Source organism: Pseudomonas fluorescens (assembly GCF_002022275.1).
GTDB lineage: Bacteria > Pseudomonadota > Gammaproteobacteria > Pseudomonadales > Pseudomonadaceae > Aquipseudomonas > Aquipseudomonas fluorescens_AJ.
Genome location: NZ_MSDF01000007.1, coordinates 1 through 57671 on the forward strand (window position 1 = coordinate 1; position 57671 = coordinate 57671).

A 57671-nucleotide genomic window follows, 5' to 3' on the forward strand; every position below is an offset into this window, starting at 1 on the left:
TGCCGAGTGGTGGGGCGAAGCGTTTTTGGTTACTTTTTGCGCTCTTCAAAAAGTGACCCGCCGTAAGGGCGGAACCAATACCAGCCGTTACCGCAGCAACGGATATGTACTCAACCCATCTAAAGCTGAAACCGCTCCCGCTCCGACTCATACATCGGCCGAACCAAAGCAAACTCATGATCAATCTGATCCACCAACGCCCAAAGATCCCCAGCCGCCGACCCCACAGACTCAACCTCCAACCGCTGACACAACTGCGCCAACCTCACCGCCCCAAGGTTCCCGCTGCTGCCCTTGAAACTATGCGCAATCCGCCCCAACGCCTTGGCATCATCCCGAGACTTACGCAACGCCTCGACACGCTTTTGCGAGTCATCGAGAAAGGTATCCAACAGTTTGGGATACTCACTCTCCATAACCTCCTGCAAACCCGACAACACGTCGGGGTCCAGATGAATCTCGGCCACTTGCTCGCTCCTTGATCAAGAATCGGCGGATTATGCCAGAGCCCCCCAGCAAAACTCCACGCAGACACTGCGCCCGCCATCGGACCAGCGTACATCGCTGCTCAACTGACGCACCAGGCTCAAACCACGGCCAGACAGACGGTCAATATCCAGCGGCCGCGCCAGCACCTGCTCCACATCAAACCCAGGACCACTGTCCTCGATACGCAGCGTCATCTTGCCGCCCATATCGGTGGGCACCACCTGCACATGCACACGCACATAACCGCTGTTCAACTGCGCCAAACGCTCATTCCGCTGGCGATAGTAGTGAGCAAACCCCTGAGCATCCCGCTTGAGCTGCGAATCCAGGCCCAGCACGCCATGCTCCAGCGCGTTGGAATACAACTCGGCCATCACACTGTACAGCGCCCCGCTCTGAGCACGCAGGCCGTGGATCTCCAGCAGCAATTGCAGCAGATACGGCAACGGGTTGTAGCTTTTGAGCGTCTGCGCGCGAAACTCAAAACTCACCGACCAATCCAGCGGGCACGACTGGCCGCTGTCAGCGTACAGAGGCTCGGCCGCGCGCAGCGACTGGCCAGCCTGCAACGTGATTTCCACCATGCTCACATCGTCCCGGGCCTCGCCCCGAAACGCCGCCAGGGCCTGTTCGATGTCTTCAAACAGGCGATCCGGCTCGCGGTTGGCGGCAAACACCTGCTGCAAGCGCGCGGCGCCGAACAATTGGTCATTGGCATCGGCGGTATCCAGCACACCATCGGAAAGCAGAAACACCCGGTCGCCCAGGGCCATCGGCCAGACTTCCGTGCTGTCGTCAAAAGCCTCCGCCGAGAGCACGCCCAACGGCAAATGCCGCGACATCAACGGTGTGCGCTTACCCGTGGCGATTTCATGCACATAGCCCTCGGGCATGCCGCCGTTCCACACCTCCACCACACGCCGCTGGGCGCTCAGGCACAGCAGCGTGGCGCAACAGAACATGTCCACCGGCAGGATGCGCTTGAGCTTGACGTTCATCTCGCGCAGCGTCTGCGCCAGGCCGTAACCCTTGGCGGTCATGCCGTAGAACACTTCCGCCAGCGGCATGGCGCCCACCGCCGCCGGCAAGCCGTGGCCGGTGAAATCGCCGAGCAGCACGTGCATGTCACCCGAGGGCGTGTACGCCGCCAACAGCAGGTCGCCGTTAAACAGCGCATACGGCGATTGCAGGTAACGAATATTCGGCGCGGCATTGATGCAGCCGGAATGCGCGACCTTGTCGAACACCGCCTTGGCCGCGCGCTGTTCGTGCAGCAGGTAATCGTGGTGCCTGGCGATCTGGTCGCGTTGCTGCAACACCGTGGCTTGCAGACGGCGCAGACGGTCCATGGCGTTGATCTTCGCCGCCAGGATAAGTTGGTTATAGGGTTTGGGCAGAAAGTCATCGCCCCCGGCATCCAGACATTGGGCCAGGGCCTCGCTCTCGCGCAGGGAGGTGAGGAAAATGATCGGCACCAGCGCTTCCCCGGCAAGCTGCTTGATCTGGCGCGCGGCTTCGAAACCGTCCATCACCGGCATCAACGCATCCATCAACACCAGTTGCGGGCGCTCGCGGGTGAAAACCTCGACGGCTTGCGCGCCATTGGTGGCGGTCAGCACCTGATGGCCCTGGCGCCGGATGATAGTCGACAGCAACAGCAAATCCGCCGCGCTGTCTTCGGCAATCAGGATCGTCAGCGCTTCCAGGACCGGGGCCAAGGCGTTCAACTGATGTCGAACAGTTTGTCGAAATTGGAGATGGCGAGGATCTTGCGCACATCGGAATTGCTGTTGACCACCCGGACTTCCGAGTCGTCGCCACCGGCATGGTCGCGCAGCAGCAGGAGCATGCCCAAGGCCGAGCTGTCCATGTAGGTGGTGTCTTTGAGGTCGACGATGTACTGCTCAGGGACTTTGTAGAAACGCTCGTAGGCGTCACGAAACGTCTGGTGGCTACCGAAATCGAACCGGCCTTTGACCGCGATCGTCAACTTCTTCCCGTCCAGGGATACTTCTGACTCAACTGACATGCGACTGCTTCCTTGTCTTTGGCAATATGAGACAAGGTTTAGCAGCTGTACCGGATATGAGCAACACCGCCAATCAACTGTGGGAGCTGGCTTGCCTGCGATAGCGGTGGCTCAGTGGACTCATCAGCAACTGATGTACCGCTATCGCAGGCAAGCCAGCTCCCACATAAGCCCGCACACATTTTTAGTACTGCGATTGGCGAGGAAGGCGCTGCGATAGTTCATCCAGCAGCTTTTGCTCACGCTTGTCTTCAAGCGCCCGCGCCTCATCGATATAACGCTGCACCAGCTTGCGCAAACCCTCGACCCGGGCGAAGGCCGCTTGCCAGCTTTCGCGGGCCTTGTCGAGGTTGGTCTGGTGCCAGGCCAGGCTTTGGCGCTGCTGCCCCACAGCCGTCTCAAGCTGGTTGAGAAAGCCCTGATAACCCATCAGCCACTGGCCCGACACGCCCTTGCTGCCGCGATCGATCCACTGCTGCTGGTATTCGCCGCGAAACCGCTCCAGATCGCCCAGCTTGCTTTCGGCCAAGCGTACTTGCCCCTGAAAATACCCCAAACGCTGCACAGCGGTTTTCTCGGCCTTTTCGGCCATGTCTACCACCGGAGCCAAGCGTGAAGAGCGCGTGCTGGCCATGGCTTAGCCGCCTGGCGCCGGGGCGAAGATCGAGCCCAGGTGCGCTTCGCTTTCGCCCATGCTGATCTTGTCGTTGAGGCCCTGACGCAGGTAGGTCACCAATTGCGGCTGCAAGGCAATTGCCAGGTCGGTTTCGCGGTCGCCACCGGCCACATAGGCGCCGACGCTGATCAGGTCACGGCTCTGCTGATAGCGCGACCACAATTGCTTGAACTGCTGCGCGCGAGCCATGTGCTCCGGCGTCACCACCGCCGGCATCACCCGGCTGATGGACGCTTCGATGTCGATGGCCGGGTAGTGCCCTTCTTCGGCCAGACGCCGCGACAACACAATGTGCCCGTCGAGCACGCCCCGCGCCGAGTCGGCAATCGGGTCCTGCTGGTCGTCGCCTTCTGAAAGCACGGTGTAGAACGCGGTGATCGAACCACCACCGGCCTCGGCATTACCGGCGCGCTCCACCAGTTTCGGCAACTTGGCGAACACCGACGGCGGATAGCCTTTGGTCGCGGGCGGTTCGCCGATGGCCAGGGCGATTTCCCGCTGGGCCTGGGCGAAACGCGTAAGCGAATCCATCAGCAACAGGACATTCTTGCCCTTGTCGCGAAAATACTCGGCGATGCGCGTGCAATACATCGCGGCGCGCAAACGCATCAATGGCGCATCGTCCGCCGGGGATGCAACGACAACGGAACGCTTGAGGCCTTCTTCACCGAGGCTGTGCTCGATGAATTCCTTCACCTCACGGCCCCGCTCACCGATCAGCCCGACCACAATAATGTCGGCCTCGGTAAAGCGCGTCATCATGCCCAGCAGCACCGACTTACCCACACCGGTACCGGCGAACAGGCCCAGACGCTGGCCGCGGCCGACCGTCAATAACCCGTTGATGCTGCGAATGCCCACGTCCAGCGGCACGCTGATCGGGTTGCGATTAAGCGGGTTGATGGTCGGGCCGTCCATCGGCACCCAGTCTTCGGCCTTCATGCCGCCTTTGCCGTCCAGCGCGCGGCCGGCGCCGTCGAGCACGCGGCCGAGCATGCTCATGCCCATCGGCAGGCGGCCGGTGTCGGCCAGCGGCACCACGCGGGCGCCCGGGGCGATGCCCGCCAGGCTGCCCACGGGCATCAGGAAAATCTTGCTGCCGGAAAAGCCCATCACTTCGGCTTCGACCTGCACCGGGTGGTAGCTGTCGTCGTTGATCACCATGCAGCGGCTGCCCATGGCGGCGCGCAGGCCTTCGGCTTCGAGGGTCAGGCCGACCATGCGCAACAGGCGCCCTTCGAGGATGGGCTGGCCGGGCAGCTCAGTGGCTTCGGCATAGCCACTCAAGCGCTTGGCGAAGCTGGTGCGGTCAAGGCGCATCGGGGGCGTCCAGCTCAACGCTCAGGTCAGGCTCAGCCGGGTGCAGCGCCTGTTCGTGGAGTTGATCGAAGAGCTTGGCCATGATCTGGCTGATGCGGGTTTCCACCGTCGCATCGATACGGCTGTGTTCGGTTTCGACGCGGCAACCACCGGGTTGCAGCGCCGCATCTTCGACGATGCGCCAGGTTTCTTCATGGCGCTCGCGCAGGGCTTTGACCTGTTCGAAATCCTGCGGGTTGATGTACAGCCGCACATTGCCGACGCCCAGCGGCAGCAGCTTGAGGGCTTCGCGCATCACGCTTTCGATATGGCTGGAATCGAGCACCAGTTCGCGCTGGATCACTTGCCGAGCGATGTGCTCGACCAGGCCGACCATGGCTTTCTCGATCTGCGAATCCTGCTCGGCAATGGGGTCGAACAGCGTGCCCATCAAGCGCTCCAGGCTGGCCAGCTTGACGCTCAGCGCCTCCTCGGCTTCCTGGCGGACCTTGAGGGTGGTGCTGCGAAAACCGTCTTTTTCACCCGCCGCGAAGCCCTCGTTGTAGGCCTCCTGGCGGATGGCTTCGAGTTCTTCGAGGGTCAGCGGCTGGACTTCATCCAGCGGCACTTCTTCCATTTCCGCCGGGGGCTCTTCGACCGGTTCCGGCTCAGGCTCCGGCACATGCGGATCGAAGCTGGGCAACGACCAGATATCGAACCCGCCGACATCCCGCGCGCGAATCAGATCGCTGGGTGCCTCATCTTTGTTCGACATGGGGCGCGCCTTAGATCATTTCTTCGCCGCCCTTCCCGCCGAGAACGATTTCTCCGGCTTCGGCCATACGGCGGGCAATGGTGAGGATTTCCTTCTGGGCGGTTTCCACGTCGCTGACGCGCACCGGCCCCTTGGCTTCGAGGTCGTCGCGCAACAGCTCGGACGCACGCTTGGACATGTTCTTGAAGATCTTCTCTTTGACGTTTTCGTCCGAGCCCTTGAGGGCCAGCACCAGCACATCGGAGGAGACTTCGCGCAGCAACGCCTGGATGCCACGGTCGTCGACATCGGAGAGGTTGTTGAACACGAACATGAGGTCTTCGATCTGGCCGGACAGGGTGTCGTCGATCTCGCGGATCGAGTCCATCAACTGGCCTTCGACCGAGCTGTCGAGGAAGTTCATGATGTCGGCCGCGCGCTTGATGCCACCCAGGGTGGTGCGCGAAGCGTTGGAGTTACCCGAGAACTGCTTCTCGAGAATCGTGTTGAGTTCTTTCAGGGCGGCTGGCTGCACGGTGTTCAGCGACGACACGCGCAGGATGATGTCCAGGCGCACTTTGTGGTCGAAGTGGCCGAGTACTTCACCGGCCTGGTCCGGGTCGAGATACGCCACGACAATCGCCTGGATCTGCGGGTGTTCGTAGCGGATCACGTCGGCCACGGCGCGCGGTTCCATCCATTTGAGGCTGTCGAGGCCGCTGGTGTTGCCGCCGAGCAGGATGCGGTCGATCAGGCCGTTGGCCTTGTCTTCGCCGAGGGCCGAGGTGAGCATCTTGCGGATATAGCTGTCGGAGCCGACGCCGAGGCTGGTCTGGTCGCCGACGATCTCGACGAATTCGCTCATCACCTGCTCGACTTGCTCGCGGTGCACATTGCGCATTTGCGCCATGGCCACGCCGACGCGCTGAACCTCTTTGGGGCCCATGTGGCGCAGCACTTGTGCAGCGTCGGTTTCACCCAGGGACAGCAGCAATACCGCCGCTTTGTCGACCTTAGTGAGCTTGGCAACAGCGGCTCGATTATCACTCATCTGCGTTGATCCACTCTTTCACGACCTGAGCCACACGGCCCGGGTCTTCTGCTACCAGACTCTTGATTGCATTCAGCTGAGCGTCATAGCCTTCGCTCGGGCTTGGCAACAGGATGCTTTGCGGGCCGCCGAGGCTGACGCGGTCGTTGGCCAGTTCGCCGTCCAGGCCGCCCATGCCACCCAACTCGACGTCGCCACCGGCCAGTGCCAGTTGTTTCTTGCCGTGGCCGGTGATGTTGTTGAGCACCGGGCGCAGCACGCCAAAAACCAGGACCAGGATGAACAACACACCCAGCACTTGCTTGACGATGTCCCAGAACCACGGCTGCGTGTAGAACGCCGGGTCGGCGATCACTTCACCGCGCTCGGCGGAGAACGGCATGTTGATTACGCTGACGCTGTCACCACGGCTGGCGTCGAAACCGACGGCGTCCTGCACCAGGCGAGTGAAGCGCGCCAATTCGTCGGCGCTCCACGGTGCGCGGGTGACGGCACCGTCTGCGGCGTTGACCTTGACCTGATCATCGACCACCACCGACACCGACAGGCGATTGATTTTGCCCTGCTGCTGTTTGGTGTGGCTGATGGAACGGTCGAGCTCGAAGTTCTTGGTCGACTGGTTACGCTTGTCTGCCGGGTACGGCGCAAGCATCGGCTGGCCGGTGGCCGGGTCCATGATCTGCTGGCCGTTGGCGTCCAACAGCGGTTGGCCAGGCTGAATCGCACCCGCGGTAGCGGCGGCGCCACCAGTGGTTTGCGGCGCAGAGGCCGGTGCCGGCGGCTGGTTGCTCAGGGCACCCGGCACACCTTGCGGGCCATTGCTGGCGGTGCGTTGTTCGCTGGTGGACTGCTCGCTGCGCAGCGCGGGCTGGTCGGGGTTGAACTGTTCGGAAGTCGACTCGATGGCGCTGAAGTCGACGTCGGCAGACACTTCAGCCTTGTAGCGGTCGTTGCCCAACACCGGTTGCAGGATGTTGTGCACGCGCTGGGTCAGCATGCTTTCCATGCGACGGCTGTAATCGAACTGCTTGCCGGCCTGGGTCAGCGCGGAGTTCTCGGCCTGGTCGGACAAGAGGTTGCCCTTCTGGTCGACCACGGTAATTTGCGACTTGCTCAATTCGGGAACGCTGGTGGCAACCAGGTTGATGATCGCTAGTACTTGGCCAGGCTCCAGGGAGCGGCCGGCAAACAGTTCAACCAGCACCGAGGCACTCGGCTTGCGTTCATCACGCACGAACACCGAGCTTTTCGGAATCGCCAGGTGCACGCGGGCGCCCTTGACGTTGTTCAGGCTGGAGATGGTGCGCGCCAGTTCGCCTTCGAGGCCACGGCGGTAGCGTGTGGCTTCCATGAACTGGCTGGTACCCAGGCCCTGGTCTTTATCGAGGATTTCAAAACCGATATTCGCGTCGGATGGCGTCACGCCGGCGGCGGCAAGTTTCATGCGCGCGCGGGCCACGTCGTCGGCCTTGACCAGCAAGGCGCCGGAGTTGGGCTCCACGGTGTAGGCGATGTCAGCGGCGGCGAGGGTTTCCATGATCTGCTTGGAATCCATGCCGGCCAGGCTGCCGTACAACGGGCGATAATCCGGTTGCTGCGACCACAGCACCACGGCAAAACCAATCGCCACGCTGGCTGCCAGGCCGACCATAAGGCCCACCTGACGCAACATGGTCATTTCGGAAAGGTTTTCCAGGAACGACAGGCCAAACAGCGGCGGTTTGCCGTCTGCCTTGGCGGGTGCGTTGTCCACGACTGCTTCTGCCATGACTTAAATCTCGTCCTTAAACCGGCATCTGCATGATGTCTTGATAAGCCTGAACCAGCTTGTTACGCACTTGGGTCAGGGCTTGGAAGGAAACGCTGGCCTTTTGCGAGGCGACCATCACATCGGTGAGGTCCACGCCACTTTTGCCGATCTCGAAGGCGGTAGCCAACTGGCTGGACGCTTGCTGGGTATCACTGACTTTATTGATTGCCTGACCGAGCATGTCGGCAAAATTGCTTTGGCCCAATTCCGGCGCCTGCGCGACGGATTTCGGTTGAGCCATGGCATCCATTTGCATGGAGCGCATATCCAACATCAACCGATTGAACTCAATACCCTGGCTCATGACCTTCTCTCTCCGACGACCCGCAATTTTTTGACACTACGCAGCGGTTACTAGGGGTAGTAGCAACAAGGGTGCCAGCTCCGTGGCGACTCGTAAGAAAAGGCGACAAACCCTGTCGGCCCACGCTTTTATCAGGTGGCGAAAAGGTAGGCTTCCACGTCCATCCCGGCATCGCGCATTTGCGCCAGCTTGTAGCGCAAGGTGCGCGGGCTGATGCCCAGGCGTTCGGCGGCTTCTTTGCGGCGGCCGCGCTCGGAACGCAGGGTGTCGATGATCATCTGGAATTCGCGGCGACGCAGGTCGTCGCCCAGGCCGCCAGACTCGGCTTCAGCCGCCACCAACGGCGCAGGTGCCAGGCTGGGCAACGGTGCCATGCCGCTACCCATAGCCAGGCAAAAGTCTTGCGGCTGGATCAATCCACCCTGCTGCAAAATCAGCGCACGCTGAATCGCGTTGTCCAATTCGCGCACGTTGCCGGGCCATGGGTAGCTGATCAGGCACGCCTGAGCCTCGGCCGACAGCCGCGCCTGGGCATGCTTCATTTTTTTGACGTGGTTGTTCAGCAGGCGCTCGGCCAGCGGAATGATGTCTGCGGGGCGCTCGCGCAACGGGCGCCAGGCCAGCGGGAAGACCGAAAGGCGGTAGAACAGGTCTTCACGAAAGCGCCCCGCCGCCACTTCGCCTGCCAGGTCGCGGTTGGTAGTGGCCACCACGCGGATGTCCAGCTGGATCGGCTTGCGCGCGCCAACGCGCTCCACTTCGCGTTCCTGCAACACGCGCAGCAGCTTGGCTTGCAGACCCAGAGGCATTTCGGAGATTTCGTCGAGCAAAATGGTGCCACCATCCGCCTGTTCGAACTTGCCGGCCTGGGCAGCGATGGCGCCGGTGAACGAGCCTTTTTCATGGCCAAACAAGGTGGCTTCGAGCATGTTGTCGGGGATAGCGGCGCAGTTGATCGCAATGAACGGCTGTTTGGCGCGGCTGGATTGCTGGTGGATATAACGCGCCAGCACTTCCTTACCGGTGCCTGACTCGCCGGAGATCAGCACGGTGGAATCGCTGCGCGCCACGCGGGCCGCCAGCTCCAGCAATTGGGCACTGGCAGGCTCGAAAGCGATCGGGCCTTCGCCTTCGGCTGCCGGAATCACGCCGAGGGCATGCCGGGCAACCAGTTCGATCAAGGCTTTGGGCTCGAAAGGCTTGACCAGGTAATCCGCCGCGCCTTGGCGCATGGCATCCACCGCGCGCTCCACGGCGCCGTGGGCGGTCATCAGCAAGACCGGCAATTGCGGCTGGCGTGCGCGCAGCAGGCCGAGCAACTGATGGCCGTCCATGCCGGGCATGTTCACATCGCTGACCACCAGGCTGAAGGCCTCTTGGTCAACCGCCTCCAAGGCTTCTTCGGCAGAACCGACCGCCCGGTAGTCATGGCCCGCCAACAGCAGCGTGTCAGCCAATGCCTCACGCAGGGCGCGATCGTCTTCAACCAGCAAAACCTTGATAGCCATAATCCTTTTACTCCGCGCTCACCGCGCCTGAAAACAGCGGCAAGGTCATCAATGCACAGGTGCCACGCCCCACACGGGAGTGCAGTTGCAATTCTCCCTGATGAGCACGCGCCACTGCCTTGACCACGGTCAGGCCCAGGCCCGTACCGTTGGTTTTAGTGGTAAAGAAGGGTTCGCCCAGGCGCTGCAGCACCACCGGGTCGATGCCGCTGCCGCTGTCGCTGATGCACAGGCGCAAGGTCTGCTCGCGGCTGTACAAGTGGATTTTGAGCCGCGCACCCGGGCCGCTGGCCTGGGTGGCGTTTTCAATCAGGTTGAGCAAGGCGCCGACCAGCGTGTCGCGGTTGCACAGCAATTCGCCGAGGTGGCTGTCGCATTGCCAACGCACATTCACGTCCTGGATATGCGTGGCGGCCGCCGCTTGCAGCGACTGCATCAGCGCCGAAGGCGTAACGCGGTCGGTCAGCGGCAGTTCGCCGCGGGCAAACACCAGCATGTCGCGCACCTGATGCTCCAACTCATGCAGGCGTTCCTTGAGACGGCCAGCAAAACGTTGGTGGGTGGCGGCCGGCAATTGCTCATCAGTCAAATGACTGGCGTAGATCAGCGCCGCAGACAGTGGCGTGCGGATCTGATGCGCCAGAGAAGCGACCATCCGCCCCAGCGACGACAACCGTTCATGACGCGCCAGCTGGTCTTGCAGGTGGCGGGTTTCCGTCAGGTCATTGAGCAGCACCAATTGGCCCGGCTCGGAATCGAGGGAACGCGTGGCGATGGACAGGCGACGCCCGTCTTTCAGGGAAATTTCGTGACCGTCGTCTTCACGCGGGGCAAAGCAGCGGGTGATGACTTCGCGCCACAACTCGCCTTCCAGCGGCAGGCCGAGCATGTCGACGGCCGCCGGGTTGGCTTCGCGCACGCGGCCCTGATCGTCAATGACGATCACGCCACCGGGCAGCAGCGACAGCAGGTTTTGCAGGCGGTTAGCCAGGCGCTCTTTCTCGGCCAACTCTTCCATGCGCTGGGCACTGACCACGGCCAGCTCGCCCTTGAGCTCGGAAACCCGAGCCTCCAGCAAGCTGTAGGAGTCAGTCAATTGGCTCGACATCTGGTTGAACAGCGAAAAGGCCTGTTCCAGGCCCTGTCGGCTTTGCTGCTCTACAGAAGGGAGGAGCCCTGCAAGATCGGGGGCCGAAGAATGTTGGGCGGCGTGGGGCATCATGCTCTCTCGCTTGGCTGACCGTCAGTTAAACGGAACGTTGCGAGGGCTGTAGCAATACCCGTGCCGAAAAAAAACCGCTGATTAATCAGCGGTTTGTATTTCAGGCGTCAATCGTCTGTCTGTTCATCACCTTCGCGGCGACTCATTCCGTACTTGCGCATCTTCTCCACCAGGGTGGTTCGACGAATGCGCAGGCGCTCGGCGGCACGGGCGACGATGCCGTTGGCGTCGTCCAAGGCTTGCTGGATCAGGCCTTGTTCGAGGTTGCCGAGGTAGTCTTTCAGGTCCAGGCCTTCCGGCGGCAGCATTGCGGTGGAACCGAAGTCCGGCGTATGGCCGTTGATGGCCACGCGCTCTTCCATGTCGCTGCGCAGGCTGTCGACCATTTGCTCATCTTCGTCGTCGACGTAGCGGAATTTCTTCGGCAGCTCGACCACGCCGATCACACCGTAGGGGTGCATGATCGCCATGCGCTCCACCAGGTTGGCCAGCTCGCGGACGTTGCCCGGCCAGCCGTGGCGGCACAGGGACATGATCGCGGCAGAGTTGAAGCGGATCGAACCGCGCTTTTCGTGCTCCATGCGCGAGATCAGTTCGTTCATCAGCAACGGAATGTCTTCCACGCGCTCACGCAGCGGGGCCATCTCGATCGGGAATACGTTGAGGCGGTAGTACAGGTCTTCGCGGAAGCTGCCGACCTCAATCATGCTTTCGAGGTTCTTGTGGGTGGCCGCGATGATGCGCACGTCGACGCTCTGAGTCTTGTTGCTGCCCACACGCTCGAAGGTACGTTCCTGCAGCACGCGCAGCAGCTTGACCTGCATCGGCAGCGGCATGTCGCCGATTTCGTCGAGGAACAGGGTGCCGCCGTTGGCCAGCTCGAAACGCCCGGCACGGCTGGTGATGGCGCCAGTGAAAGCGCCCTTCTCATGGCCGAACAGTTCGCTTTCCAGCAGCTCTGCCGGGATCGCCCCACAGTTGACCGGCACGAATGGTCCGTCACGACGCTTGGAATGGTAATGCAGGTTGCGCGCGACCACTTCCTTGCCGGTGCCGGACTCGCCGAGGATCAGCACGCTGGCATCGGTGTCGGCGACTTGCTGCATCATCTGGCGCACGTGCTGGATCGCCCGGCTGGTGCCGACGAGGCTGCGGAACAGGTTGGGTTCGCGGTGACGGCCGCGCTCGCGGGCCTGGTCGTACATCTCGCGATAGACCTGGGCACGGTGCAGGGAGTCGAGCAATTTGCTGTAGCTGGGTGGCATTTCCAGGGTGGAAAGGACACGGCGGCGCTGGTCTTCCGGCAAGTCCACGGAAGAAATATCGCCCATCAGCAACACCGGAAGGAACTCATCCCAGGTTGAGAGTGTCTTTAACAAGCCCAGAACTGCGCCAGGAGCGTTTACCGTCCCGATCAGCACACAAATGACTTCACGGCTCGATGACAATGAGCTGACCGCCTGCTGCCAGTCATGGCTGCCGCAGGGTAAATTTTCTTCACCAAGAAAATTTAAAATGACCGCTAAATCGCGGCGGCGGACGCTATCGTCATCAATCAGCAGAATTTTGGTTTCACGCCACATGCAATAGCAACTTCCCTAGTTAACTCAAATGCCCTGGACTCGCGGGCAATCTAGATGGCTGTAAGCATTTTCTGCGTTACAACCGTCTGAAATCTGAAAACAGCACTAGTTAAGTCAAAAAATCGCGCGCAGTCAAATTTATGACGCGCGTTCGGATTAACTGCGCCCGTTCAGCCGAACAGATGGTAAACCTTTGACGCACTTTGCGCGCGATTGATCTGCGACATCTCTTCAAAAATCGCCTGGCGTTCGCCGGTCGTCACCTCCAGCAACTGTTGATACACCTCCAACAGGCTCTCCAGTTTCTGGCGCAGAGCATCCTCGTCCGCGGGCGCGTTGTTCAGCGCCTCATCGATCACCGCACGGCAGCCCATGTCCAGTTCGCCGATGGCGTCCCAGTTACGTGCAGCCAAGGCATCGACCAAGGCTTCGCGGGTCTCGTCAATCCGTTGCAGGGCGTGGCTCATGACATCATCCTCAGGCCAAAAGGCCTACAGTGTTGCAATACCGTCCCAGCCTTCCTTGAGCGTAATCATCAGGCCGGCTACTTCGTCGATCATGGCGACATCGCTCTTGCTGTTGGCTTCAAGCAAACGCGTGGTCATGTAGGCATACAGGTTGTCGAGCTGCTGCAAAGCGGCCGGATCTTCGGTTTTTTCCGGGTTCAGGCCGTCACGCAGACCGATCAAAATGTCGATCGCCTTACCCAGCAACAAACCTTTTTGCGCGATATCACCACGAGCCATGGCGCCCTTGGCCTGAGCCATGCGATCCAGCGCGCCTTCCATCAACATCTGGACCAGACGGTGCGGGCTGGCTTCGGAGATCTGGGCATGGGAATTGACCTTCTGGTATTGGCGAAGGGCTCTCATGGGATTCATGTTTCTACCTCGTGACAGGCGACAGCTAAATTGGATGGGCTCTGATTAATATGTCGACCGGGTCGCAAAAAACTTTAACCCGGCGATCTTGCGAAGGTCGCGCCCGACGAAGGCATTCACCTCGCCGGACGGCCTCATTGAGGATCAAGTGGTCTTCGGATTGTTCAGCGAATCGAGCGTGGTCATAACACTGGTTCGTTGAGCGGTGAGCTGGGCAACCAAGTTGTTCATCGTCGTGTATTTGGCGGTCAGGCTTACCTTCAGGGCCGCCATGCGCGCTGTCAGGGTGTCCTGCTGATTTTGCAGGTCCTTGATCGTGTCGGACAGGGTCGAGGACCGTGTAGCGAGCACGCCGGTGTTGGTCTGCGCATAGCTGTCAGTCGCGGACTTCATGCGCGACAGCAGGCCGTTATCGCCGTTGAAAATTCCGCCGATGTCGGTCGGGTTGGTCGCAATAGCTGCACTGAACAGCTTGTCGTCGATGCTCAGTTTGCCGGTGCTCTGGTCAGTGTTCACGCCAAACTGCGCCAGCGACTTCAAGGAACCCGTGCCTGCCATCGCGTTCAGCTCAGCACGAATGGCCGACTGCAGGGTACGCATGGTGGCATCGCCCGTCAGCGCCGAAGGCGTGGTGGTACCGTCCGGGTTGGTGGTCACCTTGGTCTCGGCGCTTATCGCTGTGAGCAATGCGTTATAGGTGTCAACAAAGCCCTTGACCGCACTCTTGAGCGTGTCGGTGCTCCTTGCGACGGTGATGGTCGAAGACGAGCGCAGAACGCCCGTGGAGTTCGCATCGGTAACCCCGGCAGGCCAGGGCGACACAGCGCTCAATTTGATACTCACGCCGCTGATTGCATCGGTCAGGGTGTTGCTTTTGGACTCCTGAGGCGTGCCATCAATGGTGTACTTCGCATTCTGCGGCGCAGCGCCCACCACCGACGTGCCAGTTTCCAGCCCGGAGTTACCACCCACTGTAATATCAGTGCCGACACCGGTATTGGTTGACGTCAGGACCATCCGCGAACCAGTGGCATCAGTCAGGATGTTGGCACTGAGGCCTGAACTGGTGAGCTGTGCGTTGATCGAGTCACGCACTTGCTGCAACGTCGCGCCCGCGGGCACGCTGACTGCGTAGCTTTGGCCCGACTGGGAAATCGTCAGCGAAGTCGCCGAGGTACCGGAGTTGACGACCGTGGATGCGCCGCCGGCAAAGGTTTTGGTAGCCAGTTTGGAGGCAGTCGCCAGCTGGTTGACTACCAGCAGATAGCTGCCGGCCGAAGCATTGGCGCCCAGGGTCACACTGGAAACGTTGGGGTCTGAAGTCGTCGCCGTCAGGCCACCGATACTCGCATCCTTGGACATGTTGTCCATGGCGCCACGGAAGGCATCCAGGGCAGCCTGAATCTTGCCGATTGATGACAGCTGGGCGGTCGAGGTCGTCGACTGTTTGTTGATCTGCGATTGCTTCGGCGCCTGCTCAGCGTTCACCAAGGCGGTCACGATCGACTGGGTATCAATGCCCGTTACCGGGCCGCTGATGGATATGTCACCCATGATGTTTTCTCCTGATCCGGGGCTGGCGCTTTATTGACGAACGACGCCTAAAGCAGCTACAGCAACAAAATTCATGCCAGCTCAGACTTTAGCGTCAAACAGCACATTGCTGGCGTCGTGAAGACTTTGTGCGAGTTTCAATGCGGTTTCCGAAGGGATCTGGCGGATCACCTCGCCACTGTCGGTCGCAATCACCTTGACCACCACCTGATGGGTGGAGTCATCAATGGAAAACTCCAGGTTGCGCTGGGCAGCCTGTACAAATTTGCGAATATCCGTCACTGCCTGTTCAAGGTCGGACGGCTTCGAGTCCTGCTGTGTTTGAGCCGTTACCGGTACAGGATCTACCTTGGCTTTCTGCGGGTCACTGCTCACGGGGGCAGGTGCGCTCTGCGGCGCCACTGCAGGATAAGACAGGTTCAACTTCACACTCATGTCCATGTCCAATCTCCTCATCACGCAAAAGACAAAAGGGCACGTAAACGCGCCCTTCCGTCATTCATCTACCGATGGCTATTACTGAAGCAGCTTCAGTACAGCGGATGGCAGTTGGTTGGCCTGGGACAGGATCGCAGTGGAAGCCTGTTGCAGGGTTTGTTGCTTGGTCAACTGAGCAGTTTCAGCAGCGTAGTCAACGTCCTGGATCTGACCGCGAGCGGCGCTGGAGTTGTCGGAGATGCTCTGCAGGTTGGCAACGGTGTTGTCGAAACGGTTTTGTACAGCACCGAGGCCGGCACGCTGGGAGTCGATGTCGGAGATCGCTTGAGTGATCACGTCGATCGAGTTCTGTGCGTTGGCAGCAGTGGTGATGTCAGTGTTGTTGACGGTAGTTTTGGTGGAGTTGGCAGCAGTACCGGTAGCTGCGAACAGACCAGTTACACCTGCGCCGCTCAGCGAGTAGCTGCTGGAGGAGTTCAGGGAAACAGCGCCAGTTGCGATGATAGCGGTGTTAGCCAGGGCTACGGCAGTGCCGAAAGTACCGGTACCGTCTTGGGTAGCAACCTTGATACCGGCTACAGCGCCTGGGTCGCCAGCGTTGAAGGTCAGGTTCTCACCGGTGTCAGACTTGACCGACAGCGCTTGAGTGGTCGAATCGAAGTTAACGGTGATGCCCAGTTTGGCAGCGTTGGACTTCAGTTGGTCAGCCAGGTCGGAAGTGCTGGTCACGCCAGTGAACTGAACGGCAGTACCGCTGCCCACTTTCAGGGTGAAGTTGGCGCTGGCAGGGGTTGCACCAGCAATGGCAGCGGAGTCAACGGTGAACTGGGCAACAGTGCTGGCAGTAGCAGCCAGGCCGCCGACAGCGCCGTTCATCTGAGCAGCGATCTGCTTGGCGGAAGCACCGGCAGCGATGGTCAGGTTGGAGGACTGGCCGCCACCGGTAACAGCGATCGCGCCGCCGGCAACGCCTGTTGCGCTTGGAGCAACGCCTTGGCTTTTCAGCTGCTGCGAACCAATGTTGTTGGCTGCAACGTTACCGATGCTCATGTCGATGGTCTGGTTGGCGTTGGCGCCGACCTGGAAGGAAGTAGTACCGAAAGAACCGTCCAGCAGGTTCTTGCCACCGAAGGTAGTGGTGGTAGCGATACGGGTCAATTCAGCAGTCAGTGCTGCGTATTGAGCCTGGTTCGACTTACGGTCTTCAGCGCTTGGCGAGCCGTTGGCGGATTGCAGAGCCAGGGTACGCATGCTTTGCAGGATGTTGGTGGACTGCTGCATGGCGCCTTCAGCGGTCTGAGCAATCGAGCTGCCGTCGTTGGCGTTTTTGATTGCAACGCCCAGGCCGTTGATCTGGCTGGTCAGACGGTTGGAGATTTGCAGGCCGGCCGCATCGTCTTTGGCGCTGTTGATACGCAGGCCGGAGGACAGACGCTGCATGGAGGTTTGCAGGGCGCTGGAAGCCTTGTTCAGGTTGTTCTGAACGTTCAACGAAGCAAGGTTGGTGTTTACTGTTAAAGCCATGACGAAATCCTCGTGGGTTGTTTACTGCGGCTTCCGGCCCTGGCAACCGCCGGGTGTGGCCTAGAGAACCTTCGTAATAGTTATCGTCGTATAAGCCGGTTGCTTGAGGACTTTTTTGGTTTTTTTTACTGGCCCCGCGCCACCCCTTGTAATTCAAGCATTTACGATAGCTCAAACACCCGCAAATGCGGGGTTTTCTGACGCCAAATAAAAAACGCCCAGGCTTTTTCAAGCCTGGGCGTTTTTTATGCAGCCTATCAGGGCGTCACGGGCGATAGAGAATCGCCGAACCCCACGACAAGCCCACACCAAAACCGCTGATTGCCACGCGCTTCCAGTCGCCATCCATCATGTGCTTTTCCAGCAGCAGCGGAATGCTCGAGGACACGGTGTTGCCGGTCTCAACCATGTCCTTGATGAACTTCTCCACCGGCGCATCTTCGAAACGCCGGGCCACGGCGTCGACAATCGCCGCGCTGCCCTGGTGGATGCAGAACGCATCAATCTCGTCAGCTTTCAGGTCCGACTCATTGAGCAACTGGTGCAAATGCGCAGGTACCTTGAGCAAGGCAAAGTTGAACACCTGGCGGCCGTTCATGAAAAACACGCCGTCGCTGACCTTTAAATGCGGTGCGCCGGAGCCGTCGGTGCCGAATTTCGACTTGCCCAGCAACCACGGAGCGTCTTCGCCCATCCAGGTGGCCGTGGCGGCATCGCCGAACAACATGGTGGTGTTGCGGTCTTCCGGGTCGACGATCTTGGAGTACGGGTCGGCGGTGATCAGCAGGCCGTTTTTCAGGCCGGTGGCTTCCATGAAGCCCTTCATCGCGTAGATACCGTAGACATAACCGGAGCAGCCCAGGGAAATGTCGAACGCCGCCACGTGGGTCGGCAGGCCCAGTTTGTCCTGAACGATGGCGGCCGTGTGCGGCAAGCCCTCTTCATCACCGTTCTGGGTCACGACGATCAGCGCGTCGATGGATTCGCGCTTCAAATCCGGGTTGTTGGCAAACAAGGCGTTGACCGCCTCGACGCACAGGTCGGAGGTTTCCTGCGCAGCATCCTTGCGCGGCAGGAACGCCGAACCGATCTTGCCGATGATGAAATCTTCATCCTTGGCGAATTTGGCGCCCTGGGCGTAGTTATCGACCCCGTCTGCCGGCACGTAACTGGCGATGCTTTTTATGCCAATCATTGTGGCTTCCCAATACTAAATAGCTGGAGAACACCCCTCGGACTACGCCGGGAGTGCTGACAATAAAGGGGATAACCCCATAACAATCTCGCTGAAAGCCCCCACGTAAAGACCCGCAGACGACTTATCCTTTTCACACGATACAGTGAAGATGCGCTTTATGACTCACAGGTCACTCAATTTTGTGTGCTTTATGCAAAACCCGGCAACATTCCAGCCGCCAGAAACGACAACGGCCCACCCTGTTGCCAGGGTGGGCCGTCTGTTATTACGCCGATTACATGCGGCTGAACAAGCTCAACTGGGAAATCTTCACAAAAGCCAGCTGGGAGGCTTGCAACATGGTCTGCTGCAGCGTCAGGTCGATCGCGGCCTGACCCATGTCGACATTGGCCAGAGACGACATGGTGGACGTGTTGGCCAACCCCAGGCTGGTGTTCTCCTGGCTCTGGATATCCAGGGCGTTCTGACGAGCGCCGATGGAGCCACGTACCTGGTCGATCTGAGCCGAAGCGTTGGCCAGGTTGGCGGTGGTGGTGTTCAGCACATCCTTGAGGCTGTTCTTGGCAACCTGATCACCATCCGCAGGCGTCAACAAGGCCTTGCGCAATTGGCCGAGGGTGTCCAGGGCGTTCATGTTCCTGTTGCTGGTGGCACCGACCGAAAACTGGTCGCCGGCGCCCGGCGTACCACTGATGCCAAAAGTGATACCTGCAGCCGTGATCGACGTGGCACCTGCAGCGATGGTACCGCTGGCAATGGCTTTGCTGTCGGTGCTGTAGGGCTGGGCGAACACCTGGTAATCGGTGCCGCTGGTGAACTTGACCACCGCGCCCGCATTGGGAAAGGTACTGGCGTAAGCCGCCTGATCAGTCACGCTGCCACCGGTCAGCTGCGCGGTGGACGCATTGCTGGCGGTGCGCGAGACACTGAAGCTGTCCGGCTTGCTTTCCAGGGTGAACGCCTTGCCCGCCACCAGCGCATCGGAAGGCGCACCGGTCGCAACATCCGCACCCAGGTTCAGCCTGATGTCGAATTTGACCCCGCGCAGGTTGACGCTGGAAGCGCCCTCCTTGGTGGAGTCAAACGTACCGTTGCCGGTGATCTCGGAGGTCACATCGTTACCGTCCTTGTCGGTCACGCTGTATTGGGTACTGCTGGCGAAGGTCAGCTTGTAAGGCTGGCCGTCGGAGAAACTCTTGGTATAGGACGTGCCGGAGGTCACCAGGCCCGCCGAGATCGCGACCTTCCCGTCGTTGACCGATGGCGGCAACAGCGTGGCCTGGGTGCGACCCGCATTCGACGAACTCTCAAGCAGCGTCTTGCCGGTATCGCCTGCGGCGATCGACAGGTTGCTCGACACCTGCAAGCTCAATGGCGTTTCATCGCCCTGATAGGAGTAGGTACCGTCATTGTTGCGGGTGTAAGGCGGTGTATCGGTCTTGGCCCCGGAGAACATGTAGTTGCCGCTGGAGTCCTTGGAGTTGAGCAGGCCCAGCACTTGGTCCTCAATCGACCCGACCTGGGCGGCAATCGCCTTGCGGTCGTCATTGCTGAGCTGCAGGTTACCGGCCTGCAGCGCCAGGCCCTGTGCGGTTTGCAGCGCAGTGTTGATGCTCGACAGCACGCTTTCTTCGTTGGTCAGCGAGTTTTGCAGGCTGGTGACGTTGCCGGTGTACTGGCCCAGCATGTCTTTCTGTTGTTGCAGCAACAGGAGCTGAGCGGCTGCGACGGGGTCGTCCGAGGCAGTCTGCACGCGTACGCCGGAGCTCGCCTGATCCTGAGCCTTCACCACGCCCGAATAGTTGTCCTGATATTTGCTGGAGCTGGTGTCGAAATACTGCTGTGTAGAGATACGCATCGTTCCAGACTCCTTTAAAGGGCGTTAATCAGTGTGCTGAAGGTTTCTTGCGCGGCTTTGATGATCTGCGACGACGCGGTGTAGTACTGCTGGAACTTGATCATGTCGCCCGCTTCTTCATCGAGGTTGACCTGGGACACCGAGTTGCTGGCTGCCTTGTTCGCCGCCAGCAAGGCGCCGGTGGCGGTGCTGTCGGTATTGGCCTGGGCCGCCTTGGAGCCGACCTGGGAGACCAATCGGCTATTGGCGGACACCAGGCTTACGCCCGCGTTGCCGTCTACCGCGCCCACCGTCGCCTTGGTCTGCAAATCCAGCAACGATTGAGCATTGCGGCCATCGGACGTCGCGCCGCTGTTGAACGAAAACGTGGTGCTGTCGCCCTCGGCGGGCGCGCCGGCCACGGTGGTATCGAAGCTTACAGTCTTGCCGGGCACCAACGTGCCGCTGGCATCGCGCATCGGCACGTTGACGGTGATCTTGTTGCCTTGGCCCGGGATGATGCTGCCGGTGCCGATCGGGTTGCCTTGGGCATCGCTCAGCGTATAGGGCTGGGTGCCGTCTGCCGCCGCCTTGCCGAACACCATTTTCACCGGCAACGAGTTTTCGATCCCGGTGCGCATTTGCGCGGTGGTGGCACCGCCGTTGATATCCAGCGGCACGGTCAAGGTTGGCGGGGTGAACGTGCCGGTACCGGTGTTGGTCTTGCTGGCGTTACCGGCCAATGGCCCGGCAAATGCGATCTTGTTCGGGTCCTTGAGGTCGACCGAAATCCCGGTGGCGCCGTTGGCGGTCGGGCTGATCTTGAAGCTGTCACCGGCAGCGACCGGGCCGGCGCCATTGAGCGCGAGGGTAAACCCGTCGATCACCGGCGGCGGCGTGGTCGTGGTGTCGAACGAGCCCATGGCCTTGCCATCGGAACGCACCACGTTGTACTGGTTACCGCTGGTAAAAGTGACCTTGTAATCAAACGTAGACAGCTTGCTGCTGTCGGCAATCGTCACATTCAGGTTGCCCGAACCTGCACTGTTACCCGCAGCCGCCTGGCTGCGCTGGGAAATCGCGGCGGGGCTGTTGATATTGCCAAACAGCGAGGAACCGAAGTCGCCGTTCAAATCCAGGCCCTGGCCCAGCTGGCTGTTGACGCTGTCGGCGGTGGCAATGGCGATACGCCCCAGGTCATTGATGGCCGGCATCAGTGCATCATCGCGATAGCGCAACAGGCCGCCGATGCTGCCACCGGTGACCACCGAGCCGATGTCCATCGAGGTGTCGCCCATCTTGAGCTGGATGGTGTACTGGCTGTTGTCGGTTTTGCTCGGCACGGCGGAAATCGTATTGGAGATACCGCCTTCTACCAGCGACTGCCCCGTGCCGGTGGTAATGCTCAACTGGCCGTTCTTTTCGGTGGCGGTCACGCCAATCAGCTCATTGAGCGAACGCACCGCTTCATTGCGCGCATCCAGCAGGTTGTTTGGCGCGGCGCTCGACGACCCCTGAGCCTGGGCGATCTGCTTGTTGAGCGATGCAATCGACGACGTGAGTGTGTTGACCTGATCACTCATGGTGCTCAGTTGGCCGTTGATCGACTCTTTCTGTTGGTTCAACTGCGTAGCAATCGAATTGAAGCGGTTGCTCAACGTCTGGGCGCTGGTCAGCAGCAGTTGCCGGGCAGACACATCGCTGGGCGTGGCGGCGGCGGTCTGCAGCGAAGAGAAAAACGCGCTGAGGGCGGCGGACATGCCGGTGGACTTGTCCGACAGCGTCTTGTCGATCGCAGAGGCTTGGCCCGCGTAGGCCGTGGCATCACTGTTGAGCGAGGTGCTGCTCTGGTAGGCCGCGCCGAGGAAATCGTTATAGATGCGACGCACGTCCGCCAGGGTAGTGCCGCTGCCGATGAACACGCCGCCATACTGGTTGTTGGCGCTGGCGTTCTGGGTGGTCTGCTGACGCGAGTATCCCGGGGTGTTGACGTTGGCAATGTTGTTACTCAGGACAGACAGCGATCCTTGAGCGGCGTTGAGCCCCGACATCCCGATATTGAGCAAACTCATGATTCAGACCTTATAAATGAGTGGAAGCGCCCGCGGCAGCGTAATTCTGGTAACTGTTCATCGTTTTGGCGATCTGCGAAATCTTGCTGGCGTAGTCCGGGTCGGTTGCATATCCGGCTTTTTGCAACTCGCGTACAAACTGTTCCGGGTTGTCGGCTGACTTCACAACTTCTTTATAGCGATCATTGCTTTGCAGCAATGTCACGAGGTCGTGGAAGCTGTCCTGGTAAGAGTTATAGGAACGGAACTGCGCCGTCTCCTTGACCATCGCCCCATCACGAAACTCGCTGGTGATCGCGCGGGCCTGACCGCCCTGCCAACTCTGACCGGCCTTGATGCCGAACAGGTTGTGGCTGCTGCTCCCGTCTTCGGCGCGCATCACCGATTTGCCCCAACCGGTTTCCAGGGCGGCCTGGGCCACCAGGTACTTCGGATCGACGCCGATTCGTGCGGCAGCCGCCTTGGCCATTGGCAACATGGTGGCGACAAATTCATCCTGCGAGCTGAAGGCTTTCTTCGCCGGCGCCAGCGGTGGCTGGGCCACGGCGCGCCCGTACACCTGCATCTGCCCACTCGGCGCCACTGCAAAACCGCGCGCAGCGCTGTTGATCACGTTGTCGGCGGCGGCGCTGTTACGCAGTGGCGCAGCCTTGGGTGCGGTGGTCAGATCAGTGTTGGGCACGATGCCCGCGAGCAGGCGATCGGTGAGTTTGCTCGGCAACGAAATACGCCGCTGGTTCATCAGCGCCACGTCGTTGGCGTGGGAGTTTGTGCCTTCGGGGACCGCCACGCGGTAGGCCCATAGAGGGCGCTGACCGTTGGAGCGACCCAGTGGGCCGTTAGCCTGGGTGCCCGCAGCGATCTCGGTGGGCACATCGACTTTCTTCGCGGGCGCCGCCGCCGGGCCTTGCAAGGTGGCCGCCTGGGCGTCCACCGGTTTGTTCTTTTGCATCTGGCGCATCAGCACGTCGGCCAAGCCAATACCGCCGCCTTCACGCGACATCGAGACCGCCAGTTGCTGGTCGTACATTTCCTGGTACTGCTTGGCGGCCGGCGTGTTCAGCGGGTTGTCCTTGCCCAGCGCTTCGGTGGCCGAACGCATCGACTTGAGCATCTCGCTCAAGAACAGCGATTCGAACTCCTGCGCCACTTTGCGCATGTTGCCTTCGCTGTTCTTGTCGCCGACCTTGAGCTGGTTCAGCCGGTTCAGGTCGGAGTAAGACCCCGAGTCTGCCGTGCTGGTGAGCCCGCTCTTGCGCATGTCCATAGCCATGGCCTTAGATCACGATCAGGTCGGCTTGCAAGGCGCCGGCCTGTTTCAAGGCTTCAAGGATCGCCATCAAGTCGCCGGGCGCTGCGCCCACCTGGTTCACCGCACGGACAATCTCATCCAGAGTGGTACCGGGGCCGAACTTGAACATCGGCTTGGCTTCTTGCTGGGCATTCACCCGCGAACGCGGCACTACGGCGGTCTGGCCATTCGAAAGCGGGCCAGGCTGGCTGACGATCGGGTCTTCGGTGATGGTCACGGTCAGGCTGCCGTGGGTCACAGCAGCTGGCGATACCTTGACGTTCTGGCCGATCACAATGGTGCCGGTGCGCGAGTTGATGATGACTTTCGCCACCGCCTGGCCCGGGTCTACCTCAAGGTTTTCGAGGATCGACAGGTAGTCGACACGCTGGCTTGGGTCGAGCGGCGCAGTGACGCGAATCGAGCCACCGTCAATGGCCTGAGCCACGCCTGGGCCGAGCATGTCGTTGATCTTGTCGACCACACGCTTGGCGGTGGTGAAGTCCGACCGGTTGAGGTTCAAGGTCAGGCTGTTGCCCTGGTTGAAACCACTCGGCACGGTGCGCTCCACCGAGGCACCGCCTGGAATCCGCCCGGCGGACGGCACGTTTACAGTGATCTTCGAACCGTCGCGACCCTCGGCATCAAAACCGCCCACCACCAGGTTGCCCTGTGCGATGGCGTAGACGTTACCGTCGATACCCTTGAGCGGCGTCATCAACAAGGTGCCGCCGCGCAGGCTTTTCGAGTTACCCATGGACGACACGGTGATATCCACCACCTGCCCAGGCTTGGCGAAGGGCGGCAGGTCGGCGCTGATCGATACAGCGGCAACGTTTTTCAACTGCACGTTACCCGACCCTGGCGGTACCTTGATGCCGAACTGCGAGAGCATGTTGTTGAAGGTCTGCAGGGTAAACGGGGTCTGTGTGGTCTGGTCACCCGTACCATTGAGCCCCACCACCAGGCCGTAGCCGATCAACTGGTTGGAGCGCACGCCGGAAATGCTGGCGATGTCTTTCAGGCGTTCGGCCTGGGCGACAGCGCTCAGGCTCAGCAGGAGTGCCGCCGCCATCAGTTGTTTGAGTTTCAAAGTGGCCACCTAGAAAGGGAACAGCGGGCTAAGGAAGAACCGGTCAAACCAGCCCGGCTGACTTGCATCAGCAAACGAACCCGTACCCGAGTAGGTAATGCGCGCATCGGCAATCCGCGTGGACGGCACGGTGTTGTCGGTGGAGATGTCATCGGCGCGGACCATGCCCGCGATCCGCACCAGCTCGTCGCCGGTGTTGAGGGTCATCCACTTTTCACCGCGTACGGCAATGATGCCGTTGGGCAGTACATCCGCCACAGTCACCGTGATCGAACCAGTCAGGCTGTTGCCCTGCCCTGCCGCGCTCTTGCCGTTGGTGGCTCGGTCACCGGCGTAGCCGGCATTCAGGCTCAAGTCGGCGCCGCCTACCGGGTTATTGGTGGTCAGGCCGCCACCGAACAGCGACGTCAGGCCAATGCTGGTCTTGCTGGTCTTGTCGATCTGCGAGTTGGCGTTTTTGCTGGCCTGGGTCTTCTCGTTCAGGGTAATGGTGATGATGTCACCGACCCGGAACGCCTTGCGGTCGCTGTACAGGTTCTGTTCAAAACCGGCCTGGTAGATCGAGCCATTGTTGGCGGCCGCCGGCAACGGCGTGCGTGGCAACACCGGCGCGTAGTACGGGTCATTGGGTTTCGGCGTCGGGGCGACACAGCCCGCGAGCACGGCAATCCCACTCAATGCCAGAACAGAAACATAGCGATTCATGACCCTTACCTCACGGTGTTGCAGGCGCCAGAAAGGGCGCCCCATAGACTTGATTACAGATTCTGCGTTACGAACGAAAGCATCTGGTCGGCGGTGGAAATCACCTTGGAGTTCATCTCGTAGGCGCGCTGGGTGGTGATCATGTTGACCATCTCCTCAACGGTGCTGACGTTGGAGGTTTCCAGGGTGCTTTGCAGCGTGGTGCCAAAACCGTTCAAGCCAGGCGTGCCGATTTGCGGTGCGCCGCTGGAAGCGGTTTCCAGGAACAGGTTGTTACCGATGGCTTGCAAGCCGGCCGGGTTGATGAAGTCGGCGGTTTGCAGGTTGCCGATCACTTGCGAAGCCGGGTTGCCGGCGACGGTGATGGACACGGTGCCGTCGTTGCCGACGGTGAAGGTCTGGGCGTTGTTCGGAACGACAATGGCCGGCTCCAGCGCGAAACCGTTGGCCGTCACGACCTGGCCGTTGGCGTCGAGGTGGAAGGTACCGTCACGGGTGTAGGTGGTGGTGCCGTCCGGCTGCAGGATCTGGAAGAAGCCCTTGCCGTTGACCGCCAGGTCCAGCGGCTGACCGGTTTGCTGCAGGTTGCCGGCGGTGAAGTTTTTCTGGGTGCCGACGATCTGCACACCGGTACCCAGTTGCAGACCCGACGGCAGTTCGCTGTCCTGAGTCGACTGGGCGCCTGGCTGGCGTTTGATCTGATAGAGCAAGTCCTGGAACTCGGCGCGGTCACGTTTGAAACCCGTGGTCGATACGTTCGCCAGGTTGTTGGAAATGGTGGTCAGGTTGGTGTCCTGGGCGGACAAACCTGTTTTGGCAACCCATAGAGCCGGAAGCATGCCTTTCTCCTTTCTGCGCCTGTTTGTTGGCGCCGCGCTGCAAAATTAGTGTTCGTTCAGTGATGCCGCTATCAGCTCATCGACAGAACGCGGGTCATGGCCTGGTCGTCTTCTTTAGCGCTGTTCATCATCTTGATGTGCAGCTCGAACTGTTTGGAAAGCGCCAGTACCGCCGTCATTTCTTCAACCGCGTTGACGTTGCTCGCCTGCAGGAAACCCGAGGTCAGCGTGACCTTCGCGTCCGCCTGGGCTGGCTGGCCATCCTTGGTGTGGATGGTGCCGTCCAGGCCCTTGGTCATGTTCTTGAGGTCGGGGTGGACCATCTTGATGCGGTCCACTTCAGCCATTACCCGCGGGCCTTCGCCCATGGCGCGGATACTGATGGTGCCGTCGGCGCCCACTTCGACTTTCTGCTCTGGCGGCACGGCAATCGGGCCACCGTTGCCCATCACCGGCATGCCGTTGCCGGTACGCAACACACCGAGTGCATCGATGTTCATGCTGGCGCTGCGCACGTAGGCTTCGCTGCCATCGGGGGTTTGCACGGCGATCCAGCCGTCGCCGCTGACCGCTACGTCGAGGTCACGACCGGTTTCGATCATGGCGCCCGGCGAGAAGTCGGTGGCTGGCCGCTCGGTCAAGGCAAATGCCCGCGCCGGAAAGCTGTCGCCGAACACCGGCATCGACCGCGCCTGCTCCAGGTCGCGTTGAAAACCGTTGGTGGAGATGTTCGCCAGATTGTTGGCATGGGCCTTCTGCGCCAGTGCATTCTGGCTGGCGCCGGTCATTGCCACATAAAGGTACTTGTCCACGCTTTATCCTCTTTCTGACGGACGCTTGCCGCCCACCGCTGTACTGATGAGGCATAAGCAATTTGCGGTCCAACTTTCTAAAAGCGGGTGAAGTGCAGGCGGGGCGGGGGTTTGCGGGCGGCTTGAGGATTTACAGGCGAGGCGAGAGTCGAAAAAACGGCGGACTACTGCCGCTAACGGCAACGACGCAGATCAAATGTGGGAGCTGGCTTGCCTGCGATGGCATCAACCGGGTCCGTCTGATATACCGAGGTGTCTGCATCGCAGCGGTGCGACGATTCGACAAGCCAGCTCCCACACAAGCCAGCTCCCACAGTTTTACCCGCGCTCAGCTTTGAGAATTTCGTAATCGCGCAACTTATTGGCGATGGTGGTATGGGAAACCCCCAAGCGCTTGCCCAACTGCCGGCTGCTGGAATGCTCGGCATACAAGGCTTCCAGCACCGCCTTCTCAAACCGGCCGACGATCTCTTCCAGCCCGCCTTCCAGGGAGAAATCGCCAAGCGGCTGACGCACGCCATAATCCGGCAGGCGAATATGCTCGGCCTTGACCGTGCCGCCCTCGCACAGCGATACCGCCTGAAACAGCACGTTTTCCAACTGCCGCACATTGCCCGGCCAATGGTAATGACTCAGCCGCTCCATCGCCGCCGGCGCCAGCTTGGGCAATGGGCAACCGATCTGCCGGCTGGCCTGATCCAGAAAGTGCTCAACCAGTGGCGCCAACCCATCCAGGCAGTCACGCAGAGGCGGAATGTGCAGCGACAACACATTCAAGCGGTGATAAAGGTCCTGACGGAATTCGCCGCGCGCGCACAGCTCAGACAAGTCCACCTGAGTCGCGCAGATCACCCGCACGTCCAGATACACCTCTTCATCACTGCCCACCCGGCGAAAGCAGCCGTCCTGCAAAAAGCGCAGAAGCTTGACCTGCAACCGCGCGCTCATTTCTCCCACGCCATCCAGAAACAACGTGCCGCCCGCCGTCAGTTCCAACAACCCTAACTTGCCTTCGGCCCGTGCGCCTTCAAACGCGCCGGGGCCGTAGCCGAACAGTTCGGTCTCGGCCATCGATTCCGGCAACCCCGCGCAGTTAAGCGCCATCAACGGCGATTGCCCACGGGGGCTGGCCAGGTGGCAGGCGCGGGCCAGCAGTTCCTTGCCGGTGCCGGTTTCGCCTTCTATTAATAGCGGCGCATCCAATGGCGCCATGCGCCGGGCTTCGCGCACCACGGCGGCCATGACTCTGGAGCTCTGGAAGATGCTGTCGAAGCCGCGCAGCTCTTGCTTGCGCACGTTGTAGATGCGCTCGCCGACGCGGTCGGCGCGGTGCAAGGTCAGCACCGCGCCGGCCATGGCTTCGCTGTCATCGTGTTCAGAAGATTGCAGTGGCGCGATGTCCGCCAGAAACACGTCACCCTTGACCTTGACCCGCAGGCCGTTGATCCGTGATTTGCTCGCGCGCACCAACTCCGGCAAGTCGAAATCCTCGGCATAGCGCGACAGCGGAATGCCCGGCACTTCGTCCACGCGAACCCCGAGCAATTGCGCCGCCGCGCGGTTGGCGGCAACGATGGAGCCGCCCATGTCGATGGACAGCACCGGAAATTCGAGGGCGCCGAGCAGCGCATTCAGCTCCATATGCCTACGTTCGCTGGGCATCAGCCCTACCCGCTTGACGCCAAATACCCCGGCAATCGCTTCGAATTGCGGGCGCAGCGCCTGGAACTGCATGTTCACCAGGTTCGGGCAAAACAGGTAGATGGCGTTGCCATGTTCACCGCCGACCTCGCCCTTGGCGACGTTGACGCCGTACTCCACCAGCAGGTTGAGGATGTCCCGCAGGATGCCGATGCGGTTCTGGCAGTGCACTTTGATACGCATGAAAGGGCCCGAAAGGTGGTAAGGCGCCGCGACTTTTTGCCGCTCGGCACAGATAGTCGTCAAGATTATGTGACAGCGCGTAACCTTTTCACAGCCCAAGACACCGACGAGTCGTGCAATCGTAACGAAAACTTTACGGAAAACGGTAACTTTTCCTACAGAACCTCTACACGAGCGGATGGAATCCGCCGCTTCACGCGTTATCAATAGGCACATCGCAGGACATAACAAGAACGAATGCCTAGCAGGAGAGCCGTATGAAGCAGACGCACTACGTGGCCCGCGAGCCCGATGCGAGTGGTTTTATCCACTACCCGCCGGAAGAACACGCGGTGTGGAACACCCTGATCACACGCCAGTTGAAGGTGATCGAAGGCCGTGCCTGCCAGGAATACCTGGACGGCATCGACAAGCTTGGTCTGCCCCTGGACCGCATTCCGCAACTCGGCGAAATCAACAAAGTGCTGGCCGACACTACCGGCTGGCAAGTCGCCCGCGTACCGGCGCTGATCCCCTTCCAGACCTTCTTCGAATTGCTCGCCAGCAAACAGTTTCCCGTGGCGACCTTTATTCGTACCCGCGAAGAACTGGACTACCTGCAAGAGCCGGATATTTTCCACGAGATCTTCGGCCACTGCCCGCTGCTGACCAACCCCTGGTTTGCCGAATTCACCCACACCTACGGCAGACTCGGCCTGGCGGCCACCAAGGAACAGCGCGTGTACCTGGCGCGCCTGTACTGGATGACCATCGAGTTCGGCCTGGTGGACACGCCGCAAGGTCGGCGCATCTACGGTGGCGGCATTTTGTCTTCGCCCAAAGAGACGGTGTACAGCCTGTCGTCCGAGCCCGAGCATCAAGCCTTCGACCCACTGGAGGCGATGCGCACGCCCTACCGCATCGACATCCTGCAACCGCTGTATTTCGTCCTGCCCGAGCTCAAGCGTCTGTTCGAAGTGGCGCAGGAAGACATCATGGGCATGGTTGAACGTGGAATGCAGCTCGGGTTGCACGCACCCAAGTTCCCACCCAAACCCAAAGCCGCGTGAGCCTTTTCTTTTAAGGCCAGGTGAGTCTGTTCCCTGGCCCCGCGTTGCTTTAGGGTAACGCCCACTGACGACCGAATTTCAAACTTCAGGACACCTTTCATGACCACCTTGAACCAAGCCCACTGCGAAGCCTGCCGCGCCGATGCCCCGCAAGTCAGCGATGAAGAGTTGCCGGTACTGATCAAGCAGATCCCCGACTGGAACATCGAAGTGCGCGACGGCGTGATGCAGCTGGAAAAGGTTTTCCTGTTCAAGAACTTCAAGTTCGCGCTGGCCTTCACCAACGCCATGGGTGAGATCTCCGAAGCCGAAGGCCATCACCCGGGCCTGCTCACCGAGTGGGGCAAAGTCACCGTGACCTGGTGGAGCCACTCGATCAAAGGCCTGCACCGCAACGACTTCATCATGGCCGCGCGCACCGACGAAGTGGCCAAGGACGCCGAGGGCCGCAAGTAATGCATTTCGATGCGATTGGCCGCGTACCCGGCGACCCGATTCTCGGGCTGATGGACCTGTACGCCGCAGACGCCAACCCGAACAAGTTCGACCTCGGCGTGGGCGTCTACAAAGACGATCAGGGCCTGACGCCGATTCCGCACTCGGTGAAACTCGCCGAGCAGCGTTTAGTGGATACCCAAACCACCAAGACCTATATCGGCGGCCATGGCAACGCGGCATTCGGCACGCTGATCAGCGAACTGGTGCTCGGTGCCGACTCTGCATTGATTCGCGAACGCCGTGCTGGTGCGACCCAGACCCCGGGCGGCACCGGCGCACTGCGCCTGAGTGCCGACTTTATCGCCCAACACCTGCCCGGGCGCGGCGTATGGCTGAGCAACCCGACCTGGCCGATCCACGAAAGCATCTTTGCCAAGGCCGGGCTCAAGGTCAGCCATTACCCTTACGTGGGCACCGACAATCGTCTGGATGTAACGGCGATGCTGGCGACTCTGTCCACCGTGCCAGAAGGCGATGTGGTGTTGCTGCACGCCTGCTGCCACAACCCGACGGGTTTCGATCTGTCGCAGGATGACTGGCGCCAAGTGCTGCAGATCGTGCGCGAGCGCCAACTGCTGCCGCTGATCGACTTCGCCTACCAGGGCTTTGGTGACGGCCTGGAGCAGGATGCCTGGGCTGTACGGCTGTTTGCCGCCGAGCTGCCGGAAGTGCTGGTCACCAGCTCCTGCTCGAAGAACTTCGGCCTCTACAGCGACCGTGTCGGCGCGTTGATCGTGTGCGCGGCAGACGCCGAAAAGCTCACGGATGTGCGCAGCCAGCTGGCTAACACGGCGCGTAATTTGTGGTCGACGCCGCCGGATCATGGCGCAGCAATCGTCGCGACGATCCTCGGCGATAGTGAGCTGAAAAACGTCTGGAGCCACGAAGTGGAAGCCATGCGTTCGCGCATTGCACAGCTGCGCTCCGGGCTGGTGGACGCGCTGGCGCCACACGGGCTGGCCGAGCAGTTTGCGCATATTGGTGCGCAGCGTGGGATGTTTTCCTACACAGGTCTCAGCGCCGAGCAGGTGAAGCAACTGCGTGAGAAACACAGCGTTTATATGGTCAGTTCGGGCCGGGCCAATGTCGCCGGTATTGATGCCACGCGGCTGACGTTGCTGGCACAAGCCATCGCTGATGTTTGCCACTGACGAAACCGAATCAAAACTGTGGGAGCTGGCTTGCCTGCGATAGCGGTGTGTCAGCTCCCCATTTTTCACTGATAGACCGCTATCGCAGGCAAGCCAGCTCCCACATTTTTCACACCGAGTGAATCCTTCAGCCTGTCACCATCTCGGCCTTCAACTGCGCCTCTTTCGCCTGCGCATCCGCCAACCGGTACAACTCGATACTCCCATCCCAGTGCTCGATCAACGCCGTGCACGACTCCACCCAATCCCCGCAATTGAGGTAATCCACCTCGCCCACCTTGCGAATTTCGGCATGGTGAATATGCCCGCACACCACGCCGTGCAGCTCGCGCTTGGTCACTTCGTGGGCGATGGCTTCTTCGAAATCACTGATAAAACTCACCGCCGTCTTCACCTTGTGCTTGAGGTAAGCCGACAGCGACCAGTAGCCATACCCGTACCGCGCGCGCCAGTGATTGAGCCAGCGGTTCAGCGTAAGGGTGAATTCGTAGGCCGAGTCGCCGAGAAACGCCAGCCAGCGGTGGTAACGGGTGATCACATCAAACTGGTCGCCGTGGATCACCAACAAATGCCGGCCATCGGCGGTGACGTGCACCGCCTCATCCACCAACTGGATATTGCCCAGGATCAGCTTGGAATAGCGGCGCAGGAATTCGTCGTGGTTGCCGGTGACGTAGATCACTTCGGTGCCACGCTTGGCCATGGTCAGCAGGCGACGGATCACGTTGGTGTGGGCCTGGGGCCAATACATGCCGCCGCGCATTTTCCAGCCGTCGATAATGTCGCCCACCAGGTAAACCTTGTCGGCGTGGTAGCCCTTGAGGAATTGCGACAGGTGTTCGGCCTGGCAATCCCGTGTGCCCAGATGCACATCGGAAATCCACAGGGTACGCACCCGTTGTTTACGGCTGGGTTTGGCGAACTCGGCACTGGTCATGGGCATCCCTCGACGGTGTTTTCGCGAGCTTGCGCCCCCGCGATTAATAGCCCATGACAACTGTGCGTCAGTCTGATGACAGCGCCCGGCGGCCGCGAAGCGTTGTAGACTGGCAGCCTGCAGCCCAGGAGACCGCGATGAGCCCGACCCTCACGCTACGCCACTACATCGAAGCGCCCCTCGCCCACAGCCATGACCATGCGCAGTTGGTGTTTGGCCTGTCCGGGCACCTGGACCTGGAAGTCGATAGCCGTGGCAGCCAGGTGCACGAAAGCAGCGTGATGGTGCTGCCCTTCTCCGCCCATCATGCCTGTGGCAGCCGTGATGGCAGCCGTTGCCTGGTGCTGGATGTGCCGACGGAACACTGGGTGTTGCAATCGCTGGGTGAGCATGCCGACGCCAGCCGCCGCCTGCTTGACAGGCCCGCGCGCCTGGCCCTGGATTCCCGGCAAAGCCAACTGGTGCAATGGCTGGCGCACAGCCCGGTGGATGATCCGTTGATTGTCCAGCAGGGCGCCGTGCTGTTGCTGGCCAGCCTCAACCACCCCCTCGCCAGACCTGTGCCAGGGCGGCGCCTGCCCTACGCGGCGTTCAACGCGCATATCGAACGGCACGCGGCGCGCCCACTTCAAGTGGCCGACCTTGCGCGCATCGCCGACCTTTCCGTGGCGCGTCTGCATGCGCGCTTTATGGCGGAATGCGGGCAGACGCCGATGGACTACCTGCGCAGCCGTCGCCTGAAAATGGCCTTGAGCCTCCTGAAGGAAACGCCGCTGCCCATTGGTGAAATCGCCGACCGCGTCGGCTACAGCTCGCAAAGTGCGTTTGCCGCCGCAATGCTGCGCGAGTTTGGTGCCTCCCCAGGCGCGCTGCGTCGCGCGTCGTAGGAAGAGTCTTGCGCTAAAAATCGCGAGCCGGACGACAGACGCCCGCCCCCGCACCCTCTAGACTGCGATTTCTGTCACCCCCGCCTGTTCAAGGATCGCAATGACTCCCCGCTCAGCCCTCGGCGCCCTGCATATCGGCGCATTGATGTTTGGCCTCACCGGTGTATTCGGCAAGCTGGCGGCCGCCTCGCCGGCCATCATCGTATTTGGCCGTGCCGCCTTTGCCGTGGTGGCCCTGGCGGTCTTTGCGCGATTTGCCAGCAATGCGCCCTGGAAGACACTGGAAATGCGCGACTGGCGCCGGCTGCTGATCAGCGGCGTGCTGCTGGCAGCGCATTGGGTGACGTTTTTCATTGCCGTCAAAATCGCCGGCGTGGCCGTCGCCACCCTTGGGTTTACTGCCTTCCCGGCGTTTACCGTAATACTTGAAGGGCTGATTTTCCGCGAACGCATTCGCGCCAACGAAGTGCTGCTGGTGGCCTTGGTGACTGTTGGTCTGGTGCTGGTGACGCCGGACTTTAACCTCGCCAGCGAGGCCACGGGCGGGCTGCTGTGGGGGATCGCCTCAGGGCTTTTGTTCTCTTTATTGTCACTGAACAACCGCGCCAGCGCCGGGCGGATTCCGGCGGTACAGGCAGCGCTGTGCCAAAACGTGGTGGTCGCCGCCTGCCTGCTGCCCGTGGCGGCGCCGGGGTTGGCAGATGTACGCGCAATCGACTGGTTATGGATCGGGCTGCTCGGCGTGTTCTGCACCGGCCTGGCCCACAGCCTGTTTGTCGCCAGCCTCGCAGTGATCAAAGCACGCACCGCATCGGTGGTGTTCGCCATGGAGCCGCTCTACGGCATCACCGTGGCCTGGCTGTTGTTCGCCGAAACCCCCACCGTGCGCATGCTGCTCGGCGGCGCACTGATCATCGTCGCCATCGTGTTGTCCGGCTTGATGGGCAGCGCCAGCCAAGCCAAGCCACCGACGGCCACCGCCTGATCATCAGGCGGTGCGGTCGTTGTGCCCCAGGTCGCGTTGCGGGTCGATCTGATCGCGCACGCGCTGCTTGAGCACTTTGGCTTCCGGAAAGCCGCCATCGGCCTTGCGTTCCCAGATCTGCACGCCATCGCAGGTGATGCGAAACGCACCGCCCGTGGCCGGCTCCAGCGCCACGCGGCTCAGGTCGTCGCTGAACGTACTCAATAATTCCTGAGCCAGCCACGCAGCGCGCAGCAGCCACTGGCACTGGGTGCAATAGGTGATGACGATCTCGGGTTTGTTCGCGGACATAATTTGAGAGATTCCTGGCGTAACGGGCTCGGTGGATCCGGCGGCTATAATACCGGCCTTTATCGCCCAGCCCCGAGATTCATGATGCGCCGCCTGCTGTCCTGTGTTTTTTTGTGTTTGATCCCCCTCCTCGCCGACGCCGTTGAAGGCCCACGCCCGAAAATCGGACTGGTGCTGTCCGGCGGCGCCGCCCGTGGCCTGGCACACATCGGCGTGCTCAAAGCCCTTGAGGAGCAAGGCATCCAGATTGATGCGATTGCCGGCACCAGCATGGGCGCGGTGATTGGCGGGCTGTATGCATCGGGCTACAAGATCGATGAGCTGGAAAAACTCGCATTGAGTATCGACTGGCAACAGGCGCTGTCCGACGCACCACCGCGCGAAGACGTGCCATTTCGGCGCAAGCAGGATGACCGGGATTTCCTGGTCAAACAGAAACTCAGCTTTCGCGACGACGGCAGCCTCGGCCTGCCACTCGGCGTGATCCAGGGCCAGAACCTCGCGTTATTGCTGGAAAGCATGTTTGCCCACAGCAGCAACACGCGCAATTTCGACAAGCTGCCGATCCCGTTCCGCGCCGTGGCCACCGACATCACCACCGGCGAAAAAGTGGTGTTCAACAAGGGCCATCTGCCCCAGGTGATTCGCGCCAGCATGTCGATCCCGGCGGTGTTCGCCCCGGTAGAAATTGACGGCCGGCTGCTGGTGGACGGCGGCATGACGGACAACATCCCGCTGGATGTGGCACGGGAGATGGGCGTCGACATTGCCATCGTGGTCGACATCGGCACCCCGTTACGTTCGCGTAAACAGCTGAACACCGTGGTGGACGTGCTTAACCAGTCCATCACCCTGATGACCCGGCGCAACTCAGAAGAACAGCTCAAGGCCCTGAATCCGAAAGACGTGCTGATCCAGCCTCCCTTGGCGGCCTACGGCGTGACGGATTTTGGTCGTGCCAAGGACATGATCGACGCCGGTTACCGCGCCACCCGCGCCCTCGACGTGCGCCTGGCGCATTTGCGCCCCGCCCAACCGATCGACCCGGAACTGGTGGCGGCGCGCACCCCGGGCGAACGCACGCCGGTGATCACCGCTATCAAAGTAGAGAACGACTCGAAGGTCAGCGACGACGTAATCCGCTATTACATTCGCCAAACCCTCGGCGAGCCGCTGAACCTGGGCCGACTGCAAACCGACATGGGCACTTTGTACGGCCTGGATTATTTCGAGCAGGTGCAATACCGCGTGGTGAAAAAGGGCCAGGACAACACCCTGGTGATCAGCGCGCGCGGCAAACGCAGCGGCACCGACTATTTGCGGCTGGGCCTGAACCTGTCGGACGACATGCGTGGCGACAGCGCCTTCAACCTCGGCGCCAGCTACCGCATGAACGGCATCAACCGCCTCGGCGCCGAATGGCTGACGCGGGTGCAGATCGGTGATCGCCAAGAACTGTACAGCGAGTTCTACCAGCCGATGGACACCGGCTCACGCTACTTCGTCGCGCCCTACATCAGTGCCCAGGCGCAGAACGTTGAACTGATTCTGGACAACGACCCGATCTCCGAATACCGCCTGGAACGCTACGGTTTTGGCTTGAACGTGGGGCGGCAGATCGGCAACAGCGGCGAGATCCGTTTCGGCGTCGGCGAAGCCTGGGGCAAGGCGGATGTGCGCATCGGCGACCGCGACCTGCCGAGCGTGAGCTTCAGCGAAGGGTTCTATGAACTGAAGTACTCCTTCGACTCCTTCGATAACGTGTACTTCCCCCACACCGGCGAAGACATTGGCTTGGCGTTTCGCGAATTCGAACCCGGCCTGGGCTCGGACCAGCGCTACCGCCAATGGGAGTTCAAGCTGGACAAGGCCATGAGCCGAGGCCCGGACACGCTGATACTGGGCGGCCGTTATGGGCGCACCCTGGATAAATCCGACGTAGTTATTTCCAGCTTCCTGCTGGGCGGTGCGCGGCAGCTGTCAGGCTTTCGTGAAGATGCGATCTCGGGGCAAAACATCGCCCTGATGCGCGCGGTGTACTACCGCCGCCTGACGCCGCGCTCGTACCTGCCGCTGGACTTCCCGCTGTACCTCGGGGCCTCGATGGAACGAGGCCGGGCGTGGAACAACGACAACCAGTTCGACAGCGGGTATATCAACGCTGCGAGTATTTTCCTGGGGTTTGATACGCCGTTGGGGCCGCTGAATTTCAGCTACGGGTTCAATGATGCCAATGAGCAGGCGGTGTATCTGAACCTGGGCCAGACCTTCTAAACACCCGAATGCAAAACCAACTGTGGGAGCTGGCTTGCCTGCGATGGGGGCGGTTCAGTCAGCTTGTTTGGCGACTGATACACCGCCATCACAGGCAAGCCAGCTCCCACATTTTGACCTGCGGTATGCTTGCGATCAGGGCTTTTCGAGGTTTGCCAGAATATGCCCATGCACGCGCATGCACACACTCAAATCAGCTTCATCCACGCCCACAAACAGCTCATGGCGCAGTGCCGTGGCGATGGTTTCGATCTGTTCGATCAGAGGGCGGGCCGTGTCACACAGCAAAATGCGCTTGGCACGGCGGTCTTCCAGCACCGCCTGACGCTGCACCAAACCCTGGCCTTCCAGGCTGTCGAGCAGCCGAGCCAGGGTCGGCCCTTCCACCCCAACGCTCTGTGCCAGTTCGCGCTGAGTCGGGGCTTCTTCGAAACGGGCCAGGTGCAACAGCACCAGCCAGCGTGCCTGGGACAAGCCCAGCCCCGCCAGACGGCGGTCCAGCTCAGCGCGCCAACCTCGGGACATTTGCGCCAACTGCATGCCAAATCGGTGTTGATCGGTTAACGGCATAAAAAACTCATGATTTAGACTGAAATTAAAGTGTGGCTAATTATTAGTCAGCTAAGCATGAGCCATGCCAGTAGGCAAGCGTCGCTATGTACTGATTCGTTACATTGTCGTAATTGACGTACTAAATCTCGAATTCGGACTGCAAAGCGGCCCGTACGCAGTACAAAACACCCTCTGGAACTCGCCCGGTGAACAGCGGCGCAATCTCTGCGACTGCTGGCAATTCGCCCTCGCCATCGAGAAAGGCGTCCTGGATTTCACCGAGCAAATCTTCCGGTAAATCAAGGGCCTGCTCCAGGGACAACTGTTGCTTGCCGATGGATTCAGCCAGCAACGTGTAGACGTTTTTTTCCGAACATTGCAGCTGGCCGGCGATCTGGATCGGGGTCATGCCGGCACGCGCCAGGCTGATCAGTTCGTGGCGAATATCGGCGACTTCCTTCGGCGCCTCAGCCTGCCCGCCGAGCACTTCAAGGAAAGCCTGGCCATATCGCTCCAGCTTGCGCGCGCCCACGCCGCTGACCCTGGCCATCTCGGCCTTGCTGGTCGGCTGCTCGCGCAGCATTTCCAGCAAGGTGGAGTCGGGAAAAATAACGTAAGGCGGCACGCTGTGTTCCTGCGCCAGTTTGCGCCGCAGGGTGCGCAACGCTTCCCACTGCTCGCGCTCTTCGCCCCGTACGAGCTGGCTGGCCTGGCTGGTGCTGCTCTTGGCGGTGGTTTGCGGCTTGAGGTCGCGGCGCAGTTCAAGGCTGACTTCGCCCTTGAGCAGCGGCCGGCAACTGTCGTTCAAGCGCAGGCCGCCGTAGCCTTCAATGTCGATATCGACCAGGTTGCGCGCAACCATTTGCCGGAACAATGAACGCCATTCACCCTCGGCGCGGGCTTTACCAACGCCGTAGACCGAGAGTTTCTCGTGGCCAAAACTGCGGACCTTTTCGTTGTCCTTGCCGAGCAAGACATCCACCAGATGGCCCACGCCGTAGCGCTGGCCGGTACGGTAGATGGCCGACAACGCCTGGCGTGCCGGTTCCGTGGCATCCCAGGTCTGCACACCGTCGACGCAGTTATCGCAGTGGCCGCACGGCTGGGGCATGTCTTCATCGAAGTACGCGAGCAGCGTCTGGCGGCGGCAACGGGTTTCTTCACACAGCGACAGCATGGCGTCGAGCTTGTGTTGCTCCAGGCGCTTGTGGCGCTCGTCGCCTTCGGAGTTCTGCAGCATCTGCTTGAGCATCACCACGTCTTGCAGGCCGTAAACCATCCAGGCGTCCGCCGGCAGGCCATCACGGCCGGCGCGGCCGGTTTCCTGGTAGTAGGCCTCAAGGGATTTGGGCAGGTCCATGTGCGCAACGAAACGCACGTTGGATTTGTCGATGCCCATGCCGAACGCAATAGTGGCCACCATGATCAGGCCTTCCTCGTTGAGGAAGCGCTTCTGGTGAGCGGAGCGCGTTTCGTTGGGCAAGCCCGCGTGGTACGGCAGCGCCGGGTAGCCTTGCTCGCAGAGAAACGCAGCAACTTCATCGACCTTCTTGCGCGACAGGCAATAGACGATGCCCGCATCGCTGCGCCGCTCGGACAGGAACGCCAGCAACTGCTTGCGCGGCTGCTCCTTGGGCACGATGCGGTAGAAAATATTCGGCCGGTCGAAGCTTGACAGAAAGCGTTCGGCATTTTGCAAATGCAGGCGCTCGACGATTTCTTCGCGGGTCCGTTTGTCGGCAGTCGCGGTGAGGGCGATGCGCGGAACATCGGGAAACAGCTCGGCCAATTGCCCCAACTGCAAATATTCGCGACGGAAATCGTGACCCCATTGCGATACGCAGTGGGCCTCGTCGATGGCAAACAAGGCGATTTCCAGGCTCTGTAAAAAGGCCAGCATGCGCGGCTGCACCAGGCGCTCGGGGGCCAGGTAAAGCATCTTCACTTCACCACGCTTGATCCGTGCGGCGAGGTCGCGCTGCTGCTCGGCACTGAGGGTGGAGTTCAACGACGCAGCGGCGACACCCAGCTCCTCAAGCGTAGCCACCTGATCGTCCATCAATGCGATCAACGGCGACACCACCACCGCCAGCCCGTTGCGCAGCAAAGCCGGCACCTGAAAGCACAGCGACTTGCCGCCGCCCGTAGGCATCAACACCAGGGCGTCACCGCCATTGGCCACGCGCTCAATGATCGCACCCTGGCGGCCACGAAAACTGTCGTAGCCGAAGATGTCCTTGAGGACGCGTTGAGCCTGCTCGAGCATGTAAAACTCCAAAATGGTGCCGAAATCCCTCTGTACAGGCTGGCCGAAAAAACACGGGGGCACGGGAAATAATCCGTAAGCGAAGTTTTCGCGGGGTGGCGCTCGGCCTGCAGGGGCATCACAAAACGCGGCAGTATACCCGAGCGACATCGCTCAAAGGGTGCCGCTGACGAATTGCAGCCCGTCTCTAAAACCTGGCAAATCTGCATGGCGGCTGGCCTGGGCGCTCAAGAAAGCCTAGAATTGCGCATCGTTTATTCCCAAGGTAATCCGTCAATGTCCTTCGCTGAGCAACTAACCCGCCTGCAAGCCTTCCTCGACGCCGATGAGCTGCATGACGAGGCGCTGGACTACGTGGCAGCTCACGGCTACCTGACCGCCCTGTCGATCTCTTCCGACATCGTGCCGGACCGTGAGTGGATCGACGCCTTGTTTGCCGAAGAGCCGCATTACGCCGATGCAGCCCAGCGCGAAGAAATCGAATCCACCCTGTTGGCCCTCAAGGCCCACATCGGCCGCCAACTGGCCGCCGACGAGGAATTCGAGCTGCCATGCGACCTGGACCTCGGCGAAGAGCCGGATGACTCCGACCTGCGCGGATGGTGCATCGGCTTCATGGAAGGCGTGTTCCTGCGCGAAGCCGCCTGGTTCGAAACCGCCGAGGAAGAAGTCAGCGAAATGCTGCTGCCGATCATGGTCGGTTCGGGCCTGTTCGACGACCAGCCGGAATTCTCCGACATCGCGTCCGACGCCAACCTGATGGACGACATGATCGTGCAGATCCCGGAAGCCCTCACCGCGCTGTACCTGCTGTGCAACGCGCCTGACGAAAAACCGGCGATCCTCAAGCCACGTCACCACTGAGTCGTTTGCCCGTGACACCCATGGGCAATCGCTCGCCTCTCCTGCGCTACGGGCTGCTGGCCATCGGCTGGCTGAGCGTAGCGTTGGGGGTGATCGGCATTTTCCTGCCGGTACTCCCGACCACCCCCTTCCTGCTGCTCGCCGCCGCCTGCTTCGCTCGAAGCTCCCCGCGCTTTTACGATTGGCTGGTACAATACCCGCGGCTTGGCCCATGGATTCGCGACTACCTGGACGGCAATGGCATTCCGCTTAAAGGCAAGGTCTACGCCATCGGCCTGATGTGGCTGAGCATCGGCTTCTCTTGCTACCTGGTGCCACTCCCGTGGGCGCGCGGGTTCATGCTGACCAGTGCCGTGCTCGTGACGATCTATATCCTGCGCCAAAAGACTCTGCCGCCCCGCAAACGGTAGGACTCGGCTTGTGTGGGAGCTGGCTTGCCTGCGATAAAAGCACCGCGGTGTGACATTGACACCGTGGTGATGCTATCGCGGGCAAGCCCGGCTCCCACACAAGCAGCTCCCACAAAAGCCATGCACGCGACCTTGGTCGACACTGACTAACCCCAGGCATCATGCGAGACTGTCCAACCGGGCCTGGAATGCCCGGGCGTTCTTATGCTCGGAGTTACCATGACGCTGTCCAGCGGGCTGATCGCCGCCGTTGCCCTGGCCTATATGGCCATTATGTTTGCCATCGCCTTTTACGGTGACCGCCGTCGTGCGCCGCTGCCCCCGCGTATGCGCGCCTGGGTGTACAGCCTGTCGCTGGCCGTTTACTGCACCAGCTGGACCTTTTTTGGCGCTGTAGGCCAGGCGGCTGAACAGTTGTGGGCGTTTTTACCGATCTACCTCGGCCCCGTTCTACTGCTGGTGTTGGCGCCCTGGGTGCTGCAGAAGATGATTCTGATCAGCAAGCAGGAAAACATCACCTCCATTGCCGACTTTATCGCCGCGCGCTACGGCAAATCCCAATCCCTGGCTGTGGTGGTGGCGCTGATCTGTCTGGTCGGCGTGTTGCCTTACATCGCCCTGCAACTCAAAGGCATTGTGCTGGGCGTGAACCTGCTGATTGGCGCAGGTGCCGACACCACCGGCACGCGCGCGCAGGACACGGCCTTGATCGTGTCGCTGGTACTCGCGCTGTTTACCATTGTGTTTGGTACGCGCAACCTCGACGCCACCGAGCACCACCGCGGCATGGTGCTGGCAATCGCATTTGAATCCCTGGTCAAGCTGTTCGCTTTTCTCGCAGTCGGTGCGTTTGTGACCTACGGTCTGTATGACGGTTTCGGCGACCTGATCAGCCAGGCGATGCTTGCACCGCGGCTGGAAGAGTATTGGCAAGAGACCATCAACTGGCCCTCGATGGTGGTGCAGACCGGCGTGGCGATGATGGCGATTATCTGCCTGCCCCGGCAGTTCCATGTGACCGTGGTGGAGAACATCGACCCTCAGGATTTGCGCCTGGCCAAGTGGGTGTTCCCGGCTTACCTGATCCTCGCCGCGCTGTTCGTGATCCCCATCGCCCTCGGCGGCAAAATGCTGCTGCCCGGTTCAGTACTGCCGGACTCCTACGTCATCAGCCTGCCCATGGCCGAAGCCCATCCGGCCCTCGCTGTGCTGGCGTTTATCGGCGGTGCGTCGGCGGCGACCGGCATGGTGATTGTGGCCAGCATCGCGCTGTCGACCATGGTGTCCAACGACATGCTGCTGCCCTGGCTGTTGCGTCGCTCCAGCGCCGAGCGGCCGTTCGAAGTGTTCCGCCACTGGATGCTGTCGGTGCGCCGCGTCAGCATTGTGATCATTCTGCTGCTGGCCTATGTGAGTTACCGCCTGCTCGGCTCCACGGCGAGCCTGGCGACGATCGGCCAGATCGCCTTTGCCGCCGTGACTCAATTGGCCCCGGCGATGCTGGGCGCGCTGTACTGGAAACAGGCTAACCGGCGCGGTGTGTTTGCCGGGCTGGCGGCGGGCACGTTCCTGTGGTTTTACACCTTGGTCCTACCCGTGACGGCGAAAAGTCTGGGCTGGTCGCTCAGCCTTTTTCCCGGCCTCACGTGGATGCATTCCCACCCGTTTGGCTTGTCCGTGACCTCACTGACTTTGGGCACGGTGTTCTCCCTGGCAGGTAACTTCACCCTGTTCGTGTGGGTCTCGATGCTGTCGCGCACGCGGGTTTCCGAACACTGGCAGGCCGGGCGTTTTATCGGCCAGGAAATCAGCCAGCGCGCCAGCGCCCGCTCAATGTTGTCGGTGCAGATCAGCGATCTGCTCAGCCTTGCGGCGCGTTTTGTCGGCGAGGAGCGCGCCCAGCAAAGTTTTATTCGCTTCGCCTATCGCCAGGGCAAGGGTTTTAACCCCAACCAGAATGCCGATAACGACTGGATCGCCCATACCGAAAGGCTGCTCGCCGGCGTACTCGGGGCTTCTTCGACGCGTGCCGTGGTAAAGGCCGCCATTGAAGGTCGGGAAATGCAGCTGGAGGACGTAGTCCGGATCGCCGACGAAGCCTCCGAAGTACTGCAATTCAACCGCGCCCTACTGCAAGGCGCGATTGAAAACATCACCCAAGGCATCAGCGTGGTCGATCAGTCGCTGAAGCTCGTGGCGTGGAACCGGCGCTACCTGGAATTGTTCAATTATCCCGAAGGCTTGATCAGCGTCGGCCGGCCGATTGCCGACATTATTCGCTACAACGCTGAGCGCGGCCTGTGCGGCCCGGGTGAGGCGGAGGTGCACGTGGCGCGACGCCTGCACTGGATGCGCCAGGGCCGTGCGCACACCTCCGAGCGCTTGTTTCCCAATGGCCGCGTGATCGAGCTGATCGGCAACCCGATGCCCGGCGGCGGCTTTGTCATGAGTTTCACCGACATCACCGCGTTCCGCGAGGCCGAGCAGGCGCTGACGGAGGCCAATGAAGGCCTGGAAAGGCGGGTGACCGAGCGTACCCATGAACTGTCGCAGTTGAATGTGGCACTGACGGATGCCAAAGGCGTGGCCGAATCGGCCAGCCAATCGAAGACGCGCTTTCTGGCAGCGGTGAGCCATGACTTGATGCAGCCGTTGAATGCGGCGCGGCTGTTTTCCGCCGCCCTCTCCCACCAGAATGACGGTTTGTCAGGCGAGGCCCGCCAATTGGTGCAGCACCTGGACAGTTCGCTGCGTTCCGCCGAAGACCTGATCAGCGACTTGCTGGATATCTCGCGCCTGGAAAACGGCAAAATCAATCCGCAGCGACAGCCGTTTGCGCTCAACGAACTGTTTGACACGCTGGGTGCTGAATTCAAGGTGTTGGCTCAGGAGCAAGGTTTACGCTTCCGCCTGCGTGGCAGCCGCTTGCGGGTGGACAGCGACATCAAACTGTTGCGGCGAATTTTGCAGAATTTTCTGACCAACGCCTTCCGCTATGCCGACGGCCCAGTGTTACTCGGCGTACGCAGGCGCAAGAACGAGCTGTGCCTGGAAGTCTGGGACCGCGGCCCAGGCATACCGCTGGATAAACAGCAGGTGATCTTCGAAGAATTCAAACGCCTGGACAGCCACCAGACCCGCGCCGAGAAAGGCCTGGGCCTGGGCCTGGCGATCGCCGATGGCCTGTGCCGCGTGCTGGGCCACCGCTTGAGCGTGCGCTCGTGGCCGGGCAAGGGCAGCGTATTCAGCGTGCGCGTGCCGCTGGCGCGCAATCAAGCCAGCCCGCAGGTCAAGGCAGCACGCGATAACGGGCTGCCGTTGAGCGGCGCGCAGGTGCTGTGTGTCGATAACGAAGAAAGCATTCTGATTGGCATGCGCAGCTTGCTGACGCGCTGGGGCTGCGAAGTGTGGACCGCCACTGACCAGGCGCAATGCGCAGCGCTGCTGGCTGACGGCGTGCGTCCGCAACTGGCGTTGGTGGATTACCACCTGGACCACGGCGAAACCGGGACTGAGCTGATGGGCTGGCTGCGCGCCCAACTGGCGGAGCCGATTCCAGGGGTGGTGATCAGTGCCGACGGGCGCCCGGAAAGGGTGGCCGAGGTGCATGCGGCGGGGTTGGACTATTTGGCCAAGCCGGTGAAGCCCGCGGCGCTGCGGGCGTTGTTGAGTCGGCACTTGCCGCTGTAGGCGCAGTTGACTCGAATACCCGATGGGAGCTGGCTTGTGTGGGAGCTGGCTTGCCTGCGATAGCATCACTGCGGTGTCCCTGAACAACCGAGTTGCCCGCATCGCAGGCAAGCCAGCTCCCACATAAGCCAGCGCCCACAGGGGCTGTGGCCTACTCCGGTATGTGCGCCACACCATCGGCATCGGTCATCGCTTTTTCCAGCAAATCAGCCGGCAGGCTTTTACTGGCGCGGGCGCCGAGCAAGCGCAATTGCTCGGTCCTGCTGACCAGATTTCCACGCCCGTCCGTCAGCTTGTTTCGCGCCGCGCTGTAGGCTTTATCCAACTGTTGCAGTCGGTTGCCCACTTCATCCAGGTCCTGGATAAACAGCACGAACTTGTCGTACAGCCAGCCGGCGCGCTCGGCAATTTCCCGGGCATTCTGGCTTTGGCGTTCCTGCTTCCACAGGCTGTCGATCACCCGCAGGGTTGCCAGCAACGTGGTGGGGCTGACGATCACGATATGGCGGTCGAAGGCTTCCTGGAACAGGTTGGGCTCGGCCTGCAACGCGGCGGAAAAAGCCGCCTCGATTGGCACGAACAGCAGCACAAAATCCAGGCTGTGCAGGCCTTCCAGACGTTTGTAGTCCTTACCCGCCAAGCCTTTGACGTGATTACGCAGGGACAGCACGTGCTGCTTCAACGCCGCCTGACCGATCACCTCATCATCTGCCGCAACGTACTGTTGATAGGCCGTGAGGCTGACCTTGGAGTCGACCACCACCTGCTTGTCACCGGGCAACATGATCAACACGTCCGGCTGAAAGCGCTCGCCGTCCGGGCCTTTAAGGCTGACCTGAGTCTGATACTCACGGCCCTTTTCCAGGCCTGCATGTTCAAGCACACGCTCAAGGATCAGCTCACCCCAATTGCCTTGGGTTTTCTGGCCCTTGAGGGCGCGGGTCAGGTTAGTGGCTTCGTCCGACAGACGCAGGTTCAGTTGCTGTAGGCGTTCAAGCTCTTTAGCCAGAGAAAAGCGTTCGCGCGCTTCGTTCTGGTAGCTCTCTTCAACGCGTTTTTCAAACGACTGGATGCGTTCTTTCAACGGATCAAGTAACTGCCCGAGACGTTCCTGGCTGGTTTCGGCAAAACGCTGCTCGCGCTCATCGAAGATCTTCCCGGCCAACTCGGCAAACTGCGCCCGCAGCTCGTCGCGCGAGCCCTGCAAGTCGGTGAGGCGCTGCTGATGGCTGTCTTGTTGCTCACGCAGTTCTGCACGCAGGGCGGCCGATAAGGCGTCCAGACGCCTTAGCTCGGTTTCCTTGGCGCTGCGGTCGAGGTTCCAGGCATGGGCGGCGTCGCGGGCATTATCGCGGTCGATCTGCAGCAATTCGACTTCACGGCGCATGGCTGCCAAGTCTGCTTGTTTTGCCGAGTTGGCCTGGCTCAGGTCGCTGATCTCGTCGCGACTGGCGTCGAGTTGAGCCGCAAGCCCTTCCTGCGCGAGCTGGGCGGTGGCAAGACGCTCTTCAAGCAATTCCCAACCGGTGGTGCGCGCGGTCAGCCGCCGTTGAATCTGCCAGCACAGCGCCAGTAACGGCACGCCAGCGCCGGCAAGGCCCAAGGCAATACTGGTCCAGTCAAAAGCCATAGCCATTTCTGCCATCACCAAAAAAGGGAGAGGTTAACGGAGCACAAGGCTAGACGACAGCTCAGTCTTCGACCTGACCCAGTTCGCGCTGAGCGCAGCGATCACCGGCACGAGCGGCCGAGCGCAGCAGATCGTGCCCGATACGGCGGTCACGGGCGTTATCGCACTCGCGGCACATCAACTGACCCAAGCGGCTCTGGGCGGCGACCACACCTTCGCGGGCCGGCTGCTTGAGCAAACGCCCTGCAAAGTGCTTTACGTTGGTGTTATGCCCCAGACGCGGGCTGTCGAGCAGCCACAAGGCAACTTTCAAAGAAAAGCGCTTGGGTGCGGTAACAGTTTGAGGGGTATCGGTAACAGAAGGTGATACTGAGCGAAACTTCATAAAGCACTGTGGGACAGATCGGAAGGCGCGCCACTCTACTCTTTTTTTCGTACAGGTAAAGCTGAAAAAAACCTGCACGCCCGTTCTAGAGCAAGCGCTCGGGACAATCCACAGAAGCTGTGGATAACTCAGTGGACAACCCGCGTTTAACTCGCGCAAAGGCCCATGGAACGGGGGTCGCAGTCAAACTGACGATTTTTTCACCAATAAAAAAAAGCGATATTTTTCATTGACTTAAATTTTCATTGCAGGCAAATGGCGACGTTTCCTGGCCCTTGACGGCGTGGTTACACAGTTCGCAACTAATGTGCACAAGTACCCACTCAGTGGTTATATCGACAAGGTTTTTAGCTTCAACCGCGCGAAAAATGTTACCGCTGCGCAAAACCCGAGGACTTTTCAAATCGTTCCGGGCTCGCCACACTGCCCGACCGACGACTCAACCCTGTATAGGTCGATGAAAGGAATTCTGCTATTTGCCCTGTTGCTGCTGGCTATCAGTGCGACCTCATTGGGAATCAGCGCAGCACTGCCCTCCCCCGACGGCGCGCTGTTCGCGATTGCCATCCTGCTGTCGGCGGCCTTTACGGCAGTAAGCCTGTGCATCGAACTGGGTGAAGGGCGGATCAATGACATGCGCGACGTGATCCAGGTGATCGAGACAGGGCGCTCCTGGCGTCTGACCCTCGCGGCCTACGCGCTGGGGTGTTCGCTGGCAGCCGCAGTCACTGTGCTGGTTTATCGCAGCGTGATCGGCGGCTGATTGATTTTTTTGGCTATCACACTTCCCTTCCGTGTTTCAATCCGTTACTATCCGCGGCGTTAGTACCAAGCTGAAAGTCAATTCTGGTCGAACAACTCCCCTGAACAACACGGGATCGACCACCTCGATGGTTTCCAGGTATCACTTGCGACGACACTGCCTTTGAACAAGCAAAGGGTGCCGCGAAGTTTCAATACTCTGACCGAACCAGCCTGCAAATTGATCAGGATCTTCACCCCGGGCCCAGAACCTTTGCCCCTGTTGTGCTGCCTGCCCTCCTAAGTACCTACCTGCCAGCCCAAGCGCGCCTAACTTATCAGCGCTTCAAACTGGCTGCTTTGTTCCAGTCGGGTTCTTCGTTTGATCAATGGTGATCAACGTCACTGGAACGTTTTAACGTTGCACGGTTCTTAACCGTGTCATTTGTAGGAACACCAATAACTATGTCCACTATCCACACTCAGGATGCCATTCGCACCCTCACCAACGCTTTTGCTCCAATGAACTGCCTGATCATGGCCGCTCGCAAAGGCTGCTTCAGCTTCACCCTGGTCAACGAACACGGCATCGCTCGTCACAGCGAACGCCTGTACCCCGATCAATACTCCAGCGCAGAACCGCTGCAGGCCGTGATCGAGCGTACCCGTCAGGCACTGGTTGCCTGATCGACCCGAGTCGCTGAAACACAAAAAACCCTGTTTAAAACACAGGGTTTTTTATTGCCTGATATTCAGGTTTCGAATGATTACGCTAAGTTCAAATAGATATAAACGTTATAACTAAATGAAGAAGATGTTTTAAAAACAGTCCTTTACATCGTAAATATGACACTACACTTCAACTCAAGCGGCGTGATCCGCTTGCGACGGGCCTGAGATCCGATTCACAGCTGCCAAGCCCCCCTCTCAGGCACCGTCGACCACTTTCATGGATTGAGGCTTGTATGGGTATCGCTGCCAGCGAATTGTGTCGTTATGTGATCAGGCCGACGTTGCTCTACCTCGGCCGCCATAACCAGACTGCTGAATCCCTGCTGCTGGGCATTGCCGCCAGCCAGTCGGAATTGGGTTCCGCGTTGCATGATCGACGGGGCCACGGCCTGTACAGCATCACCGAGCCTCGCCACCGTGCGCTTTGGGATGATTACCTGGCGCTGGACCCCGAACGCGCCAGCCTGGTCCGCGGCCTGGCCAGTCAACATGCCTTCCTCAGTGCGCCCCAGCTGGAACTGACCGTCAACCTGCGTTACGCCACCGCCATTGCCTGGCTGCTGGTCGAACAACATCGCCCTGCACTGCCGCCAGCCGGTGATGTACTGGCCATGGCGCGTATCTGGAAAGAAATATTTCACCCTCAAGGACGGCTGCGGGATTTCACCCAAGCCTGGAAAACCTGTGTTTCACCCATGAATCAGGTCACTTGTTGATCAGGCGTTTTGCAAGATTCGGCTAAAAACGTTGATTTTGGTCGGATTGTCCTACAAAACCGCTCTATCTCCTGCCTTACAGCCTATAGCGCGATCTTAAAATTATTGTTACTTTCCGCAGCGGTGATCACCACGGAGTTCTAATAATGAAAAAAGTAATGCTCAAGACCACACTTAGCCTCGCCGTTGCCATGGCATCTTCCCAACTGTTTGCAAGCGGATTTGCACTCAACGAACAGAGCGTCAGCGGGATGGGTACAGGCTTCGCAGGTCGCTCCTCTTCTGCCGATGATGCAAGTACTGTCTACGGTAACCCTGCCGGTATGGCTCGCCTGAACGGCCAGCAAATCACCGGCGGTGTTGCAGCCATTGATGCCTCCACCGATATCAGCGATGTCAGCGGCCGTTCACGCGGCAGCAACAAAGGCGATATGGTGCCTTTCACTGCTGTTCCTTTCGGCTTCTACACCAATAAACTCAACGATCAGTGGGCAGTCGGTTTCGGCGTCTATGCCCCGTTCGGTCTGGTGACCGATTATGAAAGCGGCTTCCAGGGTCGTGGCTTCGGCAGCAAGAGCGAAGTTAAAGTCATCACCCTGCAACCTACCGTCAGCTACGCCTTCAACGACCGCGTTTCTGTTGGTTTCGGCCCGACCATCAACCGCATCGCCGGTACCCTGGAATCGGACCTGACGCTGAACGCCGCCGCGCCAGACACCAATATCAAGATCAAGGGTGACGACACTGCACTCGGTTTCAACATTGGCGTGCTGGTACAGGCCACCGACACTACCCGCGTCGGCCTGACCTACCACTCCAAGGTCAGCTACAAGCTGGACGGCCACACCGAAGTCACCGCGCCTACTGCGACTTCCGGCTTCCTGCGCAGCAACCGCTACGACGCCTCGTTGAAGATCGACACACCTGAATCCTACGATCTGTCGGTCACCCAAGACCTCACCGACGCATGGAAACTCTATGCCGGTGCCACCTGGACCCGCTGGAGCCGCCTGAAAGACATCACCGTGAAGAACGAAGGTGTGGTCGGTGGCGCAGCCGGTGGCGTACTCGCACCGTCGCTGGTCGGCACTATCAAAGAAGACCAGAACTGGCATGACACCTGGGCTTACGCCGTGGGTACTTCGTACCAGTTGACCAAGCAAGTGGTATTGCGTACCGGCCTGACGTTCGATCAGTCGCCCACCAATAACACTGACCGCTCGCCACGTATTCCTACCGGCGACCGCACCATCTTCAGCCTGGGTCTGGGCTATGAGGTCATGCCAAACATGACCGTCGACCTGGCCTACTCCTACCTGAAGGAAGAAGACGTCAAGGTCAACCGCTCCAACGCACTGGCCAGCTACAACGCCAAGTACGAAAACAGTGCCAACGGCTTTGGCCTGGGCATGACTTACCGCTTCTGATTCACAGCGGTACAAAAAAGCCCCGCTCTCCTGCAAAGGAAGCGGGGCTTTTTAATACGTGACAATCAGGGTTTCGACGCCAGCGCCTGCTCCACGGCCTTGATCAAGTCCGGGCTGTCGGGCTTGGTGAGGCTGGAGAAATTGGCAATCACTTTGCCTTGCCGGTCGACCACGTACTTGTAGAAATTCCACTTCGGCGCACTGGTTTGCTGCGCCAGGATCTTGAACAGGTGTACCGCATCCGGTCCCTTGACCTTCTGCGGCTCGGTCATGGTAAACGTCACGCCATAATTCACGTAACAGACTTTGGCCGTCTCTTCGCCGGTCTTGGCTTCCTGCTTGAAATCATCGGACGGCACGCCAATCACTTCCAGCCCTTGGCCTTTGTAGTGCTGATACAAAGCCTCAAGCCCTTTGAACTGCGGCGCAAACCCACAAAAACTCGCTGTATTGACGATCACCAACGGCTTGCCGGCGAAACGCTGGCACAGGTCAATGGATTCCTTGGCCCGCAGCTTGGGCAATTGGCCCTCAAGCAACGGCGGGCAGTTGGCAGCCATCGCCACACTGCCAATTGCCATCAGGACGGGTACTGCCAGCCAGCGCATGTGCATGTCGGAGGTCCTTGAATTCTTCAGACCACGAACTTAACAGATCGCCATGCCCAACTGCATCAACGCCAGACCACCGTGTTGCCAGCCTGCCCAGGCCAGCAGCAACAGCACCAGCCCTGCCGCCAGGGCCAAACACCGCACCGTCACACTCATGCCGCCTCCATCTGCGCCTGCAATCGCGCGACCGGCCGCTCGCGCACCGGCCAATTCAATGCCGCCGCGAGCAGGCTCAAGAGAATTGCCACCTGCCAGATCAAATCGTAGTTGCCGGTTCGATCATAGACCACCCCACCCAACCAGCCGCCCAGGAACGAACCGAGTTGGTGAAACAGGAACACAATCCCACCGAGCATTGAGAGGTTTCGCACACCAAACAGCGTCGCGACCGTGCCGTTGGTCAGCGGAACAGTCGACAGCCACAAGAACCCCATGGCCATGCCGAACAGGTAGGCCGAGACTTCCGTCACCGGCGCCCACAGGAACAGCATAATCACCACCGCACGCAACAGGTATAACCCGGTCAGCAACCGCGGCTTGGACATACGGCCACCGAGCCAGCCTGCGGTGTAGGTGCCGAACACGTTAAACAAGCCAATCAAGGCCAGCACCGTGGTCCCCACCCTTGCCGGCAGATGCTGGTCCACCAGATACGCCGGCAAATGCACACCAATAAACACCACCTGAAAACCACAAACGAAAAAGCCAAAGGCCAGCAGCCAGAACCCCGAGTGGGAACAGGCTTCCTTTAACGCCTCGCTCAGGGTTTGCTGGCCGACCATGACCGGCAGCGGTTTGTCCTTGAGCATCGCCACCAGCGGCAGGATCAGCGCCACCATCAGACCCAGCGCCAGCAAGGCCGCCGACCAGCCCAGCCAGCCGATCAACCCCAAGGTACCCGGGACCATGGCGAATTGACCGAAAGACCCGGCGGCGCTGGCGATGCCCATGGCCATGCTGCGCTTCTCCGGTGCTACGGCGCGGCCAACCACACCCAGGATCACCGAGAACGAGGTGCCCGACAGGCCGATCCCAATCAGCAAGCCCGCACTGAGTGACAGTGACCACGCCGAATCGGACATGCCCATCAGCACCAGGCCCACGGCGTACAGCACTCCGCCGACAAAAACCGCTTTGGTCGCGCCAAAACGATCGGCCAAGGCGCCGGTAAATGGCTGCGCGAGGCCCCAGATCAGGTTTTGCAGGGCAATCGCAAAGGCAAAGGTCTCACGGCCCCAGCCGAACTCCGTACTCATCGGCGCCAGAAACAGGCCGAAGCCATGCCGTACGCCCAGGGACAACGCCAGGATCAACGCACTCCCCACAAGAACCCAGCCACTGGTGCGCCACATCGAGGTCATTTCTTATTCTCCGCTCGCGGGTATATACCCGCTTGTATTCGAACACACCCGCCCTCAGGCGAGTTCGTCCAGCAAGGCCAACAGGGTTTCGCGTTTTTCCGCGCCCAGTTGATCGATCAATTTTTGTTGCGCCGCCTCCCACGCCGGCAAGGCCGCCGCCAGGCGTTCTTCGCCCGCCTCGGTCAACTGCACCAGGCGGTTACGCAGGTCGTCGCCCTCGACCAGGCGCACCAGGCCCTCGCCTTCCAGCACGCGCAAATTGCGCCCCAGCGTACTGCGATCCAGGCCCATGGCGTCGGCCAGGCTGGAAATGCTCGGTTGGTCGAGGCGCTGCAGGTTACACAGCAGAGAATACTGAGCAACGTTGATCCCGAAGCCGTCGAGAGCGCCGTCGTAATGCCTGCTGACGCCACGCGCGGCGCGTCGCAGGTTGGTGCATAAACATTGGGAGGCAAGCATAGAGCGTGTATATACCCGGGATTAAGGAATTGCAAGAAAGCGTTACAACGCCAGGCCCACCAGAACCGCCATTTCCAGCAGCTCCAACAGGGCCCCGGCCGTGTCGCCGGTGGTGCCGCCCAACCGATTGACCATCAGTTGACGCAACCCGACAAAACAGACGGCCGCGAGCAGCACGGCGATTCCGCCACTGAAGCCGCCGATCAGGATACAGGCCAGGCCACTGAGGATCAGCACCTGTTGGCCGACAACCCTGGGTAAGTGATCCGACAAGGCCTGCCCCAAACCTCCTGCACGCACATAGCGCGTAGTGAGGAACAGCGCCAGCATCGAAGCCCGACCGATCAGCGGCGCAAGGATCAGCGCAGCGCCGTTGTGTTGCTCAATCAATGCCACCAGCGCGGTGAACTTGAGCAGCAACACCAGACCCAGGGTAACCACCGCAATCGGGCCGCTGCGCGGGTCTTTCATGATGGTCAGCGTGCGTTCGCGGTCGCCGAAGCCACCGAGCCAGGCGTCGGCGCTGTCGGCGAGGCCGTCCAGGTGCAAGCCGCCGCTGAGCAGCACCCAGGCCGTCAGCAACAGCGCCGCGTGCAGCAACAATGGCGCGCCCATCAGCACCGTGTTCAGGCCCCACAGCAGCAGCCCGAACAGCAAGCCTACCAGCGGGTAAAACAGCAACGAACGGCCCATTTCCTGCGGCTGCGGCATGCCCGGCAATTTTACGGGCAGACTGCTGAGAAATTGCAGGGCGATCATGAACGGCAGCATGCTCAGGCTCCTTCCTTCAACACACCATCTGCGCCGACCTGCAGGCTGAACAAGCCGCCGTGGCCGACGTCGATATTCAATAAGTGCTCGCGGGGCAAGCCTCGCGCCCGCGCCAGCAGCAACTTCATCACGCCACCATGACTGATCAGCAACACCCGCTCGCCGGCATACGCCTGATGCAGGCGTGAGACCGCGCCCAAAACACGTTCGGAAAAGTCGCTGACAGGTTCGCCGTTGGGCGGCGTAAAGCCGTAGGGGTCGGCCCAGAAAAGGCCAAGCCCTGCGGCGTCGGTTTCCATCAGCGCTGCCGCGCTCTGCCCTTCCCAGGCACCGAAGTGTAATTCCTGCAGGTCTTTTTCCAGACTGACCGGCACGTCGAGCCGTGCGCCCAACTCATGGGCAAACAGCGCGCAACGCTGCAGCGGCGAGCTGACCAAACGATCCCAGGGCCCCCGCGCCACCACGGCGGCGCGCATCTGCTCCCAGCCTCGGGCCGTCAACGCATCATCCAGACTGCCACGCAGGCCGCCACCCAGCTCGGTTTCGCCGTGACGCAGCAGGTCCAGGTGCAAGGTCATGCCGGGCGGTCTGCCACAGCGGCTTCAGCGAAGGTCGCCATCTGCCCGTGCAGCGCGCAGGCCAGGCGCAGCATCGGCACTGCCAGCGCCGCGCCGCTGCCTTCGCCCAGGCGCAGGCCGAGTTCCAGCAACGGCTGGGCGTCGAGGTGTTGCAGCACATGACGATGGCCCGGCTCGGCACCCCGATGACCAAACAGCAGCCACTCACGGGATGCCGGGTTCAGGCGCGTGGCGACCAGCGCGGCGACGGTGCAGATGAAACCATCCACCAGCACGGCGATGCCTTCCTGAGCACACGCCAGGTAAGCGCCGACCAGCGCAGCGATCTCAAAACCACCGAGGTTGAACAGGGTCTGCAATGCGTCGCCGCGTTGCCCGGCATGCAATGCGAGCGCACGTTCGATGACCGCGACTTTGTGGCTGACGCCCTGGGCATTCAAACCGGTACCGGGGCCCGTCAGGTCGATCACTTGGCAATCGAGCAAGGCACACGCCAGTGCACTCGCCGCCGTGGTGTTGCCGATGCCCATCTCGCCACCGATAAACAACTGCGCGCCCGATTCACGCGCACGCAGCACGCTGTCACGCCCCGCTTGCAGCGCCAGTCGCCCCTGGGCTTCGGTCATCGCCGGGCCCTTGACGAAGTTGGCGGTGCCCGCGCCGATATTCAGGTGACGCACACCCGGCAAGTTCAGCGACGGCGTGACCGTGCCGAGGTCGACCACTTCCAGTTGCGCACCCAACTGCCGCGCCAGCACGCTGATGGCCGCGCCGCCGGTGACGAAGTTATGCAGCATCTGCCCGGTCACTTCCTGGGGAAACGCCGAAACACCTTCGGCAACCACCCCATGATCACCGGCAAAAATCGCGATCCACAGTTGATCCACCGACGGTTTGACCTGACCTTGCAGCCCGGCCAGTTGCACCGCCAACGCCTCCAGCTGCCCGAGCGAGCCAGCCGGCTTAGTCAACTGCTGCTGGCGCGCCAGTGCTTGTTCATGTGCCAAGGCGTCAACTGCCTTGCAGGGATTGAGCCACCAGGAATCAGTCATAACGAGGTACCTTTCAATGTCAGGGGCAGGCCGGCAACCGTCAGGACAACACGCTGACACCGCTCGGCCAAGGCTTGATGCAGCCAACCGGCTTCATCCACATAGCGGCGAGTCAATTCGCCCAGCGGCACGACACCGAGACCGGTTTCGTTGCTGACAAAAATGATTTCACCCGGCAGCGACGCCAGGGTTTCCAACAACTGATCACGCTCAAACGCCAAGCGCGCCGGGTCTTCGAGCATCAGCAGATTGGTGAGCCAGAGGGTCAGGCAATCTACCAGCAGGCAACGATCCGCCGCGGCGTTTTCACGCAGCACCCGCGCCAGTTCGACGGGCTCTTCGATCAAACCCCAAGCGTCGGGCCGACGCTGGCGATGCAAAGCGACGCGCTCACTCATCTCCCCATCCAGCGGCTGGCTGGTGGCGATGTAGATGACCGGCAAACCGCTGTCGCCGGCGAGCTTTTCGGCCAGCCGGCTCTTGCCGGAACGGGCACCGCCGAGGATTAACTGAAGCATGTGGAGGTTCCTTTTTCGGCTGAATCATCGCCTGAGGCGGACGCTGTCCACGGTGGGGTGTCAATTGAATTGGGGGCGCGGCCATCGCAGGCAAGCCAGCTCCCACAGAGAAGCACAGCAGTGCTGGCTCTGGCTCTGGCTCTGGCTCTGGCTCTGGCTCTGGCTTTTGATTCTGCTTTTGACGTTGATCTCAGTCGCCCCGTAAAACCACGCTGGCCGAACGCAGGCTTGAATCTGTGGGTAACCCGGCAGGACGCCGGGTTAGCCGCGCTGGGCCAAGGATGGCCCATCGCGGCGGCCCACGGATTCAAGCCGGAGTGAGGGCACACCGAGCCTAGGCGAGGTGCCGAGTGGTGGGGCGAAGACCTTTTGCTTACTTTTGGGTCTTTCCAAAAGTGAGCCGCTGTAAGAGCGGAACCATAAGCCGCCGTTACCGCAGCAACGGATATATACACCGGCAGACCGCCTTCGCGAGCAAGCCCGCTCCCACATTTGGATGGTGGGGTGTCAGCTGGATTGGGGGCGCGGCCATCGCAGGCAAGCCAGCTCCCACACTTAACCATCAAATCCCACACAGCTTGCGCAACAGAGCGGTATCCAAATGGTTCTCCACCAAATCCGCCAACCGCTCGATATCCCGCTCGCGCAACGCGTGGTAATCCACCTCCTGCACATCCTGCAACCCAGCCCAACGCAACAACGCACTGCACGCCGCAGGCGTTTCGAACAGGCCATGCAGGTAGGTGCCGAAAATCTGCCCATCAGCACTCTGGGCGCCGTCACTGCGGCCATCGTCCAGCAACACCGCAGCCCGAGCCAGCGCATCACCCGACGTCACACCCGCATGAATCTCATAGCCGCTGACCTCAGCATCCTCCAGCAGCAAACGCCCGCGCACGTTACGCAGTTGTTTCTCTTCCTCAAGGGTCGTACTGAACGCCAACAGCCCCAGACCATCACTGGATCCAGCGGGTCCTTCCAGACCCAGCGGGTCATGCACCTGCTCGCCAAGCATCTGCAAACCACCACAAATTCCCAGCACCTTGCCGCCATAACGCAAATGCCGCGCCACGGCCGTGTCCCAGCCGTTGGCGCGCAAATACGCCAAATCACTGCGCACACTTTTCGAGCCCGGCAAAATAATCAGGTCCGCTGCAGGAATCGCCTGCCCCGGCCCCACAAACTGTAAATCCACCTGCGGATGCAAACGCAGCGGATCAAAATCCGTGTGGTTGCTGATGCGCGGCAACACCGGCACCACCACCTTGAGCACCTGCGCAGCCTTGTCGATCTGGCGCTGATCGATGCCGTCTTCAGCTTCCAGGTGCAGGTCCATCACATAGGGCAGCACACCCACCACCGGTTTGCCGGTGCGCGCCTCCAGCCAATCCAGCCCGGATTGCAACAACGCGATGTCGCCGCGAAAACGGTTGATGATGAACCCCTTGACCCGCGCCTGCTCAGTGGGCGACAGCAATTCAAGCGTGCCGACCAAGTGGGCAAACACGCCGCCACGGTTGATGTCGGCGATCAACAGCACCGGGCAATCCACTGCTTCGGCAAAGCCCATATTGGCGATGTCATTGGCGCGCAGGTTGATCTCTGCCGGCGAGCCGGCGCCTTCCACCATTACCACCGGGTAGGCTTCGCTCAACCGCGCGTGAGAGGCCAGCACCGCCTGCATCGCGATGGCTTTGTAGTCGTGATAGGCCACGGCGTTCATGCTGGTGACGGCCCGGCCGTGGATGATCACTTGGGAGCCGGTGTCGCTGTTGGGTTTGAGCAGCACCGGGTTCATGTCGGTGTGCGGCGCCAAATTGGCGGCCTGGGCCTGCACGGCCTGGGCGCGGCCGATTTCGCCGCCTTCAGCGGTCACAGCGCTGTTGAGCGCCATGTTCTGCGGTTTGAACGGCACCACGGCCACGCCCTGACGTACCAGCCAGCGACACAACGCGGTCACCAACGTACTTTTGCCGGCATCGG

General features: G+C 60.7%; 53 protein-coding genes (1 of these 53 running past the window's edge). 13 read left to right on the top strand and 40 right to left on the bottom strand.

The features are described from left to right. Positions 1–119: 119 nt before the first annotated feature. From BFW87_RS02350 to BFW87_RS02480, 26 genes are all read right to left on the bottom strand, one after another. Complete coding sequence (locus BFW87_RS02350; RefSeq protein WP_078738379.1) at positions 120–467, bottom strand: Hpt domain-containing protein; 348 nt, start codon at positions 465–467, stop codon at positions 120–122. A gap of 30 nt (positions 468–497) precedes the next feature. Beyond that, positions 498–2216 (bottom strand): ATP-binding SpoIIE family protein phosphatase, encoded by a 1719-nt coding sequence (locus tag BFW87_RS02355; RefSeq protein WP_078738380.1) that lies wholly within the window; start codon positions 2214–2216, stop codon positions 498–500. Further along, positions 2213–2518: an STAS domain-containing protein gene (locus BFW87_RS02360; RefSeq protein ID WP_078738381.1), complete on the bottom strand. Its 306-nt coding sequence runs from the start codon at positions 2516–2518 to the stop codon at positions 2213–2215. Before BFW87_RS02360 ends, BFW87_RS02355 begins: the two co-directional genes overlap by 4 nt. Before the next feature lie 184 nt (positions 2519–2702). After that, complete coding sequence (gene fliJ, locus BFW87_RS02365) at positions 2703–3152, bottom strand: flagellar export protein FliJ (RefSeq protein ID WP_078738382.1); 450 nt, start codon at positions 3150–3152, stop codon at positions 2703–2705. A gap of 3 nt (positions 3153–3155) precedes the next feature. Further along, positions 3156–4514, bottom strand: coding sequence for a flagellar protein export ATPase FliI (fliI, locus tag BFW87_RS02370; RefSeq protein ID WP_078738383.1), 1359 nt, complete (start codon positions 4512–4514; stop codon positions 3156–3158). Next, positions 4504–5268: a flagellar assembly protein FliH gene (fliH, locus tag BFW87_RS02375; protein WP_078738384.1), complete on the bottom strand. Its 765-nt coding sequence runs from the start codon at positions 5266–5268 to the stop codon at positions 4504–4506. Before fliH ends, fliI begins: the two co-directional genes overlap by 11 nt. A gap of 10 nt (positions 5269–5278) precedes the next feature. Beyond that, positions 5279–6298 carry a flagellar motor switch protein FliG gene (fliG, locus tag BFW87_RS02380; protein ID WP_010208743.1) on the bottom strand — a complete coding sequence of 340 codons (1020 nt, stop codon included), beginning with the start codon at positions 6296–6298 and terminating at the stop codon, positions 5279–5281. Next, positions 6291–8066 (bottom strand): flagellar basal-body MS-ring/collar protein FliF, encoded by a 1776-nt coding sequence (fliF, locus tag BFW87_RS02385; RefSeq protein ID WP_078738385.1) that lies wholly within the window; start codon positions 8064–8066, stop codon positions 6291–6293. The genes fliG and fliF overlap by 8 nt, the downstream gene beginning before the upstream one ends. 16 nt (positions 8067–8082) lie before the next feature. Next, a complete protein-coding gene (gene fliE, locus BFW87_RS02390) occupies positions 8083–8412 on the bottom strand; it encodes a flagellar hook-basal body complex protein FliE (protein ID WP_078738386.1) in 330 nt (109 codons plus the stop codon). 131 nt (positions 8413–8543) lie between these two features. Next, positions 8544–9920, bottom strand: a complete 1377-nt coding sequence (locus BFW87_RS02395) for a sigma-54-dependent transcriptional regulator (protein WP_078738387.1) — start codon at positions 9918–9920, stop codon at positions 8544–8546. 7 nt (positions 9921–9927) lie between these two features. Beyond that, the gene (locus BFW87_RS02400; RefSeq protein WP_078738631.1) at positions 9928–11139 is read right to left on the bottom strand and encodes a sensor histidine kinase; all 1212 of its coding nucleotides are present in this window, start codon (positions 11137–11139) and stop codon (positions 9928–9930) included. Between the two features lie 110 nt (positions 11140–11249). Continuing rightward, positions 11250–12725 (bottom strand): sigma-54 dependent transcriptional regulator, encoded by a 1476-nt coding sequence (locus BFW87_RS02405; RefSeq protein WP_078738388.1) that lies wholly within the window; start codon positions 12723–12725, stop codon positions 11250–11252. Between the two features lie 170 nt (positions 12726–12895). Next, positions 12896–13192: a flagellar protein FliT gene (gene fliT / locus BFW87_RS02410; protein WP_078738389.1), complete on the bottom strand. Its 297-nt coding sequence runs from the start codon at positions 13190–13192 to the stop codon at positions 12896–12898. A 24-nt stretch (positions 13193–13216) separates the two neighbouring features. Next, on the bottom strand, positions 13217–13606 hold the full coding sequence (gene fliS, locus BFW87_RS02415; protein ID WP_078738390.1) for a flagellar export chaperone FliS: 390 nt from the start codon (positions 13604–13606) through the stop codon (positions 13217–13219). Between the two features lie 144 nt (positions 13607–13750). Next, on the bottom strand, positions 13751–15160 hold the full coding sequence (gene fliD, locus BFW87_RS02420; protein WP_078738391.1) for a flagellar filament capping protein FliD: 1410 nt from the start codon (positions 15158–15160) through the stop codon (positions 13751–13753). An 81-nt stretch (positions 15161–15241) separates the two neighbouring features. Continuing rightward, on the bottom strand, positions 15242–15601 hold the full coding sequence (locus tag BFW87_RS02425) for a flagellar protein FlaG (protein ID WP_078738392.1): 360 nt from the start codon (positions 15599–15601) through the stop codon (positions 15242–15244). Between the two features lie 75 nt (positions 15602–15676). Further along, positions 15677–17122 carry a flagellin N-terminal helical domain-containing protein gene (locus BFW87_RS02430; RefSeq protein ID WP_078738393.1) on the bottom strand — a complete coding sequence of 482 codons (1446 nt, stop codon included), beginning with the start codon at positions 17120–17122 and terminating at the stop codon, positions 15677–15679. A gap of 265 nt (positions 17123–17387) precedes the next feature. Then, a complete protein-coding gene (locus BFW87_RS02435; protein WP_078738394.1) occupies positions 17388–18317 on the bottom strand; it encodes a ketoacyl-ACP synthase III in 930 nt (309 codons plus the stop codon). 277 nt (positions 18318–18594) lie between these two features. Then, positions 18595–20178, bottom strand: coding sequence for a flagellar hook-associated protein 3 (locus BFW87_RS02440; RefSeq protein ID WP_078738395.1), 1584 nt, complete (start codon positions 20176–20178; stop codon positions 18595–18597). Positions 20179–20192: 14 nt separating this feature from the next. Then, a complete protein-coding gene (gene flgK / locus BFW87_RS02445; RefSeq protein ID WP_078738396.1) occupies positions 20193–22229 on the bottom strand; it encodes a flagellar hook-associated protein FlgK in 2037 nt (678 codons plus the stop codon). Positions 22230–22239: 10 nt separating this feature from the next. After that, positions 22240–23502: a flagellar assembly peptidoglycan hydrolase FlgJ gene (gene flgJ, locus BFW87_RS02450; protein ID WP_078738397.1), complete on the bottom strand. Its 1263-nt coding sequence runs from the start codon at positions 23500–23502 to the stop codon at positions 22240–22242. Positions 23503–23506: 4 nt separating this feature from the next. Next, entirely contained in the window at positions 23507–24595 is a 1089-nt protein-coding gene (locus BFW87_RS02455) for a flagellar basal body P-ring protein FlgI (RefSeq protein ID WP_078738632.1), read from the bottom strand. A 27-nt stretch (positions 24596–24622) separates the two neighbouring features. After that, positions 24623–25318 carry a flagellar basal body L-ring protein FlgH gene (flgH, locus tag BFW87_RS02460; RefSeq protein ID WP_078738398.1) on the bottom strand — a complete coding sequence of 232 codons (696 nt, stop codon included), beginning with the start codon at positions 25316–25318 and terminating at the stop codon, positions 24623–24625. 53 nt (positions 25319–25371) lie between these two features. Further along, positions 25372–26157, bottom strand: coding sequence for a flagellar basal-body rod protein FlgG (flgG, locus tag BFW87_RS02465; RefSeq protein ID WP_071483250.1), 786 nt, complete (start codon positions 26155–26157; stop codon positions 25372–25374). Between the two features lie 71 nt (positions 26158–26228). After that, positions 26229–26969 (bottom strand): flagellar basal body rod protein FlgF, encoded by a 741-nt coding sequence (locus BFW87_RS02470; RefSeq protein ID WP_078738399.1) that lies wholly within the window; start codon positions 26967–26969, stop codon positions 26229–26231. Between the two features lie 318 nt (positions 26970–27287). Further along, on the bottom strand, positions 27288–28853 hold the full coding sequence (locus BFW87_RS02480; RefSeq protein WP_078738401.1) for a sigma-54-dependent transcriptional regulator: 1566 nt from the start codon (positions 28851–28853) through the stop codon (positions 27288–27290). Between the two features lie 257 nt (positions 28854–29110). Here BFW87_RS02480 and phhA point away from each other — a divergent pair, with 257 nt between their 5' ends. The 3 genes from phhA (at position 29111) to BFW87_RS02495 (ending at position 31551) form a co-directional block, all read left to right on the top strand. Then, positions 29111–29902: a phenylalanine 4-monooxygenase gene (gene phhA / locus BFW87_RS02485; protein ID WP_078738402.1), complete on the top strand. Its 792-nt coding sequence runs from the start codon at positions 29111–29113 to the stop codon at positions 29900–29902. A 99-nt stretch (positions 29903–30001) separates the two neighbouring features. After that, positions 30002–30358, top strand: coding sequence for a 4a-hydroxytetrahydrobiopterin dehydratase (locus BFW87_RS02490; RefSeq protein WP_017134918.1), 357 nt, complete (start codon positions 30002–30004; stop codon positions 30356–30358). Further along, entirely contained in the window at positions 30358–31551 is a 1194-nt protein-coding gene (locus tag BFW87_RS02495) for an amino acid aminotransferase (RefSeq protein ID WP_078738403.1), read from the top strand. The genes BFW87_RS02490 and BFW87_RS02495 overlap by 1 nt, the downstream gene beginning before the upstream one ends. Before the next feature lie 127 nt (positions 31552–31678). On the opposite strand, the gene BFW87_RS02500 is transcribed toward BFW87_RS02495, so the two are convergent. After that, positions 31679–32488, bottom strand: a complete 810-nt coding sequence (locus BFW87_RS02500; protein ID WP_078738404.1) for a UDP-2,3-diacylglucosamine diphosphatase — start codon at positions 32486–32488, stop codon at positions 31679–31681. A gap of 137 nt (positions 32489–32625) precedes the next feature. Here BFW87_RS02500 and BFW87_RS02505 point away from each other — a divergent pair, with 137 nt between their 5' ends. After that, positions 32626–33375, top strand: a complete 750-nt coding sequence (locus BFW87_RS02505) for an AraC family transcriptional regulator (protein WP_078738405.1) — start codon at positions 32626–32628, stop codon at positions 33373–33375. Between the two features lie 100 nt (positions 33376–33475). Beyond that, positions 33476–34360 (top strand): DMT family transporter, encoded by an 885-nt coding sequence (locus tag BFW87_RS02510; protein ID WP_078738406.1) that lies wholly within the window; start codon positions 33476–33478, stop codon positions 34358–34360. A 3-nt stretch (positions 34361–34363) separates the two neighbouring features. Here the strand turns inward: BFW87_RS02510 and BFW87_RS02515 are convergent, their stop codons facing one another. Continuing rightward, positions 34364–34651 (bottom strand): SelT/SelW/SelH family protein, encoded by a 288-nt coding sequence (locus tag BFW87_RS02515; protein ID WP_078738407.1) that lies wholly within the window; start codon positions 34649–34651, stop codon positions 34364–34366. 84 nt (positions 34652–34735) lie between these two features. On the opposite strand from BFW87_RS02515, the gene BFW87_RS02520 reads away from it, so the two are divergent. Continuing rightward, positions 34736–36925, top strand: coding sequence for a patatin-like phospholipase family protein (locus BFW87_RS02520; RefSeq protein WP_078738408.1), 2190 nt, complete (start codon positions 34736–34738; stop codon positions 36923–36925). A gap of 135 nt (positions 36926–37060) precedes the next feature. Here the strand turns inward: BFW87_RS02520 and BFW87_RS02525 are convergent, their stop codons facing one another. Together BFW87_RS02525 and recQ are read right to left on the bottom strand one after the other, a co-directional pair. Continuing rightward, complete coding sequence (locus BFW87_RS02525; protein ID WP_078738409.1) at positions 37061–37495, bottom strand: MarR family transcriptional regulator; 435 nt, start codon at positions 37493–37495, stop codon at positions 37061–37063. A 121-nt stretch (positions 37496–37616) separates the two neighbouring features. Continuing rightward, a complete protein-coding gene (gene recQ, locus BFW87_RS02530; RefSeq protein WP_078738410.1) occupies positions 37617–39743 on the bottom strand; it encodes a DNA helicase RecQ in 2127 nt (708 codons plus the stop codon). A gap of 276 nt (positions 39744–40019) precedes the next feature. Here recQ and BFW87_RS02535 point away from each other — a divergent pair, with 276 nt between their 5' ends. The 3 genes from BFW87_RS02535 to BFW87_RS02545 all read left to right on the top strand — a co-directional run bounded on the left by BFW87_RS02535 (position 40020) and on the right by BFW87_RS02545 (position 44707). Next, positions 40020–40607 (top strand): UPF0149 family protein, encoded by a 588-nt coding sequence (locus tag BFW87_RS02535; RefSeq protein ID WP_078738411.1) that lies wholly within the window; start codon positions 40020–40022, stop codon positions 40605–40607. 20 nt (positions 40608–40627) lie between these two features. Further along, positions 40628–41017 (top strand): YbaN family protein, encoded by a 390-nt coding sequence (locus BFW87_RS02540; protein ID WP_078738412.1) that lies wholly within the window; start codon positions 40628–40630, stop codon positions 41015–41017. A gap of 219 nt (positions 41018–41236) precedes the next feature. Then, the gene (locus tag BFW87_RS02545; protein ID WP_078738413.1) at positions 41237–44707 is read left to right on the top strand and encodes a hybrid sensor histidine kinase/response regulator; all 3471 of its coding nucleotides are present in this window, start codon (positions 41237–41239) and stop codon (positions 44705–44707) included. A gap of 151 nt (positions 44708–44858) precedes the next feature. Here the strand turns inward: BFW87_RS02545 and rmuC are convergent, their stop codons facing one another. Together rmuC and BFW87_RS02555 are read right to left on the bottom strand one after the other, a co-directional pair. Then, a complete protein-coding gene (gene rmuC, locus BFW87_RS02550) occupies positions 44859–46223 on the bottom strand; it encodes a DNA recombination protein RmuC (protein ID WP_176159698.1) in 1365 nt (454 codons plus the stop codon). Between the two features lie 175 nt (positions 46224–46398). Next, positions 46399–46722: a hypothetical protein gene (locus BFW87_RS02555; RefSeq protein ID WP_078738415.1), complete on the bottom strand. Its 324-nt coding sequence runs from the start codon at positions 46720–46722 to the stop codon at positions 46399–46401. A 457-nt stretch (positions 46723–47179) separates the two neighbouring features. On the opposite strand from BFW87_RS02555, the gene BFW87_RS02560 reads away from it, so the two are divergent. The 4 genes from BFW87_RS02560 (at position 47180) to BFW87_RS02580 (ending at position 50338) form a co-directional block, all read left to right on the top strand. Continuing rightward, positions 47180–47485 carry a hypothetical protein gene (locus BFW87_RS02560; protein ID WP_078738416.1) on the top strand — a complete coding sequence of 102 codons (306 nt, stop codon included), beginning with the start codon at positions 47180–47182 and terminating at the stop codon, positions 47483–47485. Between the two features lie 443 nt (positions 47486–47928). Next, on the top strand, positions 47929–48150 hold the full coding sequence (locus tag BFW87_RS02570) for a hypothetical protein (protein ID WP_024076751.1): 222 nt from the start codon (positions 47929–47931) through the stop codon (positions 48148–48150). A gap of 278 nt (positions 48151–48428) precedes the next feature. Continuing rightward, positions 48429–48911, top strand: a complete 483-nt coding sequence (locus BFW87_RS02575; RefSeq protein WP_078738417.1) for a hypothetical protein — start codon at positions 48429–48431, stop codon at positions 48909–48911. Between the two features lie 146 nt (positions 48912–49057). After that, complete coding sequence (locus BFW87_RS02580) at positions 49058–50338, top strand: OmpP1/FadL family transporter (RefSeq protein ID WP_078738418.1); 1281 nt, start codon at positions 49058–49060, stop codon at positions 50336–50338. A gap of 65 nt (positions 50339–50403) precedes the next feature. Here BFW87_RS02580 and BFW87_RS02585 read toward each other — a convergent pair whose 3' ends face one another. From BFW87_RS02585 to BFW87_RS02625, 8 genes are all read right to left on the bottom strand, one after another. After that, positions 50404–50952 (bottom strand): glutathione peroxidase, encoded by a 549-nt coding sequence (locus tag BFW87_RS02585; protein WP_078738419.1) that lies wholly within the window; start codon positions 50950–50952, stop codon positions 50404–50406. A 149-nt stretch (positions 50953–51101) separates the two neighbouring features. After that, positions 51102–52310, bottom strand: a complete 1209-nt coding sequence (locus BFW87_RS02590; RefSeq protein WP_078738420.1) for an MFS transporter — start codon at positions 52308–52310, stop codon at positions 51102–51104. Positions 52311–52364: 54 nt separating this feature from the next. Next, on the bottom strand, positions 52365–52769 hold the full coding sequence (locus tag BFW87_RS02595) for a MarR family winged helix-turn-helix transcriptional regulator (protein ID WP_078738421.1): 405 nt from the start codon (positions 52767–52769) through the stop codon (positions 52365–52367). A gap of 42 nt (positions 52770–52811) precedes the next feature. Then, complete coding sequence (locus tag BFW87_RS02600; protein ID WP_078738422.1) at positions 52812–53540, bottom strand: adenosylcobinamide-GDP ribazoletransferase; 729 nt, start codon at positions 53538–53540, stop codon at positions 52812–52814. 2 nt (positions 53541–53542) lie between these two features. After that, positions 53543–54118: an alpha-ribazole phosphatase family protein gene (gene cobC / locus BFW87_RS02605; RefSeq protein WP_078738423.1), complete on the bottom strand. Its 576-nt coding sequence runs from the start codon at positions 54116–54118 to the stop codon at positions 53543–53545. Beyond that, complete coding sequence (gene cobT, locus BFW87_RS02610) at positions 54115–55170, bottom strand: nicotinate-nucleotide--dimethylbenzimidazole phosphoribosyltransferase (protein ID WP_078738424.1); 1056 nt, start codon at positions 55168–55170, stop codon at positions 54115–54117. The genes cobC and cobT overlap by 4 nt, the downstream gene beginning before the upstream one ends. Next, positions 55167–55688, bottom strand: coding sequence for a bifunctional adenosylcobinamide kinase/adenosylcobinamide-phosphate guanylyltransferase (gene cobU, locus BFW87_RS02615; RefSeq protein ID WP_078738425.1), 522 nt, complete (start codon positions 55686–55688; stop codon positions 55167–55169). Before cobU ends, cobT begins: the two co-directional genes overlap by 4 nt. A 562-nt stretch (positions 55689–56250) precedes the next feature. Continuing rightward, on the bottom strand, positions 56251–57671 hold the 3' portion of the coding sequence (locus BFW87_RS02625; protein ID WP_078738426.1) for a cobyric acid synthase. It continues 31 nt past the right edge of the window; only the last 1421 of its 1452 coding nucleotides appear in the window; its start codon lies beyond the right edge, outside the window; the stop codon is at positions 56251–56253.

Coding starts and splice junctions, on each gene's coding strand:
- BFW87_RS02360 (WP_078738381.1), bottom strand. CDS start 2,518: ATGTCAGTTGAGTCAGAAGTATCCCTGGACGGGAAGAAGTTGACGATC.
- fliJ (WP_078738382.1), bottom strand. CDS start 3,152: ATGGCCAGCACGCGCTCTTCACGCTTGGCTCCGGTGGTAGACATGGCC.
- fliI (WP_078738383.1), bottom strand. CDS start 4,514: ATGCGCCTTGACCGCACCAGCTTCGCCAAGCGCTTGAGTGGCTATGCC.
- fliH (WP_078738384.1), bottom strand. CDS start 5,268: ATGTCGAACAAAGATGAGGCACCCAGCGATCTGATTCGCGCGCGGGAT.
- fliG (WP_010208743.1), bottom strand. CDS start 6,298: ATGAGTGATAATCGAGCCGCTGTTGCCAAGCTCACTAAGGTCGACAAA.
- fliF (WP_078738385.1), bottom strand. CDS start 8,066: ATGGCAGAAGCAGTCGTGGACAACGCACCCGCCAAGGCAGACGGCAAA.
- fliE (WP_078738386.1), bottom strand. CDS start 8,412: ATGAGCCAGGGTATTGAGTTCAATCGGTTGATGTTGGATATGCGCTCC.
- BFW87_RS02395 (WP_078738387.1), bottom strand. CDS start 9,920: ATGGCTATCAAGGTTTTGCTGGTTGAAGACGATCGCGCCCTGCGTGAG.
- BFW87_RS02400 (WP_078738631.1), bottom strand. CDS start 11,139: ATGCCCCACGCCGCCCAACATTCTTCGGCCCCCGATCTTGCAGGGCTC.
- BFW87_RS02405 (WP_078738388.1), bottom strand. CDS start 12,725: ATGTGGCGTGAAACCAAAATTCTGCTGATTGATGACGATAGCGTCCGC.
- fliT (WP_078738389.1), bottom strand. CDS start 13,192: ATGAGCCACGCCCTGCAACGGATTGACGAGACCCGCGAAGCCTTGGTC.
- fliS (WP_078738390.1), bottom strand. CDS start 13,606: ATGAATCCCATGAGAGCCCTTCGCCAATACCAGAAGGTCAATTCCCAT.
- fliD (WP_078738391.1), bottom strand. CDS start 15,160: ATGGGTGACATATCCATCAGCGGCCCGGTAACGGGCATTGATACCCAG.
- BFW87_RS02425 (WP_078738392.1), bottom strand. CDS start 15,601: ATGGACATGAGTGTGAAGTTGAACCTGTCTTATCCTGCAGTGGCGCCG.
- BFW87_RS02430 (WP_078738393.1), bottom strand. CDS start 17,122: ATGGCTTTAACAGTAAACACCAACCTTGCTTCGTTGAACGTTCAGAAC.
- BFW87_RS02435 (WP_078738394.1), bottom strand. CDS start 18,317: ATGATTGGCATAAAAAGCATCGCCAGTTACGTGCCGGCAGACGGGGTC.
- BFW87_RS02440 (WP_078738395.1), bottom strand. CDS start 20,178: ATGCGTATCTCTACACAGCAGTATTTCGACACCAGCTCCAGCAAATAT.
- flgK (WP_078738396.1), bottom strand. CDS start 22,229: ATGAGTTTGCTCAATATCGGGATGTCGGGGCTCAACGCCGCTCAAGGA.
- flgJ (WP_078738397.1), bottom strand. CDS start 23,502: ATGGCTATGGACATGCGCAAGAGCGGGCTCACCAGCACGGCAGACTCG.
- BFW87_RS02455 (WP_078738632.1), bottom strand. CDS start 24,595: ATGGCGGCGGCACTCCTGCTGAGCCTGAGCGCTGTCGCCCAGGCCGAA.
- flgH (WP_078738398.1), bottom strand. CDS start 25,318: ATGAATCGCTATGTTTCTGTTCTGGCATTGAGTGGGATTGCCGTGCTC.
- flgG (WP_071483250.1), bottom strand. CDS start 26,157: ATGCTTCCGGCTCTATGGGTTGCCAAAACAGGTTTGTCCGCCCAGGAC.
- BFW87_RS02480 (WP_078738401.1), bottom strand. CDS start 28,853: ATGCGTATCAAAGTGCACTGCCAGAACCGCATCGGCATCCTGCGGGAC.
- phhA (WP_078738402.1), top strand. CDS start 29,111: ATGAAGCAGACGCACTACGTGGCCCGCGAGCCCGATGCGAGTGGTTTT.
- BFW87_RS02490 (WP_017134918.1), top strand. CDS start 30,002: ATGACCACCTTGAACCAAGCCCACTGCGAAGCCTGCCGCGCCGATGCC.
- BFW87_RS02495 (WP_078738403.1), top strand. CDS start 30,358: ATGCATTTCGATGCGATTGGCCGCGTACCCGGCGACCCGATTCTCGGG.
- BFW87_RS02500 (WP_078738404.1), bottom strand. CDS start 32,488: ATGACCAGTGCCGAGTTCGCCAAACCCAGCCGTAAACAACGGGTGCGT.
- BFW87_RS02505 (WP_078738405.1), top strand. CDS start 32,626: ATGAGCCCGACCCTCACGCTACGCCACTACATCGAAGCGCCCCTCGCC.
- BFW87_RS02510 (WP_078738406.1), top strand. CDS start 33,476: ATGACTCCCCGCTCAGCCCTCGGCGCCCTGCATATCGGCGCATTGATG.
- BFW87_RS02515 (WP_078738407.1), bottom strand. CDS start 34,651: ATGTCCGCGAACAAACCCGAGATCGTCATCACCTATTGCACCCAGTGC.
- BFW87_RS02520 (WP_078738408.1), top strand. CDS start 34,736: ATGCGCCGCCTGCTGTCCTGTGTTTTTTTGTGTTTGATCCCCCTCCTC.
- BFW87_RS02525 (WP_078738409.1), bottom strand. CDS start 37,495: ATGCCGTTAACCGATCAACACCGATTTGGCATGCAGTTGGCGCAAATG.
- recQ (WP_078738410.1), bottom strand. CDS start 39,743: ATGCTCGAGCAGGCTCAACGCGTCCTCAAGGACATCTTCGGCTACGAC.
- BFW87_RS02535 (WP_078738411.1), top strand. CDS start 40,020: ATGTCCTTCGCTGAGCAACTAACCCGCCTGCAAGCCTTCCTCGACGCC.
- BFW87_RS02540 (WP_078738412.1), top strand. CDS start 40,628: ATGGGCAATCGCTCGCCTCTCCTGCGCTACGGGCTGCTGGCCATCGGC.
- BFW87_RS02545 (WP_078738413.1), top strand. CDS start 41,237: ATGACGCTGTCCAGCGGGCTGATCGCCGCCGTTGCCCTGGCCTATATG.
- BFW87_RS02555 (WP_078738415.1), bottom strand. CDS start 46,722: ATGAAGTTTCGCTCAGTATCACCTTCTGTTACCGATACCCCTCAAACT.
- BFW87_RS02560 (WP_078738416.1), top strand. CDS start 47,180: ATGAAAGGAATTCTGCTATTTGCCCTGTTGCTGCTGGCTATCAGTGCG.
- BFW87_RS02570 (WP_024076751.1), top strand. CDS start 47,929: ATGTCCACTATCCACACTCAGGATGCCATTCGCACCCTCACCAACGCT.
- BFW87_RS02575 (WP_078738417.1), top strand. CDS start 48,429: ATGGGTATCGCTGCCAGCGAATTGTGTCGTTATGTGATCAGGCCGACG.
- BFW87_RS02580 (WP_078738418.1), top strand. CDS start 49,058: ATGAAAAAAGTAATGCTCAAGACCACACTTAGCCTCGCCGTTGCCATG.
- BFW87_RS02585 (WP_078738419.1), bottom strand. CDS start 50,952: ATGCACATGCGCTGGCTGGCAGTACCCGTCCTGATGGCAATTGGCAGT.
- BFW87_RS02590 (WP_078738420.1), bottom strand. CDS start 52,310: ATGACCTCGATGTGGCGCACCAGTGGCTGGGTTCTTGTGGGGAGTGCG.
- BFW87_RS02595 (WP_078738421.1), bottom strand. CDS start 52,769: ATGCTTGCCTCCCAATGTTTATGCACCAACCTGCGACGCGCCGCGCGT.
- BFW87_RS02600 (WP_078738422.1), bottom strand. CDS start 53,540: ATGCTGCCGTTCATGATCGCCCTGCAATTTCTCAGCAGTCTGCCCGTA.
- cobC (WP_078738423.1), bottom strand. CDS start 54,118: ATGACCTTGCACCTGGACCTGCTGCGTCACGGCGAAACCGAGCTGGGT.
- cobT (WP_078738424.1), bottom strand. CDS start 55,170: ATGACTGATTCCTGGTGGCTCAATCCCTGCAAGGCAGTTGACGCCTTG.
- cobU (WP_078738425.1), bottom strand. CDS start 55,688: ATGCTTCAGTTAATCCTCGGCGGTGCCCGTTCCGGCAAGAGCCGGCTG.